Genomic DNA, 42074 nt, shown 5'->3' on the forward strand with positions numbered 1-42074 from the left:
GGCGGAAAGCAGTCTTTCAGTACTTCGCGCCACGCTCGCGTCCAGCGTAGCGAAGCGCTCCCTTGGATGAAGTATGGCAATACACTGCCCCAGACGGGCGGCAGGTCTGCCGACGCGGGCGAGGGTCCTGCTGAGCCGCAGAAGGATAGTTTGCAGCAATAACAGCAGGTAACACCGCAGACGCCCACCTTCAGGAATCCTCAGCTAGTAATCTCGCCTCTCTTGCACTATGTGCACTGAGCATCTTCTGTTTTTCGGACCTGTCCCTTTCGGCTCAGCTTTGGATCTTCAGCTTTGCCGGGCCGTCGCATTTTGCGGGCGGCACCTATGAAAGGAAAATCGCGATGGCCAATGGCACCGTGAAATGGTTCAACGCCACCAAAGGTTTCGGTTTCATCGCCCCGGCGCACGGGTCCAAGGACGTGTTTGTCCATGTGACTGCGCTGGAACGCGCCGGGATCCATCAGCTGAATGACGGTCAGGCCGTGACGTACGACATGGAAACCGACCGCAATGGTCGTGAGTCCGCGGCGAACCTCGTCCTTGCCTGAATTTCAGGCCGAAAAAACGAATGCGGGATCGGTTCGAAGTCGGACCCGCGATCCATTGAATGGTGAAAATGCGATCTCGCATATGCCGTTCGTCTTTCATGAAAGATATCTCGTTGATTGAAACCAACTGGGGGCAACCCCTTTCTCTTGTCATATCTCCTGATGGGGATGTGCAAGAATTCAGCACCATCGAACAAGTAAAATACTGGTTGCTGAAAAGATGGCCGATTGCCGACGATGCCCGTTCGACCGCTCTGAAGCAGGTTGATGCCGCCATGAACTGTATTGTTCCTGTCGGCGTGGCGAGACGCGCCTTTGCCGCTGCGGCCAGATCGGCCGGCTTCATTCCGGAAGATCTTGTAGGCTACACGGCCCGGCGCGCGGCCTGATGATCCGGCCCGTAGGTGTGCGCGTTGAGTGGTCCTATCCTCATGTTCATGCCCCCGGAAGGCAGCGTGGCACAGTCTCGTCTGCCGCGAAAAAAATAGTGCCGGAGTAGGAGATTTCTCTTTCGGTGCGAGTTGGAAACGTTCTCGAAACCGGAGTTCATCATGTCTGGTGCAATGAGCAGAGCACGGCAGATTGCGGAAACGGCTTTCAATAAAACGCAATCGCAGTTTCTGAATCGCGCGCGCACTTTGCAGAAACAGGATGCGGAACTCTCCGAGCGTGCAAATAAAACCCACCGACTGAGAATAGCGCGTCTCGAAAGAGAACAGGCAGGAAGGGCAACTTCTTCTCTGCCATCAAAGAAACAGCGCGCCAATCCAGCCTGACAGATCCTTTTCGGATTCACACCATCAGCAGAGAAAATGGAATGACAAAATTCAAGGAATATTCGGATCGCAGAAGCGATGCGAGCAATGCCAAAGCGGCGCTTCTGGAAAAGTTCAAGAGCGCGACTGCCGCGCCTGATCTGGCCGTAAAGCTGGCTGCACGTGCCGAGGTGGCGCGGGCACGCGACGCACGGCGCGCGGCGCGCGAAGCGGAGAAGCTGGAGCAGCTGCAGATCGCGGCCGCCGAGGCTGCCGCAGTTGTCGAGGAAGATGTGCGCCGACAGGCCGCGGAAGCTGCAGCGATTGAAGCGAGCCAGAGGGCTCAGGACCGACGAATTGCGCTTGTCCTTTCCGATGAAGCCGCCCGCAAAACGGCCCGCGACCTTCGATATGCGAAGCGCAAGGCGGCGCAACTGGTCGCCTGATCCCGACACTGGTGATGCGCGCCGTCAGATCACGTCCGAACGGCGCAATGCCAGTGATCAGGCCTGAGAACCAGCTCTTGAAGGCCGCGACCCCGCCTCAGGCGGGATCGAGCGGCGGCAAAGAGCTGGCCTCAGGCCATCAAGGCCTCAGCGCGAGGGTCCCCTGCGGGCAGGACGACGGCATGCCTGAACTCCCCGGAAATCTCGCTAAGAATATCCTGACGTCGCTCACGCTCCGCAGCCGGAGGATGACCTTGTCACTGGGCGCGCCAGCCACAAGCCGTTCGATCTGAACCCGGCTGGCGATCCGCGTGTTCCAGATCCAGCGGTAGAAGGACCAGTCGAACTGCTCGGGGCAGCCGTCTGGCAGATCGGGGCGCGTGCGCCCCCGATACTGAAGCGAGCGCAGGAACACCCGCCAGAGCCGGACATGGATCGGCACATCCAGCCAGATCAGCGTGTCGCAGCGTGCCAGCCGCTCTGGCCATGTCGCGGAGTGTCCGCCCTCGAAAATCCACTCCTCCCGCGCATGCACCTCCTGGCACAGGCGGGTCTTCTCCTCGCGCGACCGCTCGATCCATCCGGCCGTCCAGTGGATATGGTCGATGTGAAACACCGGCAGCCCAGTGCGCCTGCCGATCTCCCGGGCCAAAGTGGATTTACCCGAGCCGGGCTGTCCGACAATCATGACACGTTTCATCAGGGCCTCCTGCCAATTCGCGAAAGCCTTCCGGCGTAGCATCGCAATCTCATTGCCTCAACCACTCGCGAGTTTGGCGGCGGCAGCGGCCTGACGAACTCCCCTAGCCTGTCCAATCACCATGATCACCGCTGGGCCGCCTCGGCGACCTCAGGCAGACCAAGGCATCAGGCTACACAGCCGTGGGTGACGGCCGGCTGACCGCTTCCAGCTCTGAGCAAAATCCGCCCTAGGCGGGGCGCAAGTCCGTGTGCCTCCGGCAGGAGGTGAGAGAGGCCAAAGGTGGGCTCAATTGGCCCGGAACCGAGGTCGAGATAGTCCGCGCCAGACGGGTCCGCACGCTCTCTTCGCGAAGGACATCAAGTGGCTTGCTGCAGGCCTTGGCCGCAACCGTATGGGCTGGATGGCATTTTACAATCGGCCGCTAACCTATTGATCTTGTATGGTCCACCTACCCGCCGATTTACAGGTGAGCACCAATCTTTCCAGCTGAGTATTCCCGACTCATAATCGTGAGGTCGGGGGTTCAAGTCCCCCCTCGCCACGGCTCTGTTGCACAAATCGGTTGAAGGGCAGAGTTCCCTTTCTGCAACAACGCCCCTTCCGATCGACAGCACCGGGACCAAGGTTGAGGGTGAAGGCGAGTGGAATGCCCGCAAGCATGGCGGCTCCAAACCCCGCATATGGCGCAAGATTCACATCGGCATCGATGAAAGTGAGGAGGATCGGGAAAGGCCCCAGTGGGGCGTTTCCCCGGCGAACGCTGGAAATCCGGGCGGGCGAGTTCACCGGCAGCGATATCGGCGATGCGCCTAGGCTGGCCGAATTGCTCGACCAGATCCCGCCCGATCAGGAGATCGGCAGCGTCACCGCAGACGGCGCTTGCGATACGCGCAAGTGTCACGATGCCATCGCCGACCGGGGCGCCGACGCGTTCGTCGGGCGGTCCTTCCACTGGAAGGCCCGCCTGTTCTCACTCCCGCCCCGCAAGAACGCCAAGCCCTAGAAACCAGACACCGCCGGTGCGATCGCCCGCAACGAAATCCTGCGGACATCAAAGCGCGTCGGTCGGACCATTCGGCGACGATGGAGCGGCTACCATCGCCGAAGTCGGGCCGAAACCAGGATGCACTGCATGGAGCTTCTGGGCCAACGCCTCATGGCGCGGGAGCCTGACCGGCAGGTTGCCGAGCTTCAGCTTCGTTCAGCCATCATGAACGGTCTCACCGCGCTCGGCAGAGCCGTGACCAAGGCCGTGGGATAAGTGTGCCCGGGGAAAGGGGTAGCCCCGTCTTCAGCGGCTTTGTGCAACAGAGCCCATTCCCCTCGACCTTCGGCTGGTGTCCGTGACCTTCGATCGGCGCACTGTCGATGTCGAGGGTGACCGACCGCATCCGCTTTCCCTTCCGCTCAGCCCGGATCCCGCGGCCCGCGAGCTCCAGCGCCGCCTCGCGCAGGATCTTCAGGTTGCCGGGCTTGGCCATCAGCGCGGTGAAGCGCAACAGCGTCGGCTGCGACGCGAGCCCCGGACCGTTCAGCGGCGTCAGCCCCGCCGCCGAACTGGTCGCCAGCCGGAACTCCGGATCATGGCGGAGCGCATCCCCGTCGTCATGGTCACGCCAGCCCTGCGCCGCCAGCAGCACGCACCGCGGTGCCCTGCCGGATCGCCGCCAGGACGACGGATGATGGAGGCAAGAAGCTTCCTCAGGTGGGCGAGGATCTTGCGGATGTTGTGGCCACAGCCGCAGAGGACGGCGAGAGCGCGTCGCCGAGGGTGCCTTTCAGATAGCAGCGGGCGAGGCGGCCATCGGTCTTCATGTGGCCGATCTCGGGCTCGATGCTGCTCCGTCGGCGCAGCGCCTTCGCCAGCGCCGGGGTCAGCCCGCGGCAAGTGCCGCTGATCAGTGACCTGGGTGTGCTCGCCGCCGTGGCCCTTGTAGCCGCGATCGACGACGGCGCGCTTGGGCGGGTGACCGGTGAGGATCGCCACCTGCTCCAGCGCCCCGCCGAGGGTGTGGCCGTCCTAAGGATTGCCGGGCAGCGAGCGCGTCCCCACTGCGAAGCCGCCCTTCAGCGTGGTGGCGATGCTGACCTTGGTGCCGAACTCGTAGCGGACGCGCGCCTGACCGTTTGAGATGCCATCGACCTCGGGCTCACGGAGCGAGTAGATCTTGCCGGGATCCTTCGGCCGCTGATGGAGCAGCCGCGAAACGAGGCGAGCTTGTCGAGCACCCGCTCGCTCAGCGGCCCTGCGGGGATCTCGTCGAGTTGCCGCCGGAGGTCCTACATCGCGGCGCCGGTGTAACTTTTCGGCGTTCTCAACATCTTGCGCATCCGGCGGAACTGCTTCGCGTGCGCATAACGGCCGAGCTGCCCCGCCAGCCGCGGCGCGAGGCGCACGTAGCTCTGGCGTAACTCGATGCCGGCCTCTTGGGCCAGATCCAAGCTGCACCCGCGCCCGGTCATAGAACCGGGAGTCCGTCGGATGCGCGATCGCCTCAGGGCTTACGGGGCGCCACTGTCCCCTCAACGCTCCATCACCGTCGTGTCGACAGCAATCTCGTCAGGCCTGCGTCCTCGACGGCATCTGATTTCCGCCCGGCCTTGATGGTCTTCGTCAGCAGACACTCGCCCCCCTCCTCGCCGATCCGCTTGCGCCAGTGGATCAGCGACGTGGGATCGATCGCCGGCTTGTGCTGGAGCGAGACGGAGAACGCATCGATCCAGTGAATCGATGTGCCGCAGAACGGTCTCGCCGGTGAAATGCCGAACCGGTGTAGTTGCCGACCTGTCCCGCGGACATGAAGAATGCCATCGGCCGGCCCTTCGCATCCGCGACGGCACGCAGCTTGGTGTTCATGTCCCCCGTTCTCAGGGAAACAGACCCCCGGACTGTTTCCTGATCTTCGAACTGCGCCCGATCTGGCGTCCACGCCCCCTTTTTCACCCGCAGGCTGGAGGCCGTGCGATGCGCCTTCAGGTGGGTCGCGTCGATCATGACCGTCCTGTGATCGGCTCTCTCGGCGGCCAGACCCATCATGATCCGGGCGAAGACACCGTTCTCGCTCCAGCGCTTCCAGCGGTTATACAGGGTCTTCGCCGGGCCGTACTCCTCGGGTGCATCGCACCACCGTAAGCCATTGCGGTTGATGAAGATAATGCCGCTCAGGACGCGCCGGTCGTCGACGCGTGGATTGCCATGGCGGTTGGGAAGTGAGGAGGATCAGACGACAGTCCGGTGGACTGTCGTCCCGACGAACGGCTTCAGACCCTCCTGGGCGTCCGTCAGCCAGAAGAGGTTGCTCATCAGTCAGGTCTCCCTGCGAGGCCTGAATCACGCGATCCGCCAAAAATCAATGGGTCTGGAGCATAGATAGTCCAGGTAGGCGCGGCCCCGGCGTGGGCACTGCCGGGGAGTACGCACAGCTCATGGTGATCAGGATCCCGCGACTTCAGGATCCAGGGTCACGTACAGCCCCTCGGCATCGCAGCGAAGCTGCGCCGTCACGTAGTCCGGAATGCGTGCCACGACCGCGAGATCGCCGCTCTCCTCCGTCCCTGCGAGGTGGATCACCCCTGCCCCCGCGGCAAGGCCGGCCCGGATGCCGGATCGCGCGTCCTCCAGCACGAGGCAGCGATCGGCCGCATAGCCCAGGGCCGCAGCCGCCCTGACGTAGCCCTCGGGATGGGGCTTCCCCTGCGTGACGTCATCGGAGGAAACCAGCACATCCGGCTGCGGCAGGCCCGCCGCGGCTATGCGGCGCTGCGCAAGCCGCCGCGTCGCCGAAGTCACCACGGCCCATTGCCCGGGCGGCAGCCCGTGCAGGAACCGCGCCACGCCCGCGATTGGCGCCACTCCTTCGAGATCGGCAAGTTCCAGTGCGCCAAGCCAGTCCACCTCCTCCGCCAGGTCGCGTCCAGGCGGCATGAAGTGACGGACAATGTCCTCTGCCGGGCGGCCGTGCATGTATGCCAGGATCTCCGCCGCATCCACGCCGACACGAGCCGCCCACGCACTCCACGATCGTTCGATGGCTGCAACGGATGTCAGGATCGTGCCATCCATGTCGAAGAGCAGCGCGTCGTAGGGACCGAGCGTGAGCGAGGCAGGAGTCATGTCGGTGTCCGGTTCCTTCTGCGGTCTGCCGTGGCACATGCCTGGCGGGTTGTGGAACCGCCATCGGCAACGCAGGTCGCGCCATTGGCGGTCCCGATGCCGGTGACCGGGATGGTGAGGGTCATCCTCGATATCCTCGCCGGCTCGGCGACGGACGGTGCCGGACCGCAGGCTGCGGCCGGCCCGTCGTTCAGGTCCTCAGCCTCCCGTCAGATGTCGAAGTTCGACGGCAGCACGATCATGTCGCGGATCGTGACGTTGCGCGGGCGGCTCAGCATGAAGACCACCGCATCGGCCACCTCGGAGGGCTCGATCAGCGCGCCGTTCTCCTTGGCCTTGCGCAGGTTCTCCTCGGGCCAGTCGGCGAGGAGGGCCGAGATCACCGGGCCGGGCGAGACCTGCCCCACCCGGATGCCGTGCTTCATCAGCTGCCGCCGCATGGTCTGGACGAAGCAGGTCACGGCCCATTTCGATCCGGAATAAACCGGCTCCCACGGGATCGCGGAATGGCCCGCGACCGAGCAGGTCACGACGATGTCGCCGCTGCCGCGTTCGCTCATGTGCGGGATCACGGCGTGGACGTTCTTCATCACCGCGTTGACGTTGAGGTTCAGCATCCGGTCGATGGCCGCCGGATTGGTCTCGGAGAGATCGCCGCCGATGTAGCTGCCGGCGTTGCAGTGCAGGATGTCGATCCGCCCCGCCTTGGCGAGCACCTCGGGCACCATCGCGTCGCAGCTGGCCGGATCGAGCAGGTCCGTCACCTGCGGGATGCAGCGCGGCCCGTGCCGGTCGGCCAGCGCCTCCATCCCCGCCCGGTCGCGGTCGGCCACCACCACGGTCGCGCCTTCGGCCAGCAGCGCCTCGGCCGTGGCGAGGCCGATGCCCGAGGCGCCCCCGGTGATGACGGCCACCTTGCCGTCGAATTTGCCGCTCATGTCTTCCTCCCTGTGAAATCGGCCCGTGACGGGCATGGCTGGGGCACGGGTGCCGCAGCGCTCAGTGCGTGATGTAGCCGCCGTCCGCGACCAGCGTCGCCCCGGTGACGTAGGAGGCCGCGTCGGAGGCAAGGAACAGAGTGCAGGTTGCCATCTCGTCGGGCTCTCCGAAGCGGCCCATCGGCGTGTTCTCGGTCCAGATCCGGTTCATCGCCTCGTTGGCGATCCCGCCCGCCGTCATGTCCGAGACGACGTAGCCCGGCGCCAGCGCGTTCACCCGGATGCCGCGGCCTGCGTATTCGAAGGCCATGACGGCGGTCATCTGGTGGATCGCGGCCTTGGAGGCGTTGTAGGCCACCTGAAGTTGCGGCTTGTTCGCGACATAGCCCGAGATCGAGCCGATGTTGACGATCGAGCCCGCGCCCTGCTCCAGCATCGGGCGCACGGCGGCGCGGGCGATGCGGAAGGGGGCGATCAGGTTCGTCTCCATGATCCGGGCGAGGCGCGCGTCGTCGAAGTCGTGGAAATCGCCGTTGTCTGCGACGCCCGCGTTGTTCACCAGCACGTCGAGCCGCCCGAAGCGGTCGAGCGTCGCGCGCACCAGCGCGTCGGGCACCGCGGGGTCGGTCACGTCGCCGGGCGTCCAGGCGAAGGTGTCGGGGTTGTCCGCCACCAGCGCGCGGACGGCGTCGGTCTCGGTGCGGGCGGTCATCATCACCTTCGCCCCCGCCTCGGCGAAGAGCCTGGCGATGGCGAGGCCGATCCCGCGGCTGCCGCCGGTGACGAGCGCCACCTTGCCGTCCAGCCGGAACTTGTCCATGGACATGGGTCTATCCTCTCCTCTTCGATGGGTTACAGGCGGCATGATAGGCGCGGAGGCTTTCGGTCACGCGCCAGATCAGCACCTCTTCGGGAATGAGCGGGGCATCGGCGAAGCCCTGCGCGCCGGGCAGGTGCTGCCAGAACAGCGGCAGCGGCACCGCCCGCCCGCGCAGCGCCTCCATCAGGGCGGCCACGGCTTCGGCGGCGGCATGCTCCGGCCAGTAATAGCGGATGCGGTCGGACAGCGAATAGTGCCTCAGGAGACGCTGTTCGGCCGTCGTGCCGGGGTAGTGGCGGTGCCAGTTCGCGGGGGCGGCGCACATCACCCGCTCCATCGCGGCGGCGAGGGGGCGGTCGCCGTAGCCCGGCACGAGATCGGAGGCGATCAGGTCCAGCCCGTAGAGCGCCTCGCGCAGCACGAAGGTCAGCTCCGGCCCGACCTTCAGGATCGGGAAGCCGTCCGCGACAAGATCGGCCAGCGCCGCTTCACCCTGATAATCGGTCGAATGCGCCTCGAAGACCAGCGCGGGTTCCTCGTCCAGCACCCGCGCCAGCGCCTGCGCCCGGGTGCGGTCGTAGCGGATGACGTTGTGGTTGCCGAACTCCACGCCCGGCTGCACGACGAAGCCCAGCACGCGGTCGAGGGCGTCGCCCAGCCCGGCCGCCGAGAAGGTCTCGCGGTGGATGGCGATGGTGCGCCGCGCGGCCTCGGGCGCCGTCGGCTCGACGGTGGAGAGCGCGTGATCGGCACCGCCGGGCGGCGGCACCTCGGTGCCGAGGATGAAGCGCGGCATCTCGCCCCCGGCCTTGCGGGCAGCGGTATCGGCGACGCGGGCGAGAAGGGCCGCGCGGTGCGCCGTGGTGGTGTCGTCGAGCGCCGCGGGTTCTCCCGCGCAGCCCATCGAGGCGTCGAGGTGGATCTTGCGGAACCCCGCCTCGACATAGGCCGCGACCATCGCGCAGGCTTCGGCCATCGCCGCTTCGGGGGGACGGTCGCGCCACGGGTTCGGCCCGAGGTGATCGCCCCCCAGCACGATCTGCTCGCGCGGACAGCCCTCCTCTCCGGCAAGGCGCAGAACCAGCGCCGCGAAATCGGAGGGCGTCATGCCGGTATAGCCGCCCTCGTGGTTCACCTGGTTGCAGGTGGCTTCGATCAGCACCGTGGCGCCGGTGTCCCGCCCGTGGCGCAGCGCCGCGCGCAGCACCAGCGGATGGGCCGAACAGATGGAGGCGATGCCGCAGGGCACGCCGTCCCGGCGCAATGCAGAGAGTTGATCGAGCGTCGCCCTCATGCCCCGGCCCTCGGGGTGGCGGCGATGAAGGCGTCAAGCTCGGCCCGCGTGCCCGCGCCCTCCATCGGGCCGCGATGGGTGACATTGCGCGCGCCGGCCGCACAGGCGTAGGTCAGCGCCTCGGCCACCTCCATCCCCAGCCTGCGGCAGGCGACATAGGCGCCCCCGAAGCAGTCGCCCGCGCCGGTGGGGTCCACCTCCTCCACCACGAAGGCCGGAGCATGGGCGGGCGCCGCGCCGGGGACAAAGACCGTGGCGCCGTCGCGGCCGCGCTTCAGGGCGATTTCTCGCACGCCGCGCGCGAAGAGAACGGCGATGGCGGCTTCCTCGCCCGCGACACCGGCAGCATGCTCCAGTTCCTCGCCCGAGGGCAGCAGCAGGTCGGCCATCTCCACCAGCTCCGAAAAGCGCCGGGCGGTGGCGGCGTCCTGTGCCAGTTCCTTGCGCAGGTTCGGATCGACCGAGACCGTCCCGCCCCGCGCCTTCACCACCCCGGCGGCCCGCGCGATCACCTCGGAGGCGCTCGGCATCGACAGCGCGGAGCCCATGACATGCAGGTGACCGGCCCGCGCCGCAAGCGCCTCCACCGGCGCGCTCCAGCCGAAGCGGGCCGCCGCGGAATGCGCAATGTTGAACACGAAATCGCGGGATCCATCCTCCCGGTAGCGCACGAAGGCCGAGCCCGTCGGATAGTCGGGATCGACCGCCACCGCCGAGATATCGGCGCCGTCACGCGCCAGGCGGTCGAGGTTCACCCGCCCGAAGTCGTCGTCGCCCACAGCGCCGATCATCGCGGCGCTGCCGCCGATCCGCGCGCACTGGTCGATGAAGATCGCGGGCGCGCCGCTGGGGTAGGGTCCCACGAGGTCGATGGCATCGCGGAAGCCGTCGCCCACGGCGGTGGCCACGATCTCCACCAGGATCTCGCCGGCGCAGATCGTGGGGCCGAGGCTGTCGGGCGCCAGCGGGGATGTCATCGTCTCGCCTCTCCGAAGGGTTCGTGGAACGGCCCGCCGCGAGCGGCGGAGCGAAGCATGTGCAGGCACGGACCCGCCGCCTGGGGCAGGACACGTGAATACGGCCCGCCGGGGCGGTAAGGTCCACCGGAGCGGCCCCACCCGTGGCAGGGTGTCCCGGCGGGGGGGGCGGGAAGCGGCGCCGCGCCGCCGGCCCGTCAGGTGGCGGCGGTGATCTGGCGTTGCGCCGCTTCCCGCTTCATCCCGATGAAGCGACGGGCGCGGGCGGCCAGGTGGGCGAAATCCATCATCCGCTTGCCACGCGCGGCCGACGTGTCGAGCGCCATCTCCAGCCCCTCGTGCATCCGGCCGCCTGTCCAGACAAAAGAGGGGATGCCCAGTCGTGTCATGATCCTTTCCTTTCGGCTGAGGGGACGGATCGGGGCTGTCACTCGGCGGCCTCTGCCGGGCCGTCGCCACGGCAGCGTTCGAGGACAAGCTCGGCCGTCACGTCGTCCGTCACCAGCGTGTCGACAAGGCCCCGCCGCGAGGCCGCCCGGATGATCTCCACCTTGTGGTGGCCGGCGGCGGCGAGGATCTTGTCGGGAATGCGCCGCACGATCTCGAGGTCGATGCCGATGGTCCGGCCGTCGATCGGATGGTCGATGCTGCGGCCGTCGGTGTCGAGGAACCGGCCCAGCACGTCGCCGATGGCGCCGGCCGCCTTGAGGTCTGCAGGCGTGACCTCCTTGGGCAGGCCGTTGGCCACGAGGAAGGAGCGCGGCGAGACATCGCTCGCTGTCAGGATCGCCGCATCCAGGGTCTGGAGCTTCGCGAAATGCGCAGCGAAGATTTCCTGCGCGAGAAAGGCGCCGCGATCCACGCCATCCGACAGGAAGATCGGCGAGGCCAGCAGCGAATACTTGGCGCCGAGCGCCGCGGCGAAACCCGAGACGATGCTGAACGAGTTGAACGACGCGCCCTGCATCGTGCCGCCCAGCATCGAGACGATCTCCAGCTCGGGGTGCGCCTGCTGCGGCAGCTTGCGGAACGCATGTTCCAGCGTCATCCCCCATGAGACGCCGATCGAGCGCCAGCTGCCGCCGCGCAGCTTCTCGGTGAGATAGGCGGCCAGCGCCGCACCGGTGGCGCTGTGGCAGTCGTAGACATCGCGTCGGGCAGGAGCGACCAGCACCCTTCTCAGGCCCAGCGCCCGGCGTAGCGCCTCCTGCAGCTCGATGCGCTGGACGAAGGGCGACTCGATCTGGACCTGCACGATCCCGAGGGTCTTGGCACGCTGGATCGCCTGGTTGACACGCAGGCGTGTCACGTCGAGCAGCTGCGCGATCTCGGCCTGCGTCATCCCGTTGACGTAGTAGTGCCAGCACACTTCCACGGCAAACGCGTCGTCCTGCGTCTCTCGGGCCATGGCCTCCTCCGCCCTCTTCCCTTTCGCCTTGCAGCAAGCGCCGGCTCAGACTGCCACGATTTACAAATGTCTGGCAAGTCATACAAGTGATAATCTTTTCACTTGCATGGGAGGCCATACATTTGCATGCTTCTGCTGGGGAGGTGCCGTGGTGGACGGAGGATCCGAGGCACGGCGATCGCAACCCCAAGGGAAGAAATCCAGGGAGGAAGCCCATGGGCTTTGGGAAAATAAGCGTGTCCGCGCTTGCGCTTGCGGTGATGGCCGGCGGCGCCTTTGCGCAGGACCTTCAGATCGAGAATGCCGACTGGTGGGCAGAGGCCGGGGCGCCGTTCAAGGGCACGACGCTGCGCGGCGTGACCGAGTCGACCCCCGCCTCGAATTTCGTGGCCGACGTCCTCGCGCCGAAATTCGAGGAGCTGACCGGCATCCGCGTCGATGTCGAGACCACGTCCTGGGACCAGATGTACGACAAGGCCATCAAGGACATGGAGGCCAAGACCGGCATCTATGACATGGTCTACATCGAGCAGGACATCATCTACGCCTACATGGCGCGGAGCTTTCTGGTCGACCTGACCACGGCGCTGGCCGAGAAGCCCGAGCTGAAGGCCGCCAACTACTCCGAAGACAACCTCACCTCCTTCGCCGACAACTTCCGCGGAGCCGAGGACGGCAAGCTCTACGGCATGCCGATGGAGGCCTTCATCAAGCCCTACCTCTACCGCACCGACCTGTTCTCCGATCCCGAGATCCAGGCGGCCTTCAAGGAAAAGACCGGCCGCGACCTCGCGCCGGCCAAGACCCACGACGAATATGCCGAGATCGCGCAGTTCTTCACCGACTGGGGCAAGGAGCACGGCGGCAACCTCTGGGGCACCACCGCCCAGGCCCATACCGGCCACCCGGCGTCCTGGTACGAGTTCTTCGAATCGATCGCGCCGACCTTCGGCGTCTACAACTGGGGCATCGACGCCTCGAACAACTTCGCCGCCACCATCGAGAACGGCGGCGCCATGAACTCGGACAAGGCCAAGGCCGCGATGAAGTGGTGGCTGTCGATGCGTGACATCGCTCCGCCGGAATCCGTGCAGTCCACCTGGACCGAGACCGCGACCACCTTCGCGGCGGGCCGCGTGGCACAAGGCCTGATCTACGGCGAGAACGCGGCCTGGATCGCCTCGGACGAGTCGAAGTCGCGCGTCGTGGGCAAGGTGGGCGTCGCGCTTCCGCCGCTGGAGCCGGGCGTGATGGAGGATGCCGAGAGCGGCAAGGGCTACATCGGCTATTACGACGGCGGCGCCTTCGGCCTGCCGGTGACGTCGAAGAACAAGGATGCATCGCTGCTCTTCCTCGAATTCCTGGCCCTGCCCGAGATCCAGGAGGAATGGGCCGCGGCCGGATCGCGCATCACGCTGACCTCGACCTACGAGACGCCGAAGGTCGAGGCGATGGACGAGCAACTGGGCGGCTACTTCACCATGCTCAAGGACGACGGCCGCCTGTTCAAGGGCGCGCCCGAGTATCCGTTCCACGCCCAGCTGCGCGAGGCGACGGCGCCGATCTTCTACGAGATCCTGACCGGCTCCATCGGTCCGGACGAGGGCCTCGACCAGATGGCCGCGAAGGCCGAGGAAGAACTGACGAGCCTCGGCTACCGCAAGTAACCCGATCCTCCCGCGGGTCGCCGCTTCGGTGGCGGCCCGCCCCTGACCCCGATCCGTCCCGCCGCCGGCGGGATGCCACGTCGCCGCATGTTCCGGCGGGAGGGAAGAAACATGCAATCCAGAAGGCTGGGATGGATCCTGCTGGCGCCGACGCTGGTCGTCCTGTTCCTGTTCGGCGTGCTGCCGTTCCTTTATGTGCTCTACGTCTCGTTCCATGATTGGAACCCGTTCGCCGCCAACCCGGACATGGTGTTCAACGGCGCGAACAACTACCGGCAGGTGGTGTTCGACCGCGGCTTCCTCGCCTCGCTGGGCGTGACGGTGGCCTTCGTCTTCTTCGCCGTGCTGTCGGAACTGGTGGTGGGCTATGCGCTGGCGCAGGCCTTCATGAAGGAGTTTCCGGGCAAGGCGTTCTTCCGCACCATCCACACGTTGCCGCTGATCATGGCGCCGATCATCGTCGGCTCGATCTGGAAGCTGATGACAACGCCCTCGATCGGGATCATCCCGCATCTGCTGAACGCCTGGTTCGGAGTGAACCTGAACATCGGCCAGTCGGCCGCGGCAGCCTTCACCGTGACCGTCATCATGGACGTGTGGCACTGGACGCCGCTGGTGACGCTGACGCTGATCGCGGCACTGGTGTCGCTGCCACCCGACCCGTTCGAACAGGCCCAGATCGACGGCGCGAACAAGCGGCAGATCTTCTGGCACATCACGCTGCCGATGATCGCCCCCGCCGTGGTCGCCACCGTCTTCATCCGCCTGATGGACGCGCTGCGCACGGTGGACGAGGTGCTGATGCTGACCGGAGGCGGTCCGGGCTCCGCCACCCGCTACATCGGCGTCCACATCTTCAAGGAGGTCTTCCCGCGCACGAACTACGGCTACGGCTCGGCCGTGTCGGTGATCGTGCTCTACCTCACCATCGTGGCCTGCTGGCTGCTCTACGTGAGCATGCTGGCGCCCCGCAACAGGAAGGGCTGATCCAATGCGGAAGTCGAACCCGATCCTCTCGATCCTGTTCTGGATCTTCATCAGCTTTCTGACGCTCTTCCCGATCTACTGGCTGTTCGTGATCTCGGTGAAGCCTGCGGTCGACCTGTTCTCGACGCCCGACATCCTGCTGAAGTCGATCTACTGGCAGAACTACATCGACGTGATGAGCGACCGCACGCTGCGCGGCTACATGCTGAACTCGCTGCTGATCTCGTCGGGGAATGCGCTCCTCTGCACGACGCTGGGCTTCCTCGCCTGCTATGCGCTCTCGCGTTTCGAGATGAGCGGCAAGGAATCGATCTTCTTCTGGACCATCACCAACCGCATGGCGCCGCCCGCCGTCTTCCTGCTGCCGCTGTTCCTGCTGATGACGCAGGTCTACCGGATCGGCGATTTCACCCTTCTGGACACGCGGATCGGGATGATCCTCGTCTACTGCACCTTCAACCTGCCCTTCGCGATCTGGACCCTGCGGCCGACGGTGGACGGCATCCCGAAGGAACTTGACGAGGCGGCCTATGTCGATGGCGCGAGCCCCTGGCAGGTCATCACCCAGGTGGTCTTTCCGCTCTGCCGCCCCGGCCTCGCGGTGACGCTGATCCTGACCTGGGTCTTCGCCTGGAACGAATACCTGCTGGCCGCGACGCTCACGAACTTCAACGCCCGGACGCTGACGACGGGGCTGTCGGAATACGTCACCACCACGGGCACCGAATGGGGGATCATGGCGGCGATCTCGGTCTTCACGCTGATCCCGGCGCTGATCGTCTTCAGCCTGGTGCAGAAGCACATCGTGACGGGCCTGACCTTCGGCGCGGTGAAAGGCTAGACCATGAACGAACCCGACGAACCAATCGCCATCGACATCCTCGAGGACGACGACCCCCCTGCCCCCGCCGCGCCGAAGACCGGCTTCCTGCCCATCGAGACCAACTGGTTCGACCGGCTGTTCATCTCGGTGGTGATCTGGGTGGCGCTGTCGCTGTTCTGGTTCCGGTTCATCGAACCCGCGGGCGTCTCGATCTGGATCTCCAACGCCATCGCGCTTGCGCTGGCCGTGCTCATCATCTCGAAAGGCTGACAGGATGAAATCGCTCGTCCTCGAACGGAAAGACGAACTGTCGCTGCGCGACTTCCCCGGCATCGACCGGCAGGAAGAAACGCTCGGCCCCCGCGACGTGCGGATCAAGCTGCACACGGTCGGCATCTGCGGCTCGGACGTGCATTACTACACCCACGGCCGGATCGGCCCCTTCGTGGTGAACGAGCCGATGATCCTCGGCCACGAGGCCTCGGGCACGGTGATCGAGGTGGGCGCCGAGGTGACCACCCTGAAGGAAGGCGACCGGGTCTGCATGGAGCCGGGGATCCCCGATCCGAATTCGAAGGCGGCGCGGATGGGGATGTACAACATCGACCCCGCCGTGCGGTTCTGGGCCACCCCGCCGATCCACGGCATCCTGCGCCCGACCTGCGTCCACCCCGAGGCCTTCACCTTCAAGCTGCCCGACGCCGTGAGTTTTGCCGAAGCCGCGATGGTCGAGCCGCTGGCCGTGGGCGTCCATGCCGCGACCAAGGCGCGGATCCGCCCCGGCGACGTGGGCCTCGTGATGGGGGCGGGCCCGATCGGGCTGGTGACCGCGCTCTCGGCGCTCGCGGGCGGATGCGCGCGGGTCTATGTGACGGACATCGCGCCGAAGAAGCTCGAGATCGCGGAAAGCCTCAGCCCCAAGATCACCGGTGTGAACGTGGGCAGCGACGACATCGTGGCGCGCATCAAGACCGAGACCGATGGCTGGGGCGCCGATGTGGTGTTCGAGGCGACCGGCTCGCCGAAGGCAGCCGCGGCCGTCTTCGAGCCTCTGGCCCCCGGCGGCTGCGTGGTGATGATCGGCGGCCAGCCCGATCCCATCGCCTATGACGCCGGCGCCGCGATGGTGCGCGAGGCGCGCGTCGAGAACATCTTCCGCTACGCCCACGTCTTCCCACGCTGCGTGGCGATGCTGGCCAGCGGTGCCATCGACGTGAGGCCGCTGATCACCCGCACCTTCGGCTTCGACGACAGCGTGCGCGCGTTCGAGATCGCGGCCTCCGCCCCGCCCGCCGACGTCAAGATGCAGATCCTGCTGCCGCAGTAAGGGAGAACCGGCGTGTCCAACGTCCAGATCAGCAACGTGGTCAAGCGCTACGGCGCGGTGCAGGTGATGCACGGGGTCAGCGTCGACATCGACGACGGCGAGTTCGTCGTTCTCGTCGGCCCCTCCGGCTGCGGGAAATCCACCCTTCTGCGGATGCTCGCCGGGCTCGAGGAGATCAGCGGAGGCACCATCTCGATCGGCGGCCGGGTGGTGAACAACGTCATCCCCAAGGATCGCGACATCGCGATGGTGTTCCAGTCCTACGCGCTCTACCCGCACAAGACCGTGTTCGACAACATGGGCTTCCCGCTGAAGATGGCGAAACGCCCGAAGGAAGAGATCGAGGAGAAGGTTCGCCGCGCGGCCGAGATCCTCGACCTCACGAAATACCTCGACCGCTACCCCAAGGCGCTCTCGGGCGGGCAGCGCCAGCGCGTGGCGATGGGGCGCGCCATCGTGCGCGATCCGCAGGTGTTCCTGTTCGACGAGCCGCTGTCGAACCTCGACGCGAAGCTGCGCGTGACCATGCGGCTCGAGATCAAGGAGCTTCACCAGCGCCTGAAGACCACCATCGTCTACGTGACGCACGACCAGATCGAGGCGATGACGATGGCCGACAAGATCGTCGTGATGCGCGATGGCCGGGTGGAGCAGGTGGGCGCGCCGCTCGACCTCTACGACGCACCGCAGAACGTGTTCGTGGCAGGCTTCATCGGCTCGCCGTCGATGAACTTCATCCACGGGGCCGTGGCGCTGCAGGGCGGGCGGAAGGTCTTCGTCTCGGACAAGGGGCTCGAACTGCCCCTGCCCGATACCGCCGCCGTCGAGGGCCAGGGCGTCACCTATGGCATCCGACCGGAGCATATCCATGTCGGCGCGGACGGTGTTCCGGTGAAGGTGGTCGTGCTGGAACCTACCGGATCCGAGACGCAGATCTTCGCGCGCGCCGGCGGCGAACTCATCGACGCGATCGTGCGGGACCGGATCGCGGCCCGGCCGGGCGAGTCCATCGGATTCCGGATCGAGCCGACACGCGTGCATCTCTTCGACCGCAACTCCGGGCGAAGGATCTGAAGCCGCTTCGGGGTGGCGCGCGATGAGTGACCCAGTTCGTGCAGCCTTCCGAGGGACCGGCCTGATGGCCTCTCGGCCGCCTCCTCTACGCGCCTTCGCGTATCAGACCGGCAGCGCGAGGGTGCCCCGCGGGCCGGCATGCGCATGACCGCCAAGGAAGCCCAGCGCACCGACCCTCCGCTGCGGACCCTGCGGGTCGATGACGGCAACCGTTGCGCAGGGGCGGCGCACGGAGCCGCCGCGGGGGCAGCCGCAGGACCTGGACAAGGGCGTGGTCCGGACATGCCGCAGCGGTCTTGCCGGCGGTCGGAAAAGAAGGACCATCGGCGACTGTGCGTATAGCGCCGGAGCACATCAGTCTGCGCGCAATTCGGCCGTGCGGGCGAGGATCCAGTCGCGGAACGCCTTGACCTTGGGGGCATTCCGCCGGCTTTCCGCGTGGACGAGCCAATAGCCGACACCATCCGATCCGGTGATGTCGAAGGGCTGGACGAGATGGCCCTTCGCGAGAAACGTGCTGTGAATGTTCCGGGTCAGGATCGCAGCGCCCTGATCTGTCAGCGCCGCCATGGCGTCGTAAGCCTGAGATCCAAGGTTCGGTCCCGGCTTCACGCGAACCGGATCGAATGTTGCGCCCGCGGCCTCGAACCACGTCCTCCACCACGGATCCTCCGGGCAAAGCAGCGTAACCTTGTACAGATCTTCCGGGCAGTTGATCCCTCCGACGCTTTCAGCCAAGCGGGGGCTGAGCATCGGCGTGTAGTCCGTCTTGAACAGATAATGGGCCGACAGGCCTGGCCATTGGCCATTGCCGGTTCGAATTCCGATATCCAGATCCTCGCGCAACAGATCGACCAGATGATTGGAGGCATCCACCTTGACCGCCAGATTGGGGTGCATGAGCTGGAAGGCGCCAAGATGCACCGTGAGCCAGTTCGATACGAACGTCTGGACCGTGGTGATGGACAGCACGCCGCTTGCCCCGTCCTTGGTCGCCAGCCAGGCGTCCGACAGGGCCGAGAAGGCGCTGGTGGCGCGCGGCGCCAACCTCTCGCCGGCCTCGGTCAGCACGATGGACCGCGCCTTCCGGATGAATAGCTGGGTGCCCGCCCGTTCCTCCAGGAGCTTGATCTGGTAGCTGACCGCTGCCTGCGTCATGCCGAGTTCTTCGGCCGCCCTGGTGAAACTGCTCCGCCGGGCCACGGCCTCGAACACCCGGATCGCACCGAGCGGTGGCAGGTCCCACGCCATAACGGATCAAATCTCCTTATGAGGGGTAATTGGCATTCAATTGGAAACGGGGCCCGGATCAGCGCATCCTGGATCCACCTTCAATTGTGAGAGGATCTGGTCATGACCTTCATTGTCAAGCGATATCAGCGTCCTGCCATCATCAGCCGCTTCCTGTCGCCGTTCAGGCGACGCGCCATCCGCAGGATTGACCTTCGCCAGGTGTCCGAGCACCTGAAGCGCGACATCGGCCTGCTTGATGGCCATATCGCCCGTGGCGGCGACGGCGGGCGATCGATCTGACGACGCGGTTGCCCGACCCGCCTCATGCAGCGCTTGACCGTCGGGGATCACCCCCGCACCGGATGGAGACACGACATGTCATCCTCACACTGCGATCGCGACCTGTCGCGACGCTCGCGCACGATACCTGCCCTCGCACTTGAGCGAGCCGTCGGAATGTTCCGGATGCTCCTGCATCGCCACGGCCATCGGTGCGAGATGCGGAAGCTGCTCGAGCTGCCGGATTATCAACTGGAAGACTTCGGCGTGACGCGCGAGGACATCAGGCGCGCCTTGATGCGGAAGGGTCGGGTTTGATCATCAGCGCTGCCACGGCGGGTCGTAGGGCTGTGAAGCGCACAACGCCATCCTGTCACGATGGTTGAGCGTCGAAGCACCTTGTTCCGAGACCATCCCATCCGGTCAGCAGGATCACGAACCATTCGGGTGCGCCGGAGGCTCGCATGCGGTGCTCAGGGTCCCGGCTTAGGTCGACGGACGACTCTGATGGTTCCGCCTTCGCCGCCACCGCAGAAGAAGCGGTCGCCGCCATCCGATTCAAGGCCGGAGACGCCGGTTCCGGCCGGCATGTCCAGACGCTCCATCACGTCGCCCGTTTCGGGATCGATGCGGCGCAGATCGCTGTCGCCTTCTTGCCATGTGCCGTGCCACAGGTCGCCATCCACCCATGTGACGCCGGTGACAAACCTGTCGGACAGGATCGTGCGCAGCACCTTGCCCGTCTCGGGATCCACCTGATGGATCCTGCACCCGCGATGCTGCCCGACCCAGAGCGATCCTTCCGCCCATGCGAGCCCGGAGTCGCCGCCGTCTCCGGGTGACGGTAGTGTCGCCAACACCTCTCCGGTTCCGGGGTCGATCTTCTGGATCATGCGACCTGCGAGTTGAAACAGGTATTTTCCGTCAAAGGCGGTTCCGGCATCCGCGGCAACGTCGAAAGACTTCGCCACCTCGCCGCTGTCGGGATCGAGGGCCATCAGCCGGTTGCCGGCGGCAAACCAGACATGGCTGCCATCGAAGGTGACGCCGGCCACGTCGTCGACGCCGGGGAAGGGGCCATACTGGCGAAGGATTTCAGCGGCGGACCGTTTCATCGCCCCCACCTTATCCGATGATCGCCGACGAAGGGAGCAACAAGCCTGTCGGGAATCCCGGCACCTTCGCCGCGATCCAGCGGCAGGACCGGCCGCGCCCGAACGCCTCCGCCCGGCCCTGCCGCGCAAGGTCTTCGAGCGCCCGCTGCACGGTGCGGGCGCTGACGCCAAGCGCCAGTGCCAGAGCGGAACTCGACCAGGCCTCGCCATCGGCCAGCAGCGCCAGCACGTCGGCGTGGTCGCACTCGGCAGGCGGCGCCAGCACCGCGACATCCCCCGCAACGTGTGGCCGGAGCGCAAACCCCGTCCCGGTCGCGAACAACGCCGCCACCGGCCTGATCTCCGCCCTGAGCCGGGCGATCTCGACCCGCAAGCGCGCACGGTGCGACGCGTCGGGATGGCGTGAACGGAACACATGTCCGAGCAGCGTTTCGCGCGCCACATCGCCGGGCCAGGCTCTTGCCATCGCCCGGACCAGCGCGAACAGCACCGGGCGGGTAGCCAGCGGGATGGTGGTCGCCCCCTGACGAACCAGGCCCCGGCAGGCGTCCACCAGCAACGTATCCGAGCCCAGCAGCGTCTCGACGTCCTCAAGATGGACCAGACGCTCGGCGCCGCGAGTCTCAAGCCGCGCCGCCGGTGCCTGAAAGGCCCGCAGCGCCCGGTCGACCTCGGCCGCAAGCGCCGGAATGCGCGCGCTGTCTGCGGCGCGCCCCGCCCGTTTCAGCGCCTCTTTCGCCGGCCCGGCCCGGATCCGCCGGATGGCGATGCCTGCGGCGACAAGCTCGCGTCCGACACGCGAGGCAGGAGGCAGCGCATGGGCCATGACGGTCGCAAGCACGGTTTCGGCGTCGCCGGGTCGCCCGATCAGAAGCAGGCAACGGGCCTGCAGATACCCGGCATGCGCCGCGTTCCTTTGGTCGCCGTGTGCGTCAAGAACCGCCCGCGCGCCGTCAAGCATCCCCAGCGACCGGACAAGGTCGCGCGAAACGAGCGCGATCTCGGCTTCGGCAAGGGCACAGCGTGCGCGGGCAACCGGCTGTCGCGGGCCGAAGGCGCGTCCTGCTCGGCGCAGAAGCTCTCTGGCGCGCGCAAGATCACCCAGTTGAGCCAGAGCGATGCCACGGAGCGCCAGCGCCTCCGGATCATCGCGCAGCGCGACCCTTTTCAGGGCCGCCAGCGGATTGCCCGTCGCCAGCGCGCGACCCGCGGCATCGATCAGCGTGTCCATGCGAATTGCGCCAAGGTTGTAACTCTCATGCCGGCCCCGGCAGGGGATAGCCTCACTGTATCGCAAGCGCTGGACACCGGCAAAGGACAAGGAGATCACGATGCTCAAGACGAGAATTCGGGCTGACCCGTTGCCTGCCGGCCCGCTTGTCCTTGCCGCCACCCCGACGTTCGCCTTGATGGCGGGTCTCTCCAGCCTCGGCACGCCGGGTGCCGCGCTGTGCCGGGGCGCCAATTCCTCCTTTCCGATCGACGATATGGCCTTGATGTATCTGCTGATGGCCATCTTCCACCTGTCGCCGTGGTTCCGGCTCCGGCCCTCGCCGGCACGGCACTTCCTCTGACCCCCGAACCAAAGGAGACCCTTCATGCAGCACGCTGTCGTTTCTCAGGATGACTGGCTGGCCGCCCGCCGGAACCTGCTCGATGCGGAAAAGGAGCTGACCCGTCATCGCGACAAGGTCGCCCGCGACCGGCTCGCCCTGCCTTGGGTCCGCATCGAGAAGGACTATCACTTCGACACGTTGGACGGCCCGCGCAGCCTCGCCGCTCTGTTCGATGGCCGCTCGCAGCTTCTGGTGCAGCATCTGATGTTCGCGCCGGGCTGGACGGAGGCCTGCAAGAGCTGTTCGTTCATGGCCGACCACATTGATGGCATGAACCTCCATCTTGCGCACCACGATGTCACCATGATCGCCGTGTCGCGTGCGCCGCTCGCCGAGATCGAACCCTACCGCAAGCGCATGGGCTGGAAATTCACGTGGGTGTCGTCCTTCGGCAGCGACTTCAATCGTGACTTCCGGGTCAGCTTCACCTCGGAAGAGGTCGCTGCAGGCCCGATCGACTACAATTTCGGTGCGACCTCGGTCGCGGAACAGGAACTGCCAGGCATCAGCGCCTTCTTCCGGAACGAGGCAGGCGAGGTCTTCCGGACTTATTCCACCTACTACCGTGGCGTCGAAGCGATGATGGGCACCTACAACATGCTCGACCTCGCGCCGAAAGGCCGCAATGAGAAGGGTCCGATGGACTGGGTGCGCCGTCACGACCGCTACGATTAGCGTGTCCAGCGACGGAAGACCGATTTTCCGGCTGGGATGACCCGGCACCCGTCAATACTCGAGAAGAGGACTTCGTCGAGCCCGAACGTCACCTCATCGGCTGCTGGCTTCGGAAGCGGAATGATGGAGACGGCGCCCACAGACGGCGCCGTCGGTGTCATACTGGCACCCTGGTGGCGCCCGCGGGCGCAGCGGCCCTCGAAAACGTTCAACTCGATGGCTCGGCGGCCGCCCCTTGAGAGGGTTCGGTTCTGCCGCCGTTCGCGGCACTCCGGCCGGATCATTCTTTTGGAGAAAATTGACCAGCCGGTAAGAAAGACTGTGTGCGAATGTTGTCTGATTGCAGCCGGTCCGCATAGCTTCTTTTTCCAGGCGCGCGGCCGCCGATCTGAACCCGGTAGCGGCGTCGGTTCAAAGGGCCGTTTGCTCGGGTCTCTGGAGTATAGCCCCCAGTGCCCTCGGCCATTCAGGCGCCAGCTTCGCCATCCGAAGCTGCTTCGCCGGCCATTTTGGACGTAGCGACGGGACCCGTCATGCGCCCGGACAAAACCGGATCAGCACATCGGGGCGAGCCATTTCGGTCCGCTTGTGCCTGCATCTTCAGGCTGATACCCTCATGTTGTCTCGCAAGAGCATCCGGTTCTGGCTCTTGCGTTTTCTGCGCGTACATCTGCACCTTTGCCGTACGAAATCCTTGGAAGCAGCGGAGGCCGACGTTGGCACTGGTCAAGACGACGAAGCTGGCAAGAGCGCGTGAAGAGAACGTGGAATCGCGCGCACCGGCAGAGAGCCAGCCGGCCGTGCGGCCATCCTCGGCGGATCGGCGTCAACAAAACCGGTCGCGGGCGCGCCAGCAGAAGGCGGCCGAGCGGATCGGCGCGGCGACCGAAGAACTGGCGGCCGGTGTCGCCCAGGCCTCGGCGGCAGCCGAAGAGTTGCGGCGAGCGATGGAGCAGATCGCAGGCGCGGCCGAGGAATCCGCAGGCGCTGCCCAGCAGTCGCAGCGTTCGATGGAGAGCCTGAACCACGACTTCGCCGGGGCCCGCGCAGGGGCAGAGACGTCACGTCGCCGCGCCGAAGCCGTGCAACTGGTGCTGGCGGAGGCCAAGATAGGCGTCGATGGCGCGGTTGAGGCAATTTCCGCGAATGCGCGCCGGCAACTGCAGATGATGGCAGTCGTGTCCAACCTGGAAGAGCATGCCGCGAGCATCGGCCAGGTCACCACGACAGTCGGCGACATCTCCGAGCAGACGAGCCTTCTGGCCCTCAATGCCGCCATCGAGGCCGCCCGCGCGGGCGAGCACGGACGCGGCTTCGCAGTCGTCGCAGACGAGGTGCGGATGCTGGCGGAAAGCACCGAGGCTCGCACGCGCGACGCCCGCGGCCTGACCGACCGCATCGGCGAGGCCGTGCGGAGCCTCGTTCAGCGCATCAAGGCACAGGCCGATCGGGCCCAGGCGGAGGCCGAGAAGGGCCGCGCTGTCGTTGCAGAACTCGACGCCGTGCGCCACGAGACCGGCGTGATGGTCGACGGCGCGCAGTCCATCGTCGCCGCCGCCGCCGAAGTGGAAGCCAGCGCCGGCGACGTTCTGCAAGGTGCGGCGCAGATCGCGGCCACGGCCGAGGAACAATCCGCCGCCGCTTCGCAGGCGCAAAGGGCCGTCGACCAGCAAAGCAGCGCGCTCGACCAGAGCCGGGACGCCGCGCAGGCGCTCGCAGGGCTGGCCGAGGCGCTGCAGGATGGCGATACGGGCGGCGCGCAGGTCGCCGAGATCGGCGCGGCGGCCGAGGAGCTTTCGGCAACCGTGCAGGAGCTTTCCGGCGCGGCGGGCCAGATCCTCTCGGCGATCGACCAGATCCGCCGGGGCGCCGAGGCGCAGGCCGGGGCAACGCAGCAGTCGGCGGCCGCACTGGCACAGATCGAACGCGCGGCCACGATGGCACGCGATGCCGCACGCCTGTCGCTCGATCGCTGCGAGGCCGTGCGCCCGCGGCTGAAATCGGCGCGCGAAACGGTCGAGGGGCTGAGCGAGGGCGTGAAGGCGGTCGCGGCGACCATGCAGGACGTTCTCGACGTCCTGACCTCGCTGGAAGCCTCCCGGCGCGCAATTGCTCGGATCGTGGACGGCATCGCGCTGGTGGCGGTGCAGACCGCGATGCTGGCGGTATCGGGCGCCGTCGAGGCCGCGCGCGCCGGCGAAGAGGGCGGCGGCTTCGGCGTCGTGTCGACCGACATCCGCAACCTCGCGCGCGACTCAGCCGCCAGCGCGGATGCCGTCAAGGAGACGCTCCGCCTGATCCAGGACCAGATCCTCGCCGTGCGACGCGAGGTCGACGTCGTCACCGCCACCGCGCAGGCTGAAGCGGGGCGGAACCAGATCGTGGTCGACCGCCTGCGCGCCGCCGAGACCGACATGGAGGCGGTCGCCACAAGTGCCGCCGCGCTTGTGGCCGGCGGCGAGGCGGCCCTGCAGACCGTCAGCGAGGTGCGAGCGGGCGCCGAACAGGTTGCCACGGCGGCGCAGGAAACCGCGGGCGCGGCCAGCCAGGCCGCAACCGCCGCCCATGAACAGGCGCGCGGGGCCGAGGACCTGGCCGCCGCCATCGAGGAGATCGCGAGCCTCGCCGACGAACTCCAGATCGCGGGGTCTTAGCGCCATGGACGGCGCGCCAGAACGGAGGCACCGCTCGCACCTTGTCGTTGTGCTGGGCGAGGATCGGCTGCGTCTTGCGGGCGATGCGGTGCTGGAGATCCTGCGCCCCCGCCCGCTGACGCGGGTGCCGGGCGGGCCGCCCGGCCTTCTGGGGCTCATCAACCTCCGGGGTGCTGTCATACCGGTTCTGTCGCTGGCCGCGCTGATGGGGCGGCCCTTGTCCGCCCCGCCGCCGACCGCACGGATCGTGGCGGTGCAGGCCGGACAGGCGCTCGGGCTGCTGGTGGATCATGTGGCAGGCCTGAGGGAGACCGGAGACGAGGCCGCGCTCGACCTCGATCGGCTTCTCGCAAGGGCATTCCCGCGATTGCGGGTCAGGGCCGACGCCGGGCGACGGTCACAACAGGCAACTGCCGCAGCCTCGAAAGCCCCGACGCAGGCGGCGCTTGCTCTGCTGACCTTCTCGATCGGAGGGCAGGCCTATGCCCTGCGACTGGCAGACGTCGCCGAGGTCGTGGCCCTGCCGGAGGAGCACACCCGGCTGCCCCGTGCCGACGGGGCGGTGCGTGGCCTGGTCGAAGTGCGCGGTGCAGTGCTGCCGCTCGTTTCGCTACGGGCGCTGCTTGGCTTCCCGGAGGCCGAGACCGGCAGCGAGCGGATCGTCGTGACACGCGTGGCCGGCGCGCTGGTGGGGCTGATTGTGGACCGTGTCCGGTCGATCCTGCGCGTGCCGGAAGCCGACATCGACGCGGTGCCGACAGTGCTGGCGCGCGGCAAGGGCGAAGCGCGGCTCGACGCGATCGCGCGATGCGGCGACGGGCTGACGTCGATCCTGTCTCCCGACACGCTGTTCGACGCCGCAACGACGGCCGCCATTCTGGAGCATCGCCGGGAGGGAGAGGAAGGAATGGGCGCCACAGGGTCCACCTCGCAGGTCAGCGAGCAGTTCGTCCTGTTCCGGCTGGGCGAGGAGGAATACGCGCTGCCCATCGCAGCCGTCGATGAGGTCGCTCAGTACCCCTCCTCGGTCACGCGCGTGCCCAAGGCGCCTGCCTTCGTCGAGGGCGTCATGAACCTGCGCGGAACCGCCGTTCCGTTGATCGACCAGCGCCGCCGCTTCGGCGTCACGGCCGAGGCGGCGAAGACGCGCCGTGTCGTCATCGTCACGGTGGACGGGCTCCGAGCGGGCTTCGTCGTCGATGCCGTGTCCGAAATCCTGCGCATCGGTGCGGAGGAACTCGCGCCCGCGCCCGAACTTGTCGAGGGCGAGGAGGCAATCTTCGACCGGGTCGTGCCCGTCGAGCGGGATGGGCGGATGATCCTCGTCATCGACGCCCGGGCGCTGCTCGACAAGGCCGAGCGCGATGTCCTTTCCGCCCTCGTGTCGGCCTCCTCAGCGGGTGCCGGGACTTGACGAGGCTTCTCATCGTCGACGACTCCGCGCTGATGCGCCGCGTCTTCGGCGATGTGTTTCGCGCGGAGGAGGGGATCGAGGTGGCGGTTGCGCGCAATGGCCCCGAGGCGCTGGAGATGCTGGTCGCGTTTCAGCCCGACGTGATCACGCTGGACGTGACGATGCCCGGGATGGACGGGCTGGCCTGCCTCGACCGGATCATGGTTGAACGCCCCTGCCCCGTCATCATGGTCTCGGCGCTGACAGCGGCCGGGGCGGACGTGACGCTCGAGGCGATGGAACTGGGTGCGGTCGACTTCGTCGCCAAGCCGAACGGCGCGATTTCTCTCTCGATGGACGAATTCGGCCCGGTTCTGGTCGAGAGGGTGAAGACCGCGGCCGGGGCGCATATCCGCTCCAGCAGACGGCTGGCCGAGCGCGTCCGGCACCGCTGGACACGCGCGACGCCCGCCGATGCGGTGGCGCCGGCGCGCGCGCCATCGCCGACCCCGTCCGGGCGGCGCGAGGCCGAGTTCGGTGCCGTCCTTGTCGGCGCCTCGACCGGCGGGCCGCCGGCGCTGGATCGGCTGCTGGAGCCTCTGCCGGCTGACTTTCCCTGGCCCATCCTGATCGCGCAGCACATGCCTGCGGCCTTTACCGGGCCACTGGCACGCCGGCTCGACCGGCTCTGCGCCCTTTCGGTCGAGGAGGTCGCGCAGCCGGTGCCGGTCCGGCCCGGGCACGTCTACATCGGTCGGGGCGACGCCGACCTGATCGTGAGCCGTCGGGCGAGCGGCCCGGTGGTCCTTTCCGCGCCGGCGTCGGATGCGTTTCGCTGGCACCCGAGCGCCGACCGCCTGGTCGAGACCGCGATGGCCTGCTGGCCCGCCGACCGGCTGGTGGGCATCCTGCTGACGGGAATGGGGTATGACGGTGCGGCCTCGATGGCCGCGCTCCGCGACCGCGGCGGCCACACGATCGCCGAGGCGGAGGAGACGGCCGTCGTGTGGGGAATGCCCGGCGAGCTGGTGAAGCGCGGTGGCGCGGCCATCGTGGCTCCCCTGGGCGAGATCGCGCGGCGCCTGTCGGACCGGGTCGCCTGATGCGCGGCGCGGCGGATATGCCCAGGTTCGACCGAACCGACTTCGCGAGGTTCTGCGACTACCTCTATCGCCGCACCGGGCTGTCCTATGACGAAAGCAAGCGCTATTACATCGAGCGCCGCGTCCTGGAGCGTGCGGCCGCGACAGAGAGCCCGAGCTTCGGCGCCTACCTCTCGATCCTGCACAGCAACGATGACGAGTTGCAGCGGGTCGTGAACCTCATCACCGTGAACGAAACCTATTTCTACCGTGAACTTCACCAGCTTCGCTGCCTCAGCCGGTCGCTGCTTCCCGAGATTGCAGCGACGCGCCGCCCCGGCGACCGCATCCGGATCTGGTCGGCCCCCTGCTCCACCGGCGAGGAGCCCTATTCGCTGGCGATCTGGCTCCTGGAGAACTGGGCGATGGTCGATGCCTACAATGTCGAGATCGTCGGCTCGGACATCGATACCGATGCCCTGTCGGACGCCGTTGCCGGCTACTTCGGCGAACGCTCGCTCGCCCGGCTGCCTCCGCAGTTGCGGGAGGCGTATTTCGAGCCACCTGTGGGCCGGCAGCGGCGCATCGTTCAGGATCTGCGCGAGTCGGTCATCTTTGCCCCCGTCAATCTCGCCGACCCCGCCAGCATCGCGCCGCATGGACGCTTCGACATCATCTTCTGCCGCAATCTCCTGATCTATTTCGACGAGGCCGCGCAACGGCTGACGGCGGCGCTGCTGGAAGACGCCCTGACCCCGGACGGCTTCCTCTGTCTGGGCCATTCCGAGTCGATGACGCGCATCTCCGACCGCTATCGGGTGCGGCGCTTCGAGGACGCCGTGGTCTACCAGCGGGGTCCGGTCTGATGGACGAACTCGTCGAACAGTTCCTGATCGAAGGGCGCGAGCTGGTCCAGCAGGCGTCCGACGATCTTCTGGCGCTGGAGCATTCTCCCGGTGACCGAAGCCGCATCGACAGTGCCTTCCGCGCGTTCCACACCCTGAAAGGCGCAGTGGGCCTGTTCGACCTGCCGGCGATGGCAGCCGTGCTGCATGCGGCCGAAGACCTCCTGAGCGCGCTGCGCGAGGGCCGGTCGGCGGTCGGGCCGCAGGCCATCGACGTCCTTCTGGAGTGTATCGAGGCCTGCGATGGCTGGCTCGACGCCTTCGGGCAGAGCGGCACGCTGCCTCCGGACGCGGCCCGATACGCCGAGGATCTCGTCGCTTCGCTTGAGGCGCCATGGCAGGAGGCCTCCCCGCGAGAGACGTCATCGTCCGGCGCGGACTGGCTGGCCCCTCTGGCGGAGCGCCAGGCGGATGCCATCGCCGAAGCCGCCGCACAGGGCCTCTCGCTCACGGCGGTGCGGTACGTTCCCCGGGCCAATTGCTATTTTCTGGGCGATGATCCGCTGGCGCTGGTGCGAAAGGTGCCGGACCTTGTCGCGCTGAACATCACCTCGCGCGAACCTGTGGCGCAGGCGGAGTACGACCCGTATTCCTGCAACCTCGTCATCGAGCTTCTCAGCACCGCCCCGCCCCCGGCACTTCGGAAGATCTTCCAACTGGCGGGCGACCAGGTCGAGCTTGCGGAGGTCACACCGCAGGACCATCGGCGGCCTGCACCCGCGAGGGAGGAAGGGCGCGCGGCCCGTCCCGAGGCGGCGGCGTCGCTGCGCATCACGGCCGCCCGCCTGGATGGCCTCGTCGATCTGGCAGGGGAACTGATCGTCGCCGCGAACGGGCTGGGCGATGCCGTCCGGCAGGTCGCCACGCTGGACTCCGCCCTCGCGGCGCGCCACGCCGAGATCGAGCGGCTGGTGGGGCGGCTGCACCGCTCGCTGATCGGCGCGCGGGCGGTTCCTGTCGCCTCGGTCTTCGGGCGGTTCGGCCGGCCCGTGCGCGAGCTTGCAACCCGCCTCGGCAAGAAGGTCGAGCTGGTGCAGTCGGGCGCCGGCATCGAGGTGGACAAGTCCGTGGCCGACGGCCTGTACGAGCCCCTGCTGCACATCCTGCGCAACGCCATCGACCACGGAATGGAAACGCCGGAGGTGCGCCGGGGGCTTGGCAAGCCGCCCGAGGGCCGCCTCACCCTGGAGGCTGCCCAGCGAGCCGACCACGTCGTCGTCAGCGTGGCCGACGACGGCGCGGGAATCGACCCGCAGCGAATGCGAGTGCTGGCCGCCGAGCGAGGTCTGATGAGCGAGGCGGAGGCGAGCGCTCTGACAGACGAGGCCGCCGCCGCCCTGATCTTCGAGGCGGGGCTTTCGACGGCGCAGGACGTCACCGACGTCTCCGGCCGCGGCGTGGGAATGGATGCCGTCCGCACCGCCGTCGAGGCAATGGGCGGGCGTGTCGGCATCGACAGCCGGCCCGGGCTCGGAACGACGGTCCGCCTGACGCTGCCGCAACGGGCGGCGGTGCTCACTGTCCTGACGGTAGCGGTCGGAGAACAGGCATTCGGCATCCCGATAGACGCGGTCCAAGAGATCATCCGCCTTCCGCAAGGCCGCATCAGCGAGGTTCGCGCAGGCACGGCCTTCGTCTGGCGCGACAGGACGGTGCCGCTGGTTTGCCTTGCCAATCTTCTGAAGCAGCCCGGTCCGCCCCCCTCATACGAGGACGCCAAGGTGCTCCTCACCGACACCGGCGGAGAACGCGTCGGAATTGCGGTCGCCGATGTCACGGGCCGATTCAGCGGCCTCTTGCGACCCGTGCCGCCGCTTCTTGCCTCGGTTCCCGGACTTGGCGGGACCATGACGACCGGCTCGGGTGACGTGCTTCTGGTCCTCGACATTCCGGAACTGCTGACATGAGCGTCGATGGCGACAACAACCTGATCCGCCTTCGGGGAACCTGCGGCATGGAGGATGCCGAGACTCTGTTCGCGCGATTGCAGGGCTGCACGGCGCCGGCTGTCGACGTGACCGAGGTCGAAGGTCTGCACACTGCAGTCGTGCAGGTCCTCCTGCTCATGCGCCCGCGATTGGTAGGCCCTGCCCCGGATCGCTTCCTGCAGGACTGGCTGATGCCGCTTATGATCGAGAACCAGAGCTCGACGCGGAGGTGACAATGACTGTTGTCTATGGCATTCAGACGAACGCGCGCCCGGCGCTGTTCGTTCGATCAACTGGAGGAGCGTCCCATGGCCCCGACAATCTTAATCGTTGATGACAGCAAGCTTGCGCGCATCGTCCTGGGCAAGACAGTGGCCGCGCTGCAACCCGACTGGTTGCGCGTCGAGGCCGGCGACGCGACCGACGCCAGCGCCATCCTCGCGACTCAGAAGATCGACGTGGTCCTTATCGACTACAATATGCCCGGCAAGGACGGCCTGGACCTCGCAGCCGAGCTGCGGGCCCAGCATCCCAAACTGCCGATCGCGATCATCACGGCGAATGTGCAGAATGACGTTGTCACGCGCGTTCAGGCCGTGGATGCGGCCCTTGTCCAGAAGCCGGTGAGCGAAGACGGCTTGCGGGGCTTCCTGACCGGAGCGGCGCTGTACCTGAAGCGGGAACACACGCTTTGAACGACGATCTGCTCTTGAGCGAACTCGAGCGCGATGCACTGACCGAACTTGTGAACATCGGCGTCAGCTGCGCCGCCGTCAGTTTGCGCAAGATGGTCGGAGAGCAGGTCTTTCTCACGGTCCCCGCGCTTGAACTGATCGACAGGAAAGCCGCGGCAGCCCTGCTGAGCCAGCGCGAACAGGGCGATCTCGTCGCCGTTCAACAGGCTTTCTCGGGCGCCTTCTGCGGGCGGGCGCTGCTGGTCTTTCCCGAAGCCAAGAGCCTCAACCTCGTGCGGGCCGTGGTGGGCGACCACGTCGCGCCGGAGTTGTTCGACGAGATCGAACAGGAAGCACTGGCCGAGACCGGCAACATCATCCTCAACGGGTGCCTCGGCACGATCGCCAACATGCTGCGCCGGTCCATCTCCATGTCCCTGCCCGAGGTGCTGCGCGCCGACGGCCATGCCCTCTTCGGTGCCGAAACCTCGAACGAAAGCGTCATTCTCTTTCTCTACATCAACTTCACCATCCGCGAGCGTGACATCCGCGGATACATCGCCCTGCTGATGGACATGGCGTCGATGGCAATGCTGCGCCAGGTGATCGCCGAGTTCATTGCCGAGGTGCTCGAAGAAGGCAGCAGCGCGGGCGCAGTGGTCCCATGAACGACAAGACGCATATCGGTGCGTCGGAAAAGGCCTTCACCCGCGGTGCGGCCGATGACCTCTTCCAGCGGACGCTGATCCAGTCGGGGGCGGCAGCGACCTGGGACTGGAACCTGGAAGATGGGCTGATCATGGGCGATGCCGCCTTCGCGGCGCTGTGCGGCCTCTCGCGGGAGGCCGCGGCTGCCGGGGTCGGCTCTTCCATCTTCTACGACCTTGTTCACCCCGACGACCGGATGCGCGTCCGCCTGGCGATCGGGGGCATCCTGCGCGGCGCGGACGTGTTTTCCAAGGAGTACCGGATCATCCCCTCCGGCCGCCCCGTCATGTGGGTCCATGCCCGGGGTTACTGTCAGCGGGATGACGAGGGGCGGCCCCGGCGCTTCGGCGGTGTGATCGTCGACATCACGGACCAGAAGCGGGCGGAGGAGCGCTTGCGGATCGCCGAGGCCGCTGGCGGTGTCGGCACCTTTGAACATATCGAAGGCTATGCCACCGTTTCGGTCTCTGCCCAGTTCTGCGCGCTGCTCGGCCTTCGCAGTGCGGACGCCCTGCCGGTCCACACACTGCAGGCGGCAATTCATCCCGAAGACGCTTCCCTTGTCGATTTCGTCCCGCCTCTGGGAGAACGGACGACCGGTGAGGTCGAATTTCGTATCGTGCGCCGGGACGACGGCCGCGTCCGTTGGCTCAAACGCCGCGGCGAGCACGTCGAGGATCCCGGCGAGGGCTGCCGCTTCAGCGGCACGATCTACGATATAACCGACGCCAAGCGAACCGAAGAGCGACTGCGCCGCCTGAATGACGATCTGGAGCAGGAGATCTCGCGGCGCACCGAAACGCGCAATCGGATCTGGCAGCATTCGGCCGAGATCTTGCTCATCGCGGGGCTCGACGGCAAGATCGGCGCCGTCAATCCGGCGTGGTCGACGGTTCTGGGCTGGTCCGAGGTCCAGACCGTGGGCCGCTCGATCAAGGATTTCGTCCACGCCGACGATGTCCATGTCCTGCAAGAAGGGCTTGCCTCGCTTTCCCGAGGGGAGACGATTGCCGGCGTCGAGGTCCGACTTTGCACCGCTGAGGGCGCGCAGCGGTGGATCGACTGGACGGCGGTCCCGAGCGCCGGGATGGCCCATGCCGTCGGCCGCGACGTCTCTGCCAGAAAGAAGCAGGCCGAAGCCTTGCATCTTGCCGAGGAACAGCTTCGCCAGAGCCAGAAGATGGAGGCTCTCGGCCAGCTTACGGGCGGCATAGCCCACGATTTCAACAACATGCTGACGGTGGTGATCAGCGGCCTCAACATTGTTCGCCGGAGGATCGCAGCCGGCCGCACCGACGAGGTCGAGCCGATGATCGACGGCGCCGTCGACGCAGCCCATCGCGCGGCGGCGCTGGTCCACAGACTGCTCGCCTTCTCTCGCCGGCAGCCGCTCAACCCCGAACCCGTCAGTCCGATTGCACTGATCGGGACCATGGCCGATATCCTGAGCAACACGGTCGGCGAGAACATCGCCCTTTCCATGCCGCAGGCCAAGACCACGTGGCCGGTCCTGTGCGACTCTCATCAGCTTGAGAACGCAATCCTCAACCTAACGATCAACGCGCGGGATGCGATGCCGGACGGCGGCACCCTCGCGATCGAATGCCGGAACATCGTGATCGACGACAAGCGCGCCGCAGCCGATGCGCTCACCCCGGGCGAGCATGTCTGCATCAGCGTGTCGGACACAGGCACCGGCATGACGGAGGATGTGCTTGCGAAAGCATTCGATCCCTTCTTCACGACCAAGCCAGCAGGCAAGGGAACCGGACTGGGCCTTTCGATGATCTACGGCTTTGCGCGCCAGTCCGGCGGCACCGCAAAGATCGAGACCCGCCCCGGCGCGGGGACGGTCATCAACATCATCCTGCCGCGGCATCGTGGCCAGATCGATACGAAGCCGGCTCATTCTCCGCTGGCCCCTGCCGCCATACCGCACGGCAGGACCGTGCTCGTGGTCGAAGACGAGAGCGACCTGCGCAGGCTCGTCCTCGACACACTGGCGGATCTGGGCATTGAACCGCTCGCGGCGGACGATGGTCTTTCCGGGCTGGAGATCCTCCGATCCGACCAGTCGATCGACCTTCTGGTCACGGATATCGGACTGCCCAGGATGGACGGAAGACAGATGGCTGAGGCCGCCCGGCGCATCCGTCCGGACCTCAAGGTGCTGTTCATGACCGGCTATGCGGAAGAACTCGTGGCAAACGAGGCGCTCTCTGACAGCAGGACCGGGCTGATAACCAAGCCCTTCACGGTCGATGCGTTCTGCCAAAGCGTATGCGGATTGCTTCAGACAGCGTAGCAGGAAGGCGACCCGGATCAAACGGCGGCCGCTCTGGTAGACTACCCGAGCAGTGGAAGCCTTTCCTGACCGCGCGTGTGTCACCCCGAGCGGCTATGGGCCGTCCTCGCCGATCCTGTCGGCCGTACCTTCGTGCGAAGAGGCAGCGTCGTTGCCGATCGCGGGCTGCAATTGCACGGGATGGGCGGGAGCCTCGTCGCCAGGCTCATCCGTCCGCACGTGCGCTCAGAATTGCGCTCATGGCCGACAGCAGAGAGTCCCCCAGCATCGGTTTCTCGATCAGGGGAACCGCGCCCAGTTCCGGAGGTCTTTCGATGGTGTGGGAGTAGCTGGTCGCAAACAGGCAGGGAATTCTCCGCGCAACAAGCGCCCGGGCCGCGGGCCACACAAGGCTGCCGCTGAGATTGATGTCGAGGACGGCGCAGTCGAAGTGATCTTCGACCGCTATGCGCAGGGCCTCGGCCAGCGAAGCCACCGGGCCTGTCACCGAACAGCCGGCGGCTGTCAGAACGGCCACGGCATCCTGCCCGATGAAATATTCATCCTCCACGACAAGAACCTTCTTGCCTTCCAGGATCGTCCTGTCGCCGCCAGGAGATGGCGGACGTCGATGGGGTTCCGAAATGCGCTCGGCGCTGGCTGGAAGAAGCCTTGCCAGCGGCACGTCGATGCATGCCCTCAGCCCGTCGAAAGCGTAGTCGAGCGACACCTCGCCATCGAGCTCGTGCGCCAGTGTCTGTTGAATGAGACGTGTGCCGAACCCGGTCCGGGTGGGGGGCGTCTCGATGTGCGGCCCGCCGATCTCGTGCCAGAGTAAAATGAGGCTCCCATCGCGCCCCTCCCCCGAGCGGCGCCAGGTGGCGGTGACGCGGCCCTCCTCGTGGGAAAGCGCGCCGTGCTTCGCCGCATTGGTGACCAGTTCATGCAGGGCGAGAGTGAAGGTCTGCGCAGCCTTGGGAACCACCGTGAGGTCCGGCCCCTCCACCAGGATGCGGCCTGTGCCCGCACCTTGGTACGGAGCAACTGCCCCATCGACAAGATCCCGCAAGCTGGCGCCCGCCCAGTGGCTGCTGGCCAAAAGCATGTGCGAGCGGGCGAGCGCCTGGATGCGACCGATGAACTCCCCGGCCGCATCTGATCCCGCGCCCTTTCCGCTGCGCAGCGTCTGTCCTGCGATCGCCTGAACGACCGCGAGGATGTTCTTTACCCTGTGGTCAAGCTCGGCGGTGAGCATCTGCTGATACTTCTCCGCCCGCTTTCGCTCTGTCACGTCGCGGACGAAGCCTGTGCCCAGAACCGGCATGCCCTGCGCGTCCCTGCGGATGATGCCCGTCCCATGAATGTGCCGCTCGGTGCCATCGCGGTGAATGATCCGGTATTCGAGGTCGAAGGGACGGTCCTCATGGATATGGGCATCAAGCTCGTGCCGAAGGCTCTCGCGGTCGTCCGGATGCGTGCGTTCAAGCCAGACCAGGCCGGAGACATCTGCCGCATCGAGGTCCATGATCTGACGGGCAAGATCGTCCGCCGTCACCTGCCCGGTCCTCAGGTCCCAGGCGCACCATCCGAGCCCCGATGCCCGTGTCGCAAGCGCCAGCGAATCTCGGGCGTCGCGCAGCCGCGCCTCGCTCTCGCGTCGGGCGGCCTCGGAACGGGCGCGTTCGATCGCGAGGTTCAGACGTTCAGCCACTTCCTCCGCAAGCGCGACATCGGCAGGATGCCAGTGCCTGGGGCCGGATGCGTGAACCGCAAGAACCGCGACAAGGAGGTCCTCCCTGAAATGCGGCACGCTCAGGAAGGCGCGGATGCCCCGTGCCGCGAAGGTCGCCGCCGCGTCGGGCATCGATGTTCGAGGGTCCGAACCGACATTTCCGATCGCGACGCTCCGCCCCGCCTTCAGGTCCGCGATGAAGTCCGGCCCGAAATCCTGCAGCCGGTGCCGCCCCGCGTTGCTCGGCATGCGGCCGTCGTTCCACTCCTGCGAGATGAGGGCATGTTCGCCGGCCTGATCGATCTCGGCATAGGCCACCTGTTCGGCGGAGAGGTGCCGGCCGAGAAGCGCCAACCCATCACGGATCACGGCATCGGGGTCGCTGGAGTCGCGAAGACGTTCGGTAAGCTCTGCCCGCAAGAGTGCCCGGCGTTCTTCCAGCACCTGATCCGTGATCTCGAGGCAGGGGCAGAAGAACCCTTCCACTGCTCCATCTGGCCCGCGCACCGGCGTGTAGGAAAAGGAGAAGTGCGTTTCCTCCGGATAACCCTTGCGCGTCATGATGAGCGCGATGTCATCCATGTGGAGCGCCTCGCCCGCGTAGGCGCGTGCGACGATGGGGCTGAGATCCCGCTCCCAGATTTCGGGCCAGATCCGCTCGAAGGGCTGGCCAAGCGCCGGGTGCCTGTCGGCGAGGATGTCGCGATAGCCGTCGTTATAGAGCGTCGTGCGCTCCGGCCCCCAGACGACGAACATCGGCTGGCTCGAGGAGAGCATCAGGTCGATCAACATGCGCAGCGCATGCGGCCATGTCTCCGGCCCGCCGATCGCCGAGGTCGCCCAGGCGTGCGTTCGGATGCGCTCGCCCATCTCGCCGCCTCCGGCGGCGATGGGAAGGGTCCCGACCTGCTTGCCCCCGATCCGCAACTCGGTCTCTCCTCCCTGGAACAGATTGATACTGGGCTTTGGCCGAAAGCTCATGCGAGCCAACGTCTTCGTTCCTGCTTCGCACAGGGGACATTGCCCGGCCAGCATCGCCGCGACAAGTCCCAGCGTCCGGTCTGGAGAGATCAATGGTGTATCGGCCCGGCGGTCGATCCTGTCCGCATCCTCCGGCGGGTCCGGAGGAAGATCGGCAGCCCTTATCGGCAGATGGTTCCTTCGCTGGTGATCGCGTGGGACCGGTTTTACCGGCGGAAGCGGAGGGAGGAAGTCCTTTTGCCGCACACGGGCTCGCGCGCCTCCGCAGCACGGGCCGCGACCCGCCCGGCAAGGCCCAAGGATCAGACCAGCCGCACTCCGGGATCCCGGGCCTCGCGGATCAGACCTCCGGGGCGACGGGATTCAACCGGCACGCGCGTCGTACCACCCGCAACCGCAGGACCTGAGGTCCGGGCCATCTCCGCGCCGCTGGATATCAGGGCCGGCGGTCAGGCCGCGCGGCCCGCGATGATCCGGTCGAGCCAGCCCACCGCCATGTCCGGGACTGAGGCCAGGAGCCGCTCGGTGTAGGGCTAGTGCGGCGGGAGATGGTGCGTGCCGCGTGCTGGAGGCTGTCGAAGCGCTGGCGGTGAACGCGCTGCTCCTTCAGGGTTCGGATCACGCGCTCGACCATGCCGTTATCCGGCATGATGATGTCGGTGCTCGGGGCCCTGGATCTGCTATCCTCATGGCATCCGGGGCTTGGGGCATCGGGAGCACGTGAGTGCGGGCAGACCGAGCTACAGCAGTGGGCCGAAAGCCCATTCCGTTATCTGGTCGCCGCTGCGGCTTGCCCGGATGTGCCGAGAGCACGGATCTGTAAATGCCGCGTGCCCGCCTGCTCCCTCCTGGCAACAGGAGGAGGTCGCAATGCGCATCATTGGGATGGACATCCATCGCGTCTTTGCGGAAGCGGTGGTCCTGGAAGACGGGGCTCTGCGACGCCTTGGGCGTGTCGACATGGCCAGAGACAAGCTGATGGCCTTCGCTTCGAGCCTGCGTCCGACCGATCACGTGGTGGTCGAGGCGACCGGCAATGCCGCGGCCCTCGTCGAGATCCTCGCGCCGAAGGTGGCGCGGGTTGCGGTAGCCAACCCGCTGCAGGTCCACCTCATCGCGCGGGCAAAGACCAAGACGGACAAGATCGATGCCCGTGTCCTGGCGCAGCTCTACGCGGCAGGGTTCCTGCCCGAGGTCTGGATTCCGGATGCGGAGACCCAGGCACGGCGCAGACAGGTCACGCGGCGCAATCAGCTGGTGAAGAGCCGCGTGCGCTTGAAGGCCATCGTGCAGTCCATCCTTCACGCACATCTCGCGCCCCGCTGTCCGCATCTGGATCTCTTCGGGATCAAGGGTCGCGCTTGGGTTCTGGCCCAGGATGTCCCGACGGATGAGCGCGCAGCGATCGCCAGGCACATCGAGGAGTATGACAGGCAGACGCGGCGCAGCGGCTGGTCGAGCAGGATATCGCCCGCGCAGCCATGCCGGATGCGGATGTCAGGCGGCTGATGACGATCCCGGGTGTCGACATGGTGGTGGCGGTCGGGGTCATGGCGGCGATCGGTTGCGTGAGCCGCTTCGCATCGGCGGATCAGCTATCGGCCTACCTGGGGCTGCACCCGAGCGTGCGGCAGTCCGGCGATGGCCCGGCCTATCACGGGCGGATCACCAAGCGCGGTCGGAGCGATGCGCGTCATCTCCTGGTCGAGGCAGCCTGGCAGGCCGTTCGGAGCCCCGGGCCGCTCCGCGCCTTTTACGAACGGGTCAAGGCGCGCCGGGGCGCGCATGTGGGGGCCGTCGCTGTCGCCCGCAAGCTCGCCGTCCTGATCTGGCACATGCTGCCAAGGGCGAGGACTACACCTGGGGCCGCCCGACGTTGCTGGCGCGAAAGATGCGCAAGCTGGAGCTTGCGGCCGGAGCAGAACCGCGGCGAGGTCAGCGCGGCACAGCTTACCATTACAACCGACCTGAGCTGAGGCAGGCAGATCGCACAGGTGCCGAACATGCGGAGCAGGCCTATCGGCGGATCATGCAGCACTGGCAAAGAAAGGGGAGGAGGTATCAGCCAGCAGAGCGCGACGTCTCAGGATAAACGTCGCCACCGCGACAGGAAGGGGCTGTTCAACTACATCCGTTTGCTGGGGGCAGTGAGGGGTGATGAACTCCTGCTTCAGGCCGTAGCTGCGCACGAAGGCCGTGTATTTGCGACTGGTGAAGAGTGAGCCATGGTGCCGCCGTTGTTCCGAGGCCCATGGCGAACGCCGTTGTCGGACCTCAGCAGGAACTCCTTCGTCACCCGACCGAGTGTGCGGAACCGGTTGATCAGCGCATATTCCAACGCGCTCGCGGCCGTGGAGGCCTTGCCCGAGCGCGACAGGTGCCAGCGCAGAAGCTCGCGGGTATGGCAGTCGATCACCAGGGCGAGCGTGGCCCAGCCGTCGCGCCCGCCAGACCCGGCAGAGATCCGTGGACCAGCGCTCGTTGGGGGCCCCGGCCACCGAGGGCACCGCTTCTTTCCTCGGTCGCACTCCGATCGGGCGCTTGCGGACCTGCCAGCCCTTGATCTGGAAGACCCGCTGCACCGTCGTTCGGCCCGCTCACTCGACCAATGGCGTTCGGGGCCTCACTGTGAAGCCCAGAAGCCAGGCGACCGTGCGGTAGCCGAAGGACGGCTCCTGCTCGATCATGGCCTTGATCGGCTCGGCAAATCGTGGATCAACCTTCGGCGCAGCTTTCGTCGGCTTGTAGTACACGGTCCGCCGCAGCACGCCGAACCACGCACACAGCTTGGTCAGCGGCATCGTGATCCCATCGGCCAGAAGGCCCTGCTGGATGCTCTGGGTCATTTCCTCGCCATGGGCCTCGGACCAGTGGCGGCTCCATGGCTCGATCCGCCGCATCCAGCAGGGCTTGGAGCTTTTTTCTCGCCCGCAACTCCAGCACCGCCTCGCCATAGGCTTCCTGAAGGTCCTTCAGCTGCTTCTCGTACTGCTCGCGGATGTTGAGCGGGTTGGCGCGGAGCGCATTTTCCATCCCCACTTGGTATCCTCGACACAACCCTCGATCTCGGAAGGCGAGAGATCATAGGACCGGCTGGCCTCGGCCACCGTCCTTGTTCGGGCTTACGCGGCGCCGCTGGCGCCACGGTCCCCCTCAACTGCGCTTCGCCGTCCAGCGTTTGATCTGTCCACTTAACCTTCTTTCCGTGCTAATCGTGGGAAGGAGGATCGGATCATGGATCAGTCGACGAAGGCTCCGAAAGGGCGGAAACGCGGTCCGAACACGAAGCTGGCGCGGCACCGTCTGAGCGTGCTGGAGCTGGCCAGAGAGCTCGGCAACGTCGCCGAAGCGTGTCGCCAGCGTGGGTTGGATCGGACCAGCTTTTACGAGTGGAAGCGGCGGTTTCAGACGCAGGGCTTCGAGGGCCTGAAGGACTTGCCGCCGATCCACAGGAGCCACCCGCAGTCGACACCCCCGGAGACGGTGGCGCGGATCAAGGTGCTGGCGCTCGCCCATCCGGCCTATGGCTGCAACCGGTTCGAAGCGATGCTGCCGCTGGAGGGGTGAGCCATTGATGCGCCATTGGTTCGAGCACAATGGCGAACGGGTCTCGTCGATCACCATCCAGAAGATCCTGAACGAGAACGGCCTGGGCACGAAGTCCGACCGCTGGCTGGCGCTGGAGCAGGCCAATGCCGACAAGAGGATCGAGCTGACGCCCGAGCAGGCTGCCTTCATCGAGAAGCTCAATCCCTGCTTTCGCGAAAGGCACGTGGAATCAAGCGCCCCCGGTGAACTTCTCTCCGCGGACACCTTCTTCGTCGGCTCGCTCAAGGGGATCGGCCGTGTCTACCTGCACGCCGTCGTCGACACCTTCGGCTCCTACGCCTTCGGGTTCCTTCACGTCTCCAAGCAGCCCGAGGCGGCGGTGGCGGTGCTGCACAACGATGTGCTGCCGTTCTACCGCACCCTCGACCTGCCGGTCGGCGCGGTGCTCACCGACAACGGCCGCGAGTTCTGCGGGACGGAGCGGCATCCTTACGAGCTCTACCTGGACCTCAACGGCATTGAGCACCGCCGAACCCGCGTCCGCACCCCCAGGACGAACGGCTTCGTCGAGCGCTTCAACGGCACAATCCTCGACGAGTTCTTCCGCGTCGCCATGCGCGACACCTTCTACGAAACCGTTGAGGCCCTGCAGGCCGATCTCGATGCCTGGCTCGTCCACTACAACACCGAACGGCCACATATCGGCTACCGCAACATGGGCCGTCGACCGGTCGAGACCATTATGTCATTCGTCAGCCAAGAAGGTTAAGTGGACCTTTGTTCGGGTCGTCCATCGTCACACTCATCGCTACCTTACTCCTTGTAGCATGAGCAGATTACGCTGGGTCGACACACAGTTGTGACGCTTGTGACGGTACTCGGACATAACATTTTACCCCTCGGAAATATCGCAAGCGCCAGTTCTTGCGTCGGCTGCCTTGGACGGTGCCCCATTGGCGAGAAGGGCTTGCAGGCGCGGTGCAGCCAAGAGAAATCCAACAAGAGCTGAGAGATAGAGGAACCGCTAGGAAGCCGGATGCCTCTGATTTCCATTAAAAAGACAGGCACGAAATTTTCTTTTGAAGCTCGCGTTTAACGTACCGTTCTCATTCCCGAGCCTCGAATACTCGCGCTGCCGATTTAAACCGTGATGTGGCGAGAGATCAACGTGTTTTACAGGAAGGTGGGTAATCCTCCCCATGGTTAAGGGGATGCGAACGTAGAATTTTCTCGGCAGGATGGACGAGGAGATTCCGATGAAGAAGAGCCGTTTCACCGAACCCAGATAATGGGCGTGCTGCGTCAGGCGGAGGACGGTTTGGCCGTGCCCGAACTGTGCCGCGAGCATGGGATCAGCACTGCGACGTTCTACAAGTGGCGGG

At 66.4% G+C, this 42074-nt stretch carries 38 protein-coding genes and 6 pseudogenes; 28 read left to right on the top strand and 16 right to left on the bottom strand.

The features are described from left to right. Positions 1 to 344: 344 nt before the first annotated feature. The 4 genes from ACTVZP_RS19910 to ACTVZP_RS19925 all read left to right on the top strand — a co-directional run bounded on the left by ACTVZP_RS19910 (position 345) and on the right by ACTVZP_RS19925 (position 1752). A complete protein-coding gene (locus tag ACTVZP_RS19910) occupies positions 345 to 551 on the top strand; it encodes a cold-shock protein (RefSeq protein ID WP_443213914.1) in 207 nt (68 codons plus the stop codon). Positions 552 to 649: 98 nt separating this feature from the next. Beyond that, a complete protein-coding gene (locus ACTVZP_RS19915; RefSeq protein ID WP_443213915.1) occupies positions 650 to 940 on the top strand; it encodes a DUF982 domain-containing protein in 291 nt (96 codons plus the stop codon). A gap of 162 nt (positions 941 to 1102) precedes the next feature. Next, positions 1103 to 1327 carry a hypothetical protein gene (locus ACTVZP_RS19920; protein ID WP_443213916.1) on the top strand — a complete coding sequence of 75 codons (225 nt, stop codon included), beginning with the start codon at positions 1103 to 1105 and terminating at the stop codon, positions 1325 to 1327. A gap of 41 nt (positions 1328 to 1368) precedes the next feature. Then, positions 1369 to 1752 (top strand): DUF6481 family protein, encoded by a 384-nt coding sequence (locus tag ACTVZP_RS19925; RefSeq protein ID WP_443213917.1) that lies wholly within the window; start codon positions 1369 to 1371, stop codon positions 1750 to 1752. Between the two features lie 139 nt (positions 1753 to 1891). On the opposite strand, the gene ACTVZP_RS19930 is transcribed toward ACTVZP_RS19925, so the two are convergent. Then, positions 1892 to 2452 carry an AAA family ATPase gene (locus tag ACTVZP_RS19930; protein WP_443213918.1) on the bottom strand — a complete coding sequence of 187 codons (561 nt, stop codon included), beginning with the start codon at positions 2450 to 2452 and terminating at the stop codon, positions 1892 to 1894. Positions 2453 to 3052: 600 nt separating this feature from the next. Between ACTVZP_RS19930 and ACTVZP_RS19935 the strand changes: the two are divergent. Next, positions 3053 to 3716: pseudogene (locus tag ACTVZP_RS19935) on the top strand (IS5 family transposase); the annotation flags it as partial. Here the strand turns inward: ACTVZP_RS19935 and ACTVZP_RS19940 are convergent. The 10 genes and pseudogenes from ACTVZP_RS19940 to ACTVZP_RS19985 form a co-directional block, all read right to left on the bottom strand. After that, complete coding sequence (locus tag ACTVZP_RS19940; RefSeq protein ID WP_443213919.1) at positions 3676 to 4095, bottom strand: transposase; 420 nt, start codon at positions 4093 to 4095, stop codon at positions 3676 to 3678. The pseudogene ACTVZP_RS19935 and the gene ACTVZP_RS19940 overlap by 41 nt on opposite strands. Continuing rightward, a pseudogene (locus ACTVZP_RS19945) lies at positions 4067 to 5151 on the bottom strand (IS5 family transposase); the annotation flags it as partial. The pseudogene ACTVZP_RS19945 and the gene ACTVZP_RS19940, both read right to left, overlap by 29 nt. 65 nt (positions 5152 to 5216) lie before the next feature. Beyond that, positions 5217 to 5759, bottom strand: a pseudogene (locus ACTVZP_RS19950) (IS5 family transposase); the annotation flags it as partial. Positions 5760 to 5888: 129 nt separating this feature from the next. Next, a complete protein-coding gene (locus ACTVZP_RS19955; RefSeq protein ID WP_443213920.1) occupies positions 5889 to 6569 on the bottom strand; it encodes an HAD-IA family hydrolase in 681 nt (226 codons plus the stop codon). Between the two features lie 209 nt (positions 6570 to 6778). Beyond that, positions 6779 to 7507, bottom strand: coding sequence for an SDR family oxidoreductase (locus tag ACTVZP_RS19960; RefSeq protein ID WP_443213921.1), 729 nt, complete (start codon positions 7505 to 7507; stop codon positions 6779 to 6781). A gap of 61 nt (positions 7508 to 7568) precedes the next feature. Beyond that, positions 7569 to 8333 carry an SDR family NAD(P)-dependent oxidoreductase gene (locus ACTVZP_RS19965; protein WP_443213922.1) on the bottom strand — a complete coding sequence of 255 codons (765 nt, stop codon included), beginning with the start codon at positions 8331 to 8333 and terminating at the stop codon, positions 7569 to 7571. A 4-nt stretch (positions 8334 to 8337) separates the two neighbouring features. After that, complete coding sequence (locus tag ACTVZP_RS19970) at positions 8338 to 9621, bottom strand: D-tagatose-bisphosphate aldolase, class II, non-catalytic subunit (RefSeq protein WP_443213923.1); 1284 nt, start codon at positions 9619 to 9621, stop codon at positions 8338 to 8340. After that, on the bottom strand, positions 9618 to 10598 hold the full coding sequence (locus tag ACTVZP_RS19975; RefSeq protein WP_443213924.1) for a tagatose kinase: 981 nt from the start codon (positions 10596 to 10598) through the stop codon (positions 9618 to 9620). The genes ACTVZP_RS19970 and ACTVZP_RS19975 overlap by 4 nt, the downstream gene beginning before the upstream one ends. 197 nt (positions 10599 to 10795) lie before the next feature. Further along, positions 10796 to 10987 (bottom strand): hypothetical protein, encoded by a 192-nt coding sequence (locus tag ACTVZP_RS19980; RefSeq protein ID WP_443213925.1) that lies wholly within the window; start codon positions 10985 to 10987, stop codon positions 10796 to 10798. A gap of 38 nt (positions 10988 to 11025) precedes the next feature. Then, positions 11026 to 12006 (bottom strand): sugar-binding transcriptional regulator, encoded by a 981-nt coding sequence (locus ACTVZP_RS19985; RefSeq protein WP_443213926.1) that lies wholly within the window; start codon positions 12004 to 12006, stop codon positions 11026 to 11028. A 236-nt stretch (positions 12007 to 12242) separates the two neighbouring features. On the opposite strand from ACTVZP_RS19985, the gene ACTVZP_RS19990 reads away from it, so the two are divergent. The 6 genes from ACTVZP_RS19990 (at position 12243) to ACTVZP_RS20015 (ending at position 17884) form a co-directional block, all read left to right on the top strand. Then, complete coding sequence (locus ACTVZP_RS19990) at positions 12243 to 13673, top strand: extracellular solute-binding protein (protein ID WP_443213927.1); 1431 nt, start codon at positions 12243 to 12245, stop codon at positions 13671 to 13673. Positions 13674 to 13784: 111 nt separating this feature from the next. Next, positions 13785 to 14660, top strand: coding sequence for a carbohydrate ABC transporter permease (locus ACTVZP_RS19995; RefSeq protein ID WP_443213928.1), 876 nt, complete (start codon positions 13785 to 13787; stop codon positions 14658 to 14660). 4 nt (positions 14661 to 14664) lie between these two features. Continuing rightward, on the top strand, positions 14665 to 15501 hold the full coding sequence (locus ACTVZP_RS20000) for a carbohydrate ABC transporter permease (protein ID WP_443213929.1): 837 nt from the start codon (positions 14665 to 14667) through the stop codon (positions 15499 to 15501). A gap of 3 nt (positions 15502 to 15504) precedes the next feature. Next, positions 15505 to 15753, top strand: a complete 249-nt coding sequence (locus tag ACTVZP_RS20005; RefSeq protein WP_443213930.1) for a DUF2160 family membrane protein — start codon at positions 15505 to 15507, stop codon at positions 15751 to 15753. A gap of 4 nt (positions 15754 to 15757) precedes the next feature. Then, the gene (locus ACTVZP_RS20010; protein WP_443213931.1) at positions 15758 to 16810 is read left to right on the top strand and encodes an NAD(P)-dependent alcohol dehydrogenase; all 1053 of its coding nucleotides are present in this window, start codon (positions 15758 to 15760) and stop codon (positions 16808 to 16810) included. 12 nt (positions 16811 to 16822) lie between these two features. After that, on the top strand, positions 16823 to 17884 hold the full coding sequence (locus ACTVZP_RS20015) for an ABC transporter ATP-binding protein (protein WP_443213932.1): 1062 nt from the start codon (positions 16823 to 16825) through the stop codon (positions 17882 to 17884). A gap of 354 nt (positions 17885 to 18238) precedes the next feature. Here the strand turns inward: ACTVZP_RS20015 and ACTVZP_RS20020 are convergent, their stop codons facing one another. Beyond that, a complete protein-coding gene (locus ACTVZP_RS20020) occupies positions 18239 to 19135 on the bottom strand; it encodes a LysR substrate-binding domain-containing protein (protein ID WP_443213933.1) in 897 nt (298 codons plus the stop codon). Between the two features lie 102 nt (positions 19136 to 19237). Here ACTVZP_RS20020 and ACTVZP_RS20025 point away from each other — a divergent pair, with 102 nt between their 5' ends. Continuing rightward, the gene (locus ACTVZP_RS20025; RefSeq protein WP_443213934.1) at positions 19238 to 19417 is read left to right on the top strand and encodes a hypothetical protein; all 180 of its coding nucleotides are present in this window, start codon (positions 19238 to 19240) and stop codon (positions 19415 to 19417) included. A gap of 156 nt (positions 19418 to 19573) precedes the next feature. Beyond that, positions 19574 to 19714, top strand: coding sequence for a DUF1127 domain-containing protein (locus ACTVZP_RS20030; RefSeq protein ID WP_443213935.1), 141 nt, complete (start codon positions 19574 to 19576; stop codon positions 19712 to 19714). Between the two features lie 155 nt (positions 19715 to 19869). Here the strand turns inward: ACTVZP_RS20030 and ACTVZP_RS20035 are convergent, their stop codons facing one another. Next, on the bottom strand, positions 19870 to 20511 hold the full coding sequence (locus tag ACTVZP_RS20035) for a Vgb family protein (protein ID WP_443213936.1): 642 nt from the start codon (positions 20509 to 20511) through the stop codon (positions 19870 to 19872). A 10-nt stretch (positions 20512 to 20521) separates the two neighbouring features. Continuing rightward, positions 20522 to 21337 (bottom strand): hypothetical protein, encoded by an 816-nt coding sequence (locus tag ACTVZP_RS20040; protein WP_443213937.1) that lies wholly within the window; start codon positions 21335 to 21337, stop codon positions 20522 to 20524. On the opposite strand from ACTVZP_RS20040, the gene ACTVZP_RS20045 reads away from it, so the two are divergent. From ACTVZP_RS20045 to ACTVZP_RS20100, 12 genes are all read left to right on the top strand, one after another. Beyond that, positions 21329 to 21868, top strand: a complete 540-nt coding sequence (locus tag ACTVZP_RS20045; protein ID WP_443213938.1) for a hypothetical protein — start codon at positions 21329 to 21331, stop codon at positions 21866 to 21868. The two genes, ACTVZP_RS20040 and ACTVZP_RS20045, sit on opposite strands and share 9 nt — an antisense overlap. Beyond that, a complete protein-coding gene (locus tag ACTVZP_RS20050; protein ID WP_443213939.1) occupies positions 21843 to 22085 on the top strand; it encodes a hypothetical protein in 243 nt (80 codons plus the stop codon). The genes ACTVZP_RS20045 and ACTVZP_RS20050 overlap by 26 nt, the downstream gene beginning before the upstream one ends. 24 nt (positions 22086 to 22109) lie before the next feature. Beyond that, complete coding sequence (locus tag ACTVZP_RS20055; RefSeq protein WP_443213940.1) at positions 22110 to 22802, top strand: DUF899 domain-containing protein; 693 nt, start codon at positions 22110 to 22112, stop codon at positions 22800 to 22802. Positions 22803 to 23518: 716 nt separating this feature from the next. Continuing rightward, positions 23519 to 25456 (top strand): methyl-accepting chemotaxis protein, encoded by a 1938-nt coding sequence (locus tag ACTVZP_RS20060; protein ID WP_443213941.1) that lies wholly within the window; start codon positions 23519 to 23521, stop codon positions 25454 to 25456. A gap of 4 nt (positions 25457 to 25460) precedes the next feature. Continuing rightward, a complete protein-coding gene (locus ACTVZP_RS20065) occupies positions 25461 to 26870 on the top strand; it encodes a chemotaxis protein CheW (protein ID WP_443213942.1) in 1410 nt (469 codons plus the stop codon). Next, positions 26867 to 27952 (top strand): chemotaxis-specific protein-glutamate methyltransferase CheB, encoded by a 1086-nt coding sequence (gene cheB / locus ACTVZP_RS20070; RefSeq protein WP_443213943.1) that lies wholly within the window; start codon positions 26867 to 26869, stop codon positions 27950 to 27952. The genes ACTVZP_RS20065 and cheB overlap by 4 nt, the downstream gene beginning before the upstream one ends. Before the next feature lie 17 nt (positions 27953 to 27969). Beyond that, complete coding sequence (locus ACTVZP_RS20075; RefSeq protein ID WP_443213944.1) at positions 27970 to 28797, top strand: CheR family methyltransferase; 828 nt, start codon at positions 27970 to 27972, stop codon at positions 28795 to 28797. Then, entirely contained in the window at positions 28797 to 30743 is a 1947-nt protein-coding gene (locus ACTVZP_RS20080; RefSeq protein ID WP_443213945.1) for a chemotaxis protein CheA, read from the top strand. The genes ACTVZP_RS20075 and ACTVZP_RS20080 overlap by 1 nt, the downstream gene beginning before the upstream one ends. Beyond that, on the top strand, positions 30740 to 30997 hold the full coding sequence (locus tag ACTVZP_RS20085) for a hypothetical protein (protein WP_443213946.1): 258 nt from the start codon (positions 30740 to 30742) through the stop codon (positions 30995 to 30997). Before ACTVZP_RS20080 ends, ACTVZP_RS20085 begins: the two co-directional genes overlap by 4 nt. Before the next feature lie 75 nt (positions 30998 to 31072). Next, entirely contained in the window at positions 31073 to 31459 is a 387-nt protein-coding gene (locus ACTVZP_RS20090; RefSeq protein WP_443213947.1) for a response regulator, read from the top strand. Further along, positions 31456 to 32106, top strand: a complete 651-nt coding sequence (locus ACTVZP_RS20095) for a chemotaxis protein CheX (protein ID WP_443213948.1) — start codon at positions 31456 to 31458, stop codon at positions 32104 to 32106. The genes ACTVZP_RS20090 and ACTVZP_RS20095 overlap by 4 nt, the downstream gene beginning before the upstream one ends. Beyond that, positions 32103 to 34451 carry a PAS domain S-box protein gene (locus ACTVZP_RS20100; RefSeq protein WP_443213949.1) on the top strand — a complete coding sequence of 783 codons (2349 nt, stop codon included), beginning with the start codon at positions 32103 to 32105 and terminating at the stop codon, positions 34449 to 34451. The genes ACTVZP_RS20095 and ACTVZP_RS20100 overlap by 4 nt, the downstream gene beginning before the upstream one ends. Positions 34452 to 34656: 205 nt before the next feature. Here ACTVZP_RS20100 and ACTVZP_RS20105 read toward each other — a convergent pair whose 3' ends face one another. After that, the gene (locus tag ACTVZP_RS20105; protein WP_443213950.1) at positions 34657 to 37143 is read right to left on the bottom strand and encodes an HWE histidine kinase domain-containing protein; all 2487 of its coding nucleotides are present in this window, start codon (positions 37141 to 37143) and stop codon (positions 34657 to 34659) included. An 870-nt stretch (positions 37144 to 38013) separates the two neighbouring features. Between ACTVZP_RS20105 and ACTVZP_RS20110 the strand changes: the two are divergent. Further along, a pseudogene (locus ACTVZP_RS20110) lies at positions 38014 to 39235 on the top strand (IS110 family RNA-guided transposase). Between the two features lie 505 nt (positions 39236 to 39740). On the opposite strand, the gene ACTVZP_RS20115 reads toward ACTVZP_RS20110, so the two are convergent. After that, a complete protein-coding gene (locus tag ACTVZP_RS20115; protein WP_443213951.1) occupies positions 39741 to 40043 on the bottom strand; it encodes a hypothetical protein in 303 nt (100 codons plus the stop codon). 334 nt (positions 40044 to 40377) lie between these two features. Here ACTVZP_RS20115 and ACTVZP_RS20120 point away from each other — a divergent pair. Both ACTVZP_RS20120 and ACTVZP_RS20125 read left to right on the top strand, forming a co-directional pair. Continuing rightward, positions 40378 to 41461 (top strand): annotated as a pseudogene (locus ACTVZP_RS20120) (IS481 family transposase). 487 nt (positions 41462 to 41948) lie between these two features. Then, positions 41949 to 42074, top strand: a pseudogene (locus ACTVZP_RS20125) (transposase); the annotation flags it as partial.

The organism is Rhodobacter sp. NSM, assembly GCF_052244495.1.
Lineage (GTDB): Bacteria > Pseudomonadota > Alphaproteobacteria > Rhodobacterales > Rhodobacteraceae > Cereibacter_A.

Excerpts from the sequence above, each read along its gene's own strand:
- ACTVZP_RS19910 (WP_443213914.1), top strand. The coding sequence starts at position 345 with ATGGCCAATGGCACCGTGAAATGGTTCAACGCCACCAAAGGTTTCGGT.
- ACTVZP_RS19915 (WP_443213915.1), top strand. The coding sequence starts at position 650 with ATGAAAGATATCTCGTTGATTGAAACCAACTGGGGGCAACCCCTTTCT.
- ACTVZP_RS19920 (WP_443213916.1), top strand. The coding sequence starts at position 1,103 with ATGTCTGGTGCAATGAGCAGAGCACGGCAGATTGCGGAAACGGCTTTC.
- ACTVZP_RS19925 (WP_443213917.1), top strand. The coding sequence starts at position 1,369 with ATGACAAAATTCAAGGAATATTCGGATCGCAGAAGCGATGCGAGCAAT.
- ACTVZP_RS19930 (WP_443213918.1), bottom strand. The coding sequence starts at position 2,452 with ATGAAACGTGTCATGATTGTCGGACAGCCCGGCTCGGGTAAATCCACT.
- ACTVZP_RS19955 (WP_443213920.1), bottom strand. The coding sequence starts at position 6,569 with ATGACTCCTGCCTCGCTCACGCTCGGTCCCTACGACGCGCTGCTCTTC.
- ACTVZP_RS19960 (WP_443213921.1), bottom strand. The coding sequence starts at position 7,507 with ATGAGCGGCAAATTCGACGGCAAGGTGGCCGTCATCACCGGGGGCGCC.
- ACTVZP_RS19965 (WP_443213922.1), bottom strand. The coding sequence starts at position 8,333 with ATGTCCATGGACAAGTTCCGGCTGGACGGCAAGGTGGCGCTCGTCACC.
- ACTVZP_RS19970 (WP_443213923.1), bottom strand. The coding sequence starts at position 9,621 with ATGAGGGCGACGCTCGATCAACTCTCTGCATTGCGCCGGGACGGCGTG.
- ACTVZP_RS19975 (WP_443213924.1), bottom strand. The coding sequence starts at position 10,598 with ATGACATCCCCGCTGGCGCCCGACAGCCTCGGCCCCACGATCTGCGCC.
- ACTVZP_RS19980 (WP_443213925.1), bottom strand. The coding sequence starts at position 10,987 with ATGACACGACTGGGCATCCCCTCTTTTGTCTGGACAGGCGGCCGGATG.
- ACTVZP_RS19985 (WP_443213926.1), bottom strand. The coding sequence starts at position 12,006 with ATGGCCCGAGAGACGCAGGACGACGCGTTTGCCGTGGAAGTGTGCTGG.
- ACTVZP_RS19995 (WP_443213928.1), top strand. The coding sequence starts at position 13,785 with ATGCAATCCAGAAGGCTGGGATGGATCCTGCTGGCGCCGACGCTGGTC.
- ACTVZP_RS20000 (WP_443213929.1), top strand. The coding sequence starts at position 14,665 with ATGCGGAAGTCGAACCCGATCCTCTCGATCCTGTTCTGGATCTTCATC.
- ACTVZP_RS20005 (WP_443213930.1), top strand. The coding sequence starts at position 15,505 with ATGAACGAACCCGACGAACCAATCGCCATCGACATCCTCGAGGACGAC.
- ACTVZP_RS20010 (WP_443213931.1), top strand. The coding sequence starts at position 15,758 with ATGAAATCGCTCGTCCTCGAACGGAAAGACGAACTGTCGCTGCGCGAC.
- ACTVZP_RS20020 (WP_443213933.1), bottom strand. The coding sequence starts at position 19,135 with ATGGCGTGGGACCTGCCACCGCTCGGTGCGATCCGGGTGTTCGAGGCC.
- ACTVZP_RS20025 (WP_443213934.1), top strand. The coding sequence starts at position 19,238 with ATGACCTTCATTGTCAAGCGATATCAGCGTCCTGCCATCATCAGCCGC.
- ACTVZP_RS20030 (WP_443213935.1), top strand. The coding sequence starts at position 19,574 with ATGTTCCGGATGCTCCTGCATCGCCACGGCCATCGGTGCGAGATGCGG.
- ACTVZP_RS20035 (WP_443213936.1), bottom strand. The coding sequence starts at position 20,511 with ATGAAACGGTCCGCCGCTGAAATCCTTCGCCAGTATGGCCCCTTCCCC.
- ACTVZP_RS20045 (WP_443213938.1), top strand. The coding sequence starts at position 21,329 with ATGGGCCATGACGGTCGCAAGCACGGTTTCGGCGTCGCCGGGTCGCCC.
- ACTVZP_RS20040 (WP_443213937.1), bottom strand. The coding sequence starts at position 21,337 with ATGGCCCATGCGCTGCCTCCTGCCTCGCGTGTCGGACGCGAGCTTGTC.
- ACTVZP_RS20050 (WP_443213939.1), top strand. The coding sequence starts at position 21,843 with ATGCTCAAGACGAGAATTCGGGCTGACCCGTTGCCTGCCGGCCCGCTT.
- ACTVZP_RS20055 (WP_443213940.1), top strand. The coding sequence starts at position 22,110 with ATGCAGCACGCTGTCGTTTCTCAGGATGACTGGCTGGCCGCCCGCCGG.
- ACTVZP_RS20065 (WP_443213942.1), top strand. The coding sequence starts at position 25,461 with ATGGACGGCGCGCCAGAACGGAGGCACCGCTCGCACCTTGTCGTTGTG.
- ACTVZP_RS20075 (WP_443213944.1), top strand. The coding sequence starts at position 27,970 with ATGCCCAGGTTCGACCGAACCGACTTCGCGAGGTTCTGCGACTACCTC.
- ACTVZP_RS20080 (WP_443213945.1), top strand. The coding sequence starts at position 28,797 with ATGGACGAACTCGTCGAACAGTTCCTGATCGAAGGGCGCGAGCTGGTC.
- ACTVZP_RS20085 (WP_443213946.1), top strand. The coding sequence starts at position 30,740 with ATGAGCGTCGATGGCGACAACAACCTGATCCGCCTTCGGGGAACCTGC.
- ACTVZP_RS20090 (WP_443213947.1), top strand. The coding sequence starts at position 31,073 with ATGGCCCCGACAATCTTAATCGTTGATGACAGCAAGCTTGCGCGCATC.
- ACTVZP_RS20100 (WP_443213949.1), top strand. The coding sequence starts at position 32,103 with ATGAACGACAAGACGCATATCGGTGCGTCGGAAAAGGCCTTCACCCGC.
- ACTVZP_RS20105 (WP_443213950.1), bottom strand. The coding sequence starts at position 37,143 with ATGAGCTTTCGGCCAAAGCCCAGTATCAATCTGTTCCAGGGAGGAGAG.
- ACTVZP_RS20115 (WP_443213951.1), bottom strand. The coding sequence starts at position 40,043 with ATGCGGCGGATCGAGCCATGGAGCCGCCACTGGTCCGAGGCCCATGGC.